The sequence below is a fragment of the Roseiarcus fermentans genome, assembly GCF_003315135.1.
GTDB classification, from domain to species: domain Bacteria; phylum Pseudomonadota; class Alphaproteobacteria; order Rhizobiales; family Beijerinckiaceae; genus Roseiarcus; species Roseiarcus fermentans.
In genome coordinates, this window is the sequence record NZ_QNRK01000016.1 from 1 (window position 1) to 57,353 (window position 57,353).

The 57,353-nt window shown below is 69.6% G+C and carries 52 protein-coding genes (1 of these 52 running past the window's edge); 24 read left to right on the forward strand and 28 right to left on the reverse strand.

What is annotated here, in order from left to right; translation table 11 throughout:
* Positions 1-1,754 precede the first annotated feature (1,754 nt).
* The 7 genes from DFR50_RS15025 to bchI all read right to left on the reverse strand — a co-directional run bounded on the left by DFR50_RS15025 (position 1,755) and on the right by bchI (position 9,163).
* On the reverse strand, positions 1,755-2,258 hold the full coding sequence (locus DFR50_RS15025; protein WP_113890099.1) for an endonuclease domain-containing protein: 504 nt from the start codon (positions 2,256-2,258) through the stop codon (positions 1,755-1,757).
* A gap of 99 nt (positions 2,259-2,357) precedes the next feature.
* The gene (locus DFR50_RS32990) at positions 2,358-2,837 is read right to left on the reverse strand and encodes a DUF1902 domain-containing protein (protein ID WP_245427801.1); all 480 of its coding nucleotides are present in this window, start codon (positions 2,835-2,837) and stop codon (positions 2,358-2,360) included.
* Between the two features lie 4 nt (positions 2,838-2,841).
* A complete protein-coding gene (locus tag DFR50_RS15035) occupies positions 2,842-3,885 on the reverse strand; it encodes a phytoene/squalene synthase family protein (protein ID WP_113890100.1) in 1,044 nt (347 codons plus the stop codon).
* On the reverse strand, positions 3,866-5,395 hold the full coding sequence (locus DFR50_RS15040; RefSeq protein WP_113890101.1) for a phytoene desaturase: 1,530 nt from the start codon (positions 5,393-5,395) through the stop codon (positions 3,866-3,868). Before DFR50_RS15040 ends, DFR50_RS15035 begins: the two co-directional genes overlap by 20 nt.
* 33 nt (positions 5,396-5,428) lie before the next feature.
* Positions 5,429-6,370, reverse strand: coding sequence for an alpha/beta fold hydrolase BchO (bchO, locus tag DFR50_RS15045; protein WP_113890102.1), 942 nt, complete (start codon positions 6,368-6,370; stop codon positions 5,429-5,431).
* A gap of 4 nt (positions 6,371-6,374) precedes the next feature.
* Entirely contained in the window at positions 6,375-8,147 is a 1,773-nt protein-coding gene (locus tag DFR50_RS15050) for a magnesium chelatase subunit D (RefSeq protein WP_113890103.1), read from the reverse strand.
* The gene (gene bchI, locus DFR50_RS15055) at positions 8,144-9,163 is read right to left on the reverse strand and encodes a magnesium chelatase ATPase subunit I (protein WP_113890104.1); all 1,020 of its coding nucleotides are present in this window, start codon (positions 9,161-9,163) and stop codon (positions 8,144-8,146) included. The genes DFR50_RS15050 and bchI overlap by 4 nt, the downstream gene beginning before the upstream one ends.
* Before the next feature lie 247 nt (positions 9,164-9,410).
* Between bchI and DFR50_RS15060 the strand changes: the two genes are divergently transcribed.
* Positions 9,411-10,016, forward strand: coding sequence for an SOUL family heme-binding protein (locus DFR50_RS15060; protein WP_113890105.1), 606 nt, complete (start codon positions 9,411-9,413; stop codon positions 10,014-10,016).
* Here the strand turns inward: DFR50_RS15060 and DFR50_RS15065 are convergent.
* Entirely contained in the window at positions 9,979-10,200 is a 222-nt protein-coding gene (locus DFR50_RS15065; RefSeq protein ID WP_113890106.1) for a hypothetical protein, read from the reverse strand. The two genes, DFR50_RS15060 and DFR50_RS15065, sit on opposite strands and share 38 nt — an antisense overlap.
* Positions 10,181-11,215 carry a class 1 fructose-bisphosphatase gene (locus DFR50_RS15070; protein WP_245427803.1) on the reverse strand — a complete coding sequence of 345 codons (1,035 nt, stop codon included), beginning with the start codon at positions 11,213-11,215 and terminating at the stop codon, positions 10,181-10,183. The genes DFR50_RS15065 and DFR50_RS15070 overlap by 20 nt, the downstream gene beginning before the upstream one ends.
* Positions 11,216-11,543: 328 nt before the next feature.
* On the opposite strand from DFR50_RS15070, the gene bchJ reads away from it, so the two are divergent.
* From bchJ to DFR50_RS15090, 4 genes are all read left to right on the forward strand, one after another.
* Positions 11,544-12,209 (forward strand): bacteriochlorophyll 4-vinyl reductase, encoded by a 666-nt coding sequence (gene bchJ, locus DFR50_RS15075; RefSeq protein ID WP_210208910.1) that lies wholly within the window; start codon positions 11,544-11,546, stop codon positions 12,207-12,209.
* On the forward strand, positions 12,206-12,745 hold the full coding sequence (idi, locus tag DFR50_RS15080; protein ID WP_113890108.1) for an isopentenyl-diphosphate Delta-isomerase: 540 nt from the start codon (positions 12,206-12,208) through the stop codon (positions 12,743-12,745). Before bchJ ends, idi begins: the two co-directional genes overlap by 4 nt.
* Before the next feature lie 157 nt (positions 12,746-12,902).
* A complete protein-coding gene (ppsR, locus tag DFR50_RS15085; RefSeq protein ID WP_170153228.1) occupies positions 12,903-14,225 on the forward strand; it encodes a transcriptional regulator PpsR in 1,323 nt (440 codons plus the stop codon).
* Between the two features lie 28 nt (positions 14,226-14,253).
* Entirely contained in the window at positions 14,254-16,422 is a 2,169-nt protein-coding gene (locus DFR50_RS15090; protein WP_245427805.1) for a GAF domain-containing protein, read from the forward strand.
* A 316-nt stretch (positions 16,423-16,738) separates the two neighbouring features.
* On the opposite strand, the gene DFR50_RS15095 is transcribed toward DFR50_RS15090, so the two are convergent.
* The 8 genes from DFR50_RS15095 to DFR50_RS15130 form a co-directional block, all read right to left on the reverse strand.
* Entirely contained in the window at positions 16,739-17,602 is an 864-nt protein-coding gene (locus DFR50_RS15095; protein WP_113890111.1) for a cobalamin B12-binding domain-containing protein, read from the reverse strand.
* Positions 17,603-17,691: 89 nt separating this feature from the next.
* Complete coding sequence (dxs, locus tag DFR50_RS15100; RefSeq protein WP_245427807.1) at positions 17,692-19,638, reverse strand: 1-deoxy-D-xylulose-5-phosphate synthase; 1,947 nt, start codon at positions 19,636-19,638, stop codon at positions 17,692-17,694.
* Positions 19,631-19,966 (reverse strand): hypothetical protein, encoded by a 336-nt coding sequence (locus tag DFR50_RS15105; RefSeq protein WP_113890113.1) that lies wholly within the window; start codon positions 19,964-19,966, stop codon positions 19,631-19,633. The genes dxs and DFR50_RS15105 overlap by 8 nt, the downstream gene beginning before the upstream one ends.
* A 5-nt stretch (positions 19,967-19,971) precedes the next feature.
* Positions 19,972-20,487 (reverse strand): TspO/MBR family protein, encoded by a 516-nt coding sequence (locus DFR50_RS15110; protein WP_113890114.1) that lies wholly within the window; start codon positions 20,485-20,487, stop codon positions 19,972-19,974.
* The gene (locus DFR50_RS15115; protein ID WP_113890115.1) at positions 20,484-21,677 is read right to left on the reverse strand and encodes a geranylgeranyl diphosphate reductase; all 1,194 of its coding nucleotides are present in this window, start codon (positions 21,675-21,677) and stop codon (positions 20,484-20,486) included. Before DFR50_RS15115 ends, DFR50_RS15110 begins: the two co-directional genes overlap by 4 nt.
* A gap of 16 nt (positions 21,678-21,693) precedes the next feature.
* Positions 21,694-23,034, reverse strand: coding sequence for a BCD family MFS transporter (locus tag DFR50_RS15120; RefSeq protein WP_245427808.1), 1,341 nt, complete (start codon positions 23,032-23,034; stop codon positions 21,694-21,696).
* 183 nt (positions 23,035-23,217) lie between these two features.
* Complete coding sequence (gene ppsR, locus DFR50_RS15125; RefSeq protein ID WP_342634567.1) at positions 23,218-24,687, reverse strand: transcriptional regulator PpsR; 1,470 nt, start codon at positions 24,685-24,687, stop codon at positions 23,218-23,220.
* An 18-nt stretch (positions 24,688-24,705) separates the two neighbouring features.
* Positions 24,706-25,563: a cobalamin B12-binding domain-containing protein gene (locus tag DFR50_RS15130; protein ID WP_170153229.1), complete on the reverse strand. Its 858-nt coding sequence runs from the start codon at positions 25,561-25,563 to the stop codon at positions 24,706-24,708.
* Between the two features lie 228 nt (positions 25,564-25,791).
* Between DFR50_RS15130 and bchF the strand changes: the two genes are divergently transcribed.
* From bchF to DFR50_RS15220, 18 genes are all read left to right on the forward strand, one after another.
* The gene (gene bchF / locus DFR50_RS15135) at positions 25,792-26,319 is read left to right on the forward strand and encodes a 2-vinyl bacteriochlorophyllide hydratase (RefSeq protein WP_113890119.1); all 528 of its coding nucleotides are present in this window, start codon (positions 25,792-25,794) and stop codon (positions 26,317-26,319) included.
* The gene (locus tag DFR50_RS15140) at positions 26,316-27,605 is read left to right on the forward strand and encodes a ferredoxin:protochlorophyllide reductase (ATP-dependent) subunit N (RefSeq protein ID WP_113890120.1); all 1,290 of its coding nucleotides are present in this window, start codon (positions 26,316-26,318) and stop codon (positions 27,603-27,605) included. Before bchF ends, DFR50_RS15140 begins: the two co-directional genes overlap by 4 nt.
* Before the next feature lie 2 nt (positions 27,606-27,607).
* Entirely contained in the window at positions 27,608-29,149 is a 1,542-nt protein-coding gene (gene bchB, locus DFR50_RS15145; RefSeq protein WP_113890121.1) for a ferredoxin:protochlorophyllide reductase (ATP-dependent) subunit B, read from the forward strand.
* Positions 29,121-32,840: a magnesium chelatase subunit H gene (locus DFR50_RS15150; protein ID WP_113890122.1), complete on the forward strand. Its 3,720-nt coding sequence runs from the start codon at positions 29,121-29,123 to the stop codon at positions 32,838-32,840. Before bchB ends, DFR50_RS15150 begins: the two co-directional genes overlap by 29 nt.
* Positions 32,837-33,718 carry a ferredoxin:protochlorophyllide reductase (ATP-dependent) iron-sulfur ATP-binding protein gene (gene bchL / locus DFR50_RS15155; protein WP_113890123.1) on the forward strand — a complete coding sequence of 294 codons (882 nt, stop codon included), beginning with the start codon at positions 32,837-32,839 and terminating at the stop codon, positions 33,716-33,718. The genes DFR50_RS15150 and bchL overlap by 4 nt, the downstream gene beginning before the upstream one ends.
* Complete coding sequence (gene bchM / locus DFR50_RS15160) at positions 33,718-34,419, forward strand: magnesium protoporphyrin IX methyltransferase (protein WP_113890124.1); 702 nt, start codon at positions 33,718-33,720, stop codon at positions 34,417-34,419. The genes bchL and bchM overlap by 1 nt, the downstream gene beginning before the upstream one ends.
* Positions 34,416-35,864: a BCD family MFS transporter gene (locus DFR50_RS15165; RefSeq protein ID WP_113890125.1), complete on the forward strand. Its 1,449-nt coding sequence runs from the start codon at positions 34,416-34,418 to the stop codon at positions 35,862-35,864. The genes bchM and DFR50_RS15165 overlap by 4 nt, the downstream gene beginning before the upstream one ends.
* Positions 35,865-35,868: 4 nt before the next feature.
* Positions 35,869-36,633 carry a photosynthetic reaction center subunit H gene (gene puhA / locus DFR50_RS15170; protein ID WP_113890126.1) on the forward strand — a complete coding sequence of 255 codons (765 nt, stop codon included), beginning with the start codon at positions 35,869-35,871 and terminating at the stop codon, positions 36,631-36,633.
* Entirely contained in the window at positions 36,630-37,289 is a 660-nt protein-coding gene (puhB, locus tag DFR50_RS15175) for a photosynthetic complex putative assembly protein PuhB (protein ID WP_113890127.1), read from the forward strand. Before puhA ends, puhB begins: the two co-directional genes overlap by 4 nt.
* Before the next feature lie 10 nt (positions 37,290-37,299).
* Positions 37,300-37,767: a photosynthetic complex assembly protein PuhC gene (gene puhC / locus DFR50_RS15180; RefSeq protein ID WP_113890128.1), complete on the forward strand. Its 468-nt coding sequence runs from the start codon at positions 37,300-37,302 to the stop codon at positions 37,765-37,767.
* 73 nt (positions 37,768-37,840) lie between these two features.
* On the forward strand, positions 37,841-38,983 hold the full coding sequence (puhE, locus tag DFR50_RS15185) for a putative photosynthetic complex assembly protein PuhE (protein WP_113890129.1): 1,143 nt from the start codon (positions 37,841-37,843) through the stop codon (positions 38,981-38,983).
* Positions 38,984-39,004: 21 nt separating this feature from the next.
* Positions 39,005-40,315, forward strand: coding sequence for a 5-aminolevulinate synthase (gene hemA, locus DFR50_RS15190; RefSeq protein ID WP_113890130.1), 1,311 nt, complete (start codon positions 39,005-39,007; stop codon positions 40,313-40,315).
* A 502-nt stretch (positions 40,316-40,817) separates the two neighbouring features.
* Positions 40,818-40,973, forward strand: a complete 156-nt coding sequence (pufB, locus tag DFR50_RS15195; protein WP_113890131.1) for a light-harvesting antenna LH1, beta subunit — start codon at positions 40,818-40,820, stop codon at positions 40,971-40,973.
* Between the two features lie 12 nt (positions 40,974-40,985).
* Entirely contained in the window at positions 40,986-41,213 is a 228-nt protein-coding gene (locus tag DFR50_RS15200) for a light-harvesting protein (protein ID WP_113890132.1), read from the forward strand.
* Between the two features lie 218 nt (positions 41,214-41,431).
* Complete coding sequence (locus DFR50_RS15205) at positions 41,432-42,874, forward strand: PucC family protein (RefSeq protein ID WP_113890133.1); 1,443 nt, start codon at positions 41,432-41,434, stop codon at positions 42,872-42,874.
* Positions 42,875-42,884: 10 nt separating this feature from the next.
* Positions 42,885-43,640: a hypothetical protein gene (locus DFR50_RS15210; protein WP_113890134.1), complete on the forward strand. Its 756-nt coding sequence runs from the start codon at positions 42,885-42,887 to the stop codon at positions 43,638-43,640.
* Positions 43,641-43,793: 153 nt separating this feature from the next.
* A complete protein-coding gene (locus DFR50_RS15215) occupies positions 43,794-44,279 on the forward strand; it encodes a type II toxin-antitoxin system RatA family toxin (protein ID WP_113890135.1) in 486 nt (161 codons plus the stop codon).
* A gap of 122 nt (positions 44,280-44,401) precedes the next feature.
* A complete protein-coding gene (locus tag DFR50_RS15220) occupies positions 44,402-44,905 on the forward strand; it encodes a hypothetical protein (RefSeq protein ID WP_113890136.1) in 504 nt (167 codons plus the stop codon).
* A gap of 75 nt (positions 44,906-44,980) precedes the next feature.
* Here the strand turns inward: DFR50_RS15220 and mobA are convergent, their stop codons facing one another.
* The 3 genes from mobA to DFR50_RS15235 form a co-directional block, all read right to left on the reverse strand.
* Complete coding sequence (mobA, locus tag DFR50_RS15225) at positions 44,981-45,616, reverse strand: molybdenum cofactor guanylyltransferase MobA (protein WP_113890137.1); 636 nt, start codon at positions 45,614-45,616, stop codon at positions 44,981-44,983.
* Positions 45,617-45,917: 301 nt separating this feature from the next.
* Positions 45,918-46,424: a pyridoxamine 5'-phosphate oxidase family protein gene (locus DFR50_RS15230; RefSeq protein WP_113890138.1), complete on the reverse strand. Its 507-nt coding sequence runs from the start codon at positions 46,422-46,424 to the stop codon at positions 45,918-45,920.
* 123 nt (positions 46,425-46,547) lie between these two features.
* Positions 46,548-47,501: an NAD-dependent epimerase/dehydratase family protein gene (locus tag DFR50_RS15235; protein WP_113890139.1), complete on the reverse strand. Its 954-nt coding sequence runs from the start codon at positions 47,499-47,501 to the stop codon at positions 46,548-46,550.
* 60 nt (positions 47,502-47,561) lie between these two features.
* Here DFR50_RS15235 and DFR50_RS15240 point away from each other — a divergent pair, with 60 nt between their 5' ends.
* The gene (locus tag DFR50_RS15240) at positions 47,562-48,245 is read left to right on the forward strand and encodes a TetR/AcrR family transcriptional regulator (protein WP_210208911.1); all 684 of its coding nucleotides are present in this window, start codon (positions 47,562-47,564) and stop codon (positions 48,243-48,245) included.
* A gap of 700 nt (positions 48,246-48,945) precedes the next feature.
* On the opposite strand, the gene DFR50_RS15245 is transcribed toward DFR50_RS15240, so the two are convergent.
* From DFR50_RS15245 to DFR50_RS15275, 8 genes are all read right to left on the reverse strand, one after another.
* Positions 48,946-50,706, reverse strand: coding sequence for an amidohydrolase (locus DFR50_RS15245; protein ID WP_113890223.1), 1,761 nt, complete (start codon positions 50,704-50,706; stop codon positions 48,946-48,948).
* Between the two features lie 144 nt (positions 50,707-50,850).
* A complete protein-coding gene (locus tag DFR50_RS15250; RefSeq protein WP_210208912.1) occupies positions 50,851-52,080 on the reverse strand; it encodes a carbohydrate porin in 1,230 nt (409 codons plus the stop codon).
* On the reverse strand, positions 52,070-52,411 hold the full coding sequence (locus tag DFR50_RS15255) for a DMT family transporter (RefSeq protein ID WP_113890142.1): 342 nt from the start codon (positions 52,409-52,411) through the stop codon (positions 52,070-52,072). Before DFR50_RS15255 ends, DFR50_RS15250 begins: the two co-directional genes overlap by 11 nt.
* Positions 52,412-52,537: 126 nt before the next feature.
* The gene (locus DFR50_RS15260) at positions 52,538-54,034 is read right to left on the reverse strand and encodes an amidase (RefSeq protein WP_113890143.1); all 1,497 of its coding nucleotides are present in this window, start codon (positions 54,032-54,034) and stop codon (positions 52,538-52,540) included.
* A 25-nt stretch (positions 54,035-54,059) separates the two neighbouring features.
* Positions 54,060-54,851: a bestrophin-like domain gene (locus tag DFR50_RS15265; protein ID WP_113890144.1), complete on the reverse strand. Its 792-nt coding sequence runs from the start codon at positions 54,849-54,851 to the stop codon at positions 54,060-54,062.
* A gap of 10 nt (positions 54,852-54,861) precedes the next feature.
* The gene (locus DFR50_RS33340; RefSeq protein WP_281016167.1) at positions 54,862-54,996 is read right to left on the reverse strand and encodes a hypothetical protein; all 135 of its coding nucleotides are present in this window, start codon (positions 54,994-54,996) and stop codon (positions 54,862-54,864) included.
* Positions 54,997-55,575: 579 nt separating this feature from the next.
* Positions 55,576-56,595 (reverse strand): branched-chain amino acid ABC transporter permease, encoded by a 1,020-nt coding sequence (locus tag DFR50_RS15270; RefSeq protein WP_113890145.1) that lies wholly within the window; start codon positions 56,593-56,595, stop codon positions 55,576-55,578.
* On the reverse strand, positions 56,595-57,353 hold the 3' portion of the coding sequence (locus tag DFR50_RS15275; RefSeq protein ID WP_113890146.1) for a branched-chain amino acid ABC transporter permease. 159 nt of this gene lie beyond the right edge of the window; the window shows 759 of its 918 coding nt (coding positions 160-918); its start codon lies beyond the right edge, outside the window; it ends in the stop codon at positions 56,595-56,597. Before DFR50_RS15275 ends, DFR50_RS15270 begins: the two co-directional genes overlap by 1 nt.

The window sequence follows — 57,353 nt, forward strand, 5'->3', positions numbered from 1 at the left end:
ATGAAAATCTCGGGCTCGTTCCGAACCCTCGCCGGCGCTCAAATCTTCGCCAGCCTCAGATCCGTCGTCTCGACCGCGAGAAAGCACGGCTGCAACATCCTCCAGATCCTAACCGCCACCCCAGCTCAGATCGTCCAAGCCTTCGCCGCGTAAAAGGCGGCTTGGGAGTTACGGGCGACCCACCCAAGCCCGGGGCTGGCGGAGCGCCGTCGTGGAAAGCGCAAGGCGAAGCCATCCATGCGCGGGGCGATGGCTTCGGCCCCCGGGCTCTTCGACGGTTGCGCCTCGCAGGGGCGGGGCTGGCGGTGACGAGGAAGTCATGCGTGGGCTTCGATCGATCTTTCGACAAGGTTACCATGAATTCTGAAAAATGGAAATGAAATGCCGTTCCTGCCGATTTCAGCCATGGCGGCAGGTGTCCCGCTCCCTTCTCCGCGAAGCGGGGAAGGTGGCCGAAGGCCGGATGGGGTGTGGAAAGCAGCGCGCTTCTCGTCGAAAGGTCGCGGCGCCGGATGCGCAATCCGCCCATCCGTCGCCTTCGGCTTCCCCGCTTCGCGGAGAAGGAGGGCGCGCACCATGAAGCGCGCGGTGATCGAGGCGAAGCGCAAGCTCGTGGCCGTAAACGAACGGAGACAATCCCTCCTCCACCAGGTCGCGCAAAGCGCGCTCGCCCCTTCTCCGCGAAGCGGGGAAGGCGGCCGAAGGGCCGGGTGGGCGGTCCGCCGGCGCGACGCTGGTTGCACGACCGCCGCCGTTTACCCGCCGCCGTCGGCGTCCTGCTTTCCGCACCCCATCCGGCCCTTCGGGCCACCTTCCCCGGCCGAGCCGGGGAAGGGGCGCGCGCTCACGATGAGCGAGGCGCCGGACGCTCTGCACCCCCCTTCTCCGCGAAGCGGGGAAGGTGGCCGAAGGCCGGATGGGGTGTGGAAAGCAGCACGCCTCTGGGTGAAGGGTCGCGGCGTCGGATGTGCAATCCGCCCAGCGTCGCCTCCGACGACACCTTCCCCACTTCGCGGAGAAGGGGGGGCGCGCGCCATGAAGCGCGCGGTGATCGAGGCGAAGCGCAAGCTCGTGGCCTCAAACGAACTGAGACAAACCCTCTTCCACCAGGTCGCGCGAAGCGCGCTCGCCCCTTCTCCGCGAAGCGGCCAAGGCGGCCGAAGGCCGGATGGGCGGTCCGCCGACGCGACGCTGGTTGCACGACCGTCGCCGTTTACCCGCCGCCGTCGGCGTCCTGCTTTCCGCACCCCATCCGGCCCTTCGGGCCACCTTCCCCGGCCGAGCCGGGGAAGGGGCGCGCGCTCACGGACGAGCGAGGCGCACTCTGCGCTCCCCTTCTCCGCGAAGCGGGGAAGGTGGCCGAAGGGCCGGATGGGCGGTCCGCCGAAGCGACGCTGGTTGCACGACCGCCGCCGTTTACCCGCCGCCGTCGGCGTCCTGCTTTCCGCACCCCATCCGGCCCTTCGGGCCACCTTCCCCGGCCGAGCCGGGGAAGGGGCGCGCGCTCACGATGAGCGAGGCGCCGGACGCTCTGCGCCCCCCTTCTCCGCGAAGCGGGGAAGGTGGCCGAAGGCCGGATGGGGTGCGGAAAGCAGCGCGCTTCCCGTCGAAAGGTCGCGGCGCCGGATGTGCAATCCGCCCAGCGTCGAGGCGGCGGCCCACACCCCATCCGTCGCCTTCGGCGACACCTTCCCCGCTTCGCGGAGAAGGGGGCGCGCGCGCCATGAACGAGGCGGAAACCCGCGCGTCGGGCCTCAAGGCTCGCGCAAGGCCTCTCGGATGCGCTCGACGACGATCGGCAGTCCTCCGATGACGATGTCGTCGGAAAATCGCAGGACACGAAACCCCGTTCGCCGCAGCCAGGCGTCCCTTTCGTCATCCCTGACTTTTGCGTCCGCCGTTTCGTGTGTGCGGCCATCCGCTTCGACGATGAGCTTTCGTGCGAGGCAGACGAAATCCGCGAAATAGGGTCCGATCGGCGTCTGCCTGCGAAAGCCGAATCCGTCGACCTGATGATTGCGCAATGCCCGCCAAAGCATGGTCTCCGCCTTCGTCATGGTCTGACGCTGCGTCCGGGCGAACTTGCGTGAGGACTGACGAAAACGCGGCGGTTCTTCCATATTGCAAATGTCGCATGAGCCGGCTGGTTGCGCAAAGCGCGCCCACCCCTTCTCCGCGAAGCGGGGAAGGCGGCAGAAGGCCGGATGGGGTGTGGAAAGCAGCGCGCCGGCCGTTTGGACGTTCGCTGCGCCGTTCATGCCAGGCGCCTCGGTCGATGCAGCGGCCCGCACCCCATCCGGCGCCTCGCGCCACCTTCCCCAGCAAGAGCTGGGGAAGGAAGAGCAAGCCAGCGCCGCTCACGCCGCCTGCGCCTGGCGCAGAGCGTTGATCTGTATGAAAATCGCATCGGGATCGACGCCCGGACGCTTGTCGGGCGCGAGGTCGAGGGCCATCAGCGAAATCTTCCGCATCAATCCATCGAGCGTCGGATCGTCGGCGGCCGCCGGAATGTCGGCGCTGCTGCCGCTCCAGACCTCGGTCTCGGAATCCCAGCTCGCCGCAACGGTGAAAACGATCGGTTTGGCCATCTCCGATCCGACGCCCTGGCGGCGCCGCGTTCGAGCCGGCTGAAACGCCGCAGCGCCCATGACGCGCCCGGTCAGGTCGGCGCGATCCGGCACGCCTTCGTCGGCTCTCAGCCCGATCGCGCGCGCCGAGCGCTCCCGCTCGAGCCGGCGCTTCTTCGCCCTCGACACGGACGCGAGCTGCCAGACGCCGAACGCCAGCAGGACGGCGAAGGGGAACAGCATCAGGACGAAAGCGATGCTCGGGTCCATCGCGTCAGGCCTGAAGGCGGTCGGCGCGGTGGAGACGCTCGAAGGTCTGCAATGTGCCGATGAACTGGTCGCGCCAGTCGAGCACCGCCCGGGACGGCGGCTTCGGCGCCGGGCGGCCGTTGGCGACGGCGTCGAGCAGGAAGTCGCCGCAGGGGGCGGCCGGCACGGCGGGGCCGGGGGCGAGGCGGCGCGAGTCGAGAGTCGCGCGGCCGAGCAGTTCGAGCTTGCGCCGGCCCGAGACCCGCGCCCGCGCGCTCACCGAATCGAAGCCGTTGCGCGCGACCTCGGCCCCGATCTCGGCGTAGATCAGCGCCGCGGCCAGGATCGCCGGCCGGCAGTTCGCCGGCAGGAGCGCGACGCCGCTGCGCGCCCGATCGTAGAGCCCACGCGCCTCGTCGAGCAGCCGCGCGGTCAGCGCGAGAACCCTGGGATCGGGGCGCGGGTCGGCGAGCCACGCGGCGGCGTCGACGCCGGCCTCGCGCAACCATTGCCGCGGCAGGTAGATGCGGCCCATGCGGGCGTCCTCGCCGACGTCGCGGGCGATGTTGGTCAGTTGCATCGCGACGCCGAGGTCGTTGGCGCGCGCCAGCGCTTCCGTCGAACGCACGCCCATCAGCACCGTCATCATCACCCCGACCGCGCCCGCGACCCGGGCGGCGTAGTCGAACAGTTCGTCCAGCGTCTCGTACGTCCGGCCCTCGGCGTCCCAGGCCAGACCCTCGAGCAGCGCCTCGGGCAGCGCGGTCGGCATCCGGGTGCGGCGGAAGAGATCGGCCATCGCGCGGTCGGCGGCGAAGGGCAGGGGGCGGCCCTGGGCGGCGCGGGCGAGCCGCTCGCGCAGGCGGACGACGGCGTCCTTGGAGCCGCCGCTGAGGTCGACCGCGTCGTCGGACAGCCGGCAGAAGGCGTAGAGCGCGAAGGCGCGCTGGCGGACGTCGGCGGGCAACAGGCGCGAGGCGGCGTAGAACGACTTCGAGCCCTGACGGATCGCGTCGCGGCAGGCGCGATGGTCGCTCCGGCTCGCCAGATCAAACGAAAACTGAGGCATGCGGAACGACCTTGTCGAGTATCTTCGCCGAGGACAGAACGCCCGGCAGCCCGGCCCCCGGATGGGTGCCGGCGCCGACCAGATAGAGATTGCGCACGTCTTCGCTTCGGTTGTGCGGGCGGAACCATGCGCTCTGGGTGAGGATCGCCTCGAGCCCGAAGCCCGCGCCGTGCAGCGCATTGAGACGGGTCTGGAAATCGAGCGGCGTCGCCATGCGCGAGGTGACGATCGCGCTCGCCAGGCCGGGCATCACGCTCGCCTCGAGCGCCTGCTCGATCCGCTTGCGATAGGGCTCGGCCTCGGCCCGCCAGTCCTGCCCGCCGAGCAGGTTGGGCACGGGGGAGAGGGCGTAGAACGTGTCGCAGCCGTCCGGCGCCAGCGAGGGGTCGACGGCAGTCGGCCGGTACAGGTAGAGGCTGAAGTCCTCGGCGAGGATCTTGCGCGCGAAGATGTCGTTGACGAGCGGGCGATAGCGCGGCCCGAGCAGGATGGTGTGAAGCGGGAGCGACTCGTAGCGCCGGTCGACGCCGAAGTACCAGACGAACAGGCCCATCGAATAGCGCTGGCGGTCGAGCTTGCGGTCGGTCCATTTGTGGCGCGCGGCGGCCGGCACCAGCTTCTTGTAGGTCCAGGCCGAATCGGCGTTGGAGACGACGATGCGGGCGGCGATCGTCTCGCCCGAGGCGAGCCGCACCCCGGTCGCGGCGCCGTTTTCGACCAGAATCTGCTCGACCTCGGCGTTGCAGCGGATCTCGCCGCCCGCGCCGTCGATCAGGTCGGCGAGGCCGCGAACCAGCGCGCCCATGCCGCCCATGGCGTAGTGCACGCCCATCCGCTCCATGAGCGACGTGATCATGCAGTAGATCGAACTCGACTTGAACGGGTTGCCGCCGATCAGCAGCGGATGGAAGCTGAACGCCGTGCGCAGCCGCTCGTCCCGGAAGTATTTCGAGATGACGGCGTAGACGCTTCGGTAGCCTTCGAGCCGCAGCAGGTCGGGGGCGACCCGCGCCATGTCGAGGATCGAATTGAACGGAACGTCGGCGAGGCCCTCGAAGCCGATGCGGTAGATCTCCTCGCTGCGCTTGACGAAGGCGTCGAACCCGGCGACGTCGCCGGCGCGGAACTTCGCCACCTCGGCGCGCATGGCGGCGGGGTCCTCGCATTCGCGGAACACCGAGCCGTCGGGGAAGACGATGTCGTAGAACGGCGACACGCTTCTCAGGTCGATGTCGTCCTGCATCCGCCGGCCGACCAGCGCCCACAGCTCCTCGAACAGGAACGGCGCGGTGACGATCGTCGGGCCGGGATCGAAGGTGAAGCCGTCCTGGGTGAAGGCGGCGGCGCGGCCGCCGGGAGCGCCGAGCTTCTCCAGCACCGTGACGCGATAGCCGCGGGCGATCAGCCGGATCGCCGCGGCGAGGCCGCCGAATCCGCTGCCGATGACCACGGCGCGGGGCCCTGTCTCGGCCCCGGTCTTCGCCCGCGGAGGTTCGGTGTCTGTCAACATGACTTGACAGCCTATGGCGTCAACCCGGCGCGATCAAGGGGTCTCTCGCCTCGGCTTGCGGCGACGTTGCGTCGCAGGCTTCGGCGCCGCGATCACGCCGCAGCGGACGGCCTCGGCGAGGATCAGCTCGCAGACTTCCTCGGGCTTCTCCTCGTGCGCGAGGTGGCCGGCGTGCCGGATGGTCGCGACCTCGGCGTCGGGCATGGCGCGCGCCAGCGGCGGGGCGTCGGCGGGCGACACCGCCTTGTCGTTCTCGGCGACGACGAACAGGGTCCGCGTTCCGAGCCGCGCCAGGTCCCGGCTCATGCGGCTCAGGTCCCAGTTCGCCATCATGCCGATCGCGCCCGCGACATGGGCGGCGTTGCCGAACAGGCGGGCGTAGAGGTCGATTCCGTGGCGGTCGATCGCCGATCCGGTGCCGCGCAACAGGTCCTCGACCCCCTTGCGGTCGGCGGCCCAGGAAAACACCCGCGGCGCGAACGGATTGAGGAACAGGAGCTTGGCGATCGTGGGAAACAGGAAGGCGGCCGCGCCGCCGAACGGCAGGAAGGCGCCGTTGAGGCTGACGAGCAGCGCCGGGTCGATCGCCCCGTCGAGGCAGAGGCGAACGAGGATCGCCGCGCCGGCCGAGTGGCCGACGACCACCTGCGGGCGGAATTCGAGCGTCTTCACGAGCGCCGCGAGCGCGCGCGCGATGCCCGGCAGCGACAGGTCCGGCGAGCGGGTCGAGCGGGTGAAGCCGTGGCCGGGCAGGTCGGGCGCGACCACGTCGAAGCGCTGGGCGAGGAGCGGCATGAGGCCTGCGAACGAGTGGGTCGCGGCGCCGGTGCCGTGGATCAAGAGCAGTTGCGGCCCCTCGCCCATGCGCTGCACGTGCCAGCGGTAGCCCCGGGTCTCGACGAAGGCGCTCGCCTGCCGGTTCGGCCAGTCGCGGCCGTCGCGGTCGAAATCGAGCGGCTCCGGCCCGAAGAGCATGGCCCTATCCCTGGAGGCGCTGCGCGGACAGGCGCACCGCCGCGTTGACCCGCGCCGAATCGGCGATCGGCAGCTTGATGTAGTCCGCGCCCATCGCCTCGGCGATCTTGAGGGTCTGGGCCGAATCGCGCAGCCGCGACGGCGGCGAGGTGTCGATCGCGAGCGCCGCCACCCGGGCGGCGAACAGCTTCCGGCTCGCGTCGAGCGCGTCCTCGAACGCCTTCGGCCTTCCGCCCTCGCCGTCGCGGCCGACATTGGCGTTTCCGTCGGTCATCAGCACGATGAACGGCGTCTGGCCGGTGCGGCGGACCTGGGTCGCAAGCAGGGCCGCGACGTCGAGCCCGCGCGCGAGCGGCGTGCCGCCCCCGCCCGGCAGCCCCGCGAGCCGGCGCCGCGCCCGCGCCGTCGACCGGGTCGGCGGCAGGACGACCTCCGCGTCCTTGCCGCGGAACGCGACCAGCGCCACCGAATCGCGCCGCACGTAACAGTCGGCGAGCAGGAGCTCGATCGCTCCCTTGACCTCGGCCAGCCGATGCATCGCCAGCGAGCCGGAGGCGTCGACGACGAAGATCGTGGTCGCGCCGCGCTTCTCGTGATGCAGGACGATGCGCAAATCGTCGGGCGAGACGTGGATGCGCCGCGCGTCGCCGGGGCCCGCCTCGCGCCGGCGCAGCGGCTGCCAGGGGGCGGCGGCGCGCAGCGTCGCCACCAGCGCGATCCGCCCCTCGCGCGGATGGCCGGGCCGGGTTCCGATCGGGCGGCCGCGCCGGGTCGAGATCTGGCTGTCGCCGGCCTTGCCCTGGACCGCGGCGCGCGCCCGCGCGCCGGCGCCGGCCTTGAGGCGCGCCAGCAGTTCGAGCGGGATGGCGGCCTCGGCGGCGTCGAGCACGACGTCCTCGAGCTGCTGGATTTCCTGCTCCTCGGGGGGCGGCGGATCGTCTTCCGGATTGTCTGGCGGGGGCTCGTCGTCCTCATCGTCCGCGCCGGGCAGGCGGGTGGCGCGGTGGGCGAGGCAAAGGGCGGCGGCGAGCGAAATGTGGCGCCGGCCGATCGCGTCCTCGCCTTCGAGCGCGGCGAGCGCGCGCGCGCAGCGCAGCGCATAGATCGGCGCGCGCAGCGACGCGATCCCGAGCGAGGCTGCGACGCCGACCAGCGCCTTCATCGCCGCCTCGTCCTCGGGCATGGCGTCGAAGCGGGCGCGCGCTTCCGTGCGCGCCCCGGGGTCCTGATCGTCCGCCCCGTCGTCGGCGTCCCGGATCGCGATGGCGTCGAGGTCGACGAAATAGGCGCTGCGCTCGATCAGGATCGGCGGCGGCGCCTCCTCGTCGTCGGCGCCCTCGTCGAGCGCGACATAGCCGACGCGGGCGGGCGAGGTCATCGACATCCCGTCGCGTTCGAGAGCGATCTCGCCCTCGTCGAGCGCGGCCGCGATCCGCGCCGCGACGCCGGCCGGCAGGCGCTCGGCCATGGCGATGACGAGCACGCCGCCGTCGGTCTCGGCGATCAGGCCCTTTTCCGCCACCGGCCGGCCGGCCTTGAGGGTCGCGGGGATGTCGAGCCCGCCGATCAGCCGGTCGTCGGCGATGGAGGCGGGAATGCGGCGGAACGGCGCTGCGCGGGGCAGGGCGGCGGCGAGGCGCCGGAGCCAGGCGTCGCGCACCGGGCCGGGGCGGCCGCGCACCACGATGCCGCAGCCGACCGGCGCGAGCGCGAAGGCCTCCGCCGCGAGAACCGCGCGCTCCCAGGGGGAGAGCTCCGGACCGCCGCCGGGGTTCATCCCAGCACCTCCTCGACGGCGCGCTGGACCCGGGCGCTCGACCCGGTCTCGTCGAGCGGGTTGCGGCGCAGGCGGTGGCTCAGCGCCATCGGCGCGATGCGCTTGAGCTGCTGCTCGTGGATCTCGTGCTTCTTGTCGAGGCTGGCCAGCGCGCGGGCGGCGCGGATCAGCGTCAGCTCGCCGCGCAGCCCGTCCGAGCCGAGCTTGAGACAGAGGCGGGTCGCGCTCTCGACGATCGCGTCGGGCGTCGCGACCGAGGCGAGATGGGCGCGCGCGGCGACGATGCGGGCGCACAGCTTCTTTTCCGCCGGCGCCCATTGCTCGAGGAAGGCGTCGGGATCGCGATCGTAGGCGTCGCGGCGCTTGACCACCTCGATCCGGCTCGGCACGTCCTGCGGCGTGCGCACCTCGACCGCGAGGCCGAACCGGTCGAGCAGCTGCGGCCTCAGTTCGCCTTCTTCCGGGTTGCCGCTGCCGATCAACACGAAGCGGGCCGGGTGACGCACGCTCAGGCCCTCGCGCTCGACCACGTTGATGCCGGAGGCCGCGACGTCGAGCAGGAGGTCGACCAGATGGTCCTCGAGCAGGTTGCACTCGTCGATGTAGAGGAATCCGCGGTTGGCCTGGGCGAGCAGGCCCGGCTGGAAGCTCTTCTCTCCGTGCGCCAGCGCGCGCTCGAGGTTGAGCGCGCCGACCACGCGGTCCTCCGTCGCCCCGAGCGGCAGGTCGACCACCGGTGCGGGCTTCAGGGTCGCTTTCGGCTTCTTGCCGCCCTCGTCGCCGCAGGCCCGGCAGAGCCCCGCCGTCGACGACGGCTCGCAATTGTAGGGGCAACCCTCGACCGCCTTGATCTTGGGCAAGAGCGCCGCCAGCGCGCGCACCGCGGTCGATTTGCCGGTTCCCCGGTCGCCGAACGCCAGAATTCCACCGATGCTCGGGTCGACGGCGGCGATCAAGAAGGCCAGCTTCATCTCGTCCTGGCCGACGATCGCAGAAAACGGGTAAGGCTGTCGCATAACGGGTCCAAAGGCATGCGGCGCGTCGGCGGCCCGCGTCCGGCCTTCGCGCCGGCAAGTCCTCGGCGCCGGCGCCCGAAACATCCGCGTTGAGTGTCGGCGCTATGGAACCCGCTGTCGTCGCCCTGTCAACGCATCTTGTCATACGGGGCAAAAATGATGATCCGGCGGCGGATCCAGGAGGCGGGCTCGCGCGTAGCATTCCCGACGCAAACGAAGTGCGCGGATCGAACCGGAAGGACATTCCATGCGACGTTTTGCCTCGATCGCCATCGCCGCCCTCGCGATCGGCGCAGCCGCCGTCGGCGCCTCGGTCAAGGCCGCCGATGAGCCGCCCTATACAGTCGTGCTCAGCGACGGCGATTTCCAGATTCGCGACTATCCGGCGCTGACGATCGCCGAGGTGACGGTGCGCGCCCCGCGCAACGAGGCGGGCAACGCGGGTTTTCGCAAGCTCGCAGGCTACATTTTCGGCGGCAACGCCGAGAAGCGGAAGATCGCAATGACGGCGCCGGTGATCGAGGCCAGCGCCGGCGGCGCCGACGACAAGGGCCGGGCGCGCGAGGCGTGGACGATCCGGTTCGTGATGCCGCAGGGCCTGACGCTCGACCGGCTGCCGAAGGCGGACGATCCGGACATCCGGATGCACGAGACGCCGGCGACCCGCTACGCGGCGCTGCGCTATTCCGGGCTCGCGGGCGACGACACGGTCGCGGCCAGGACGCGCGACCTGCAGGCGATCCTCAAGGCCCGCAATCTCGAGCCGACCGGCGCGCCGCTGCTCGCCTTCTACGACCCGCCGTGGACGCCGTGGTTCATGCGCCGCAACGAGATCCTGATCCCGATCCGGTGAGGGGCGCGCCGTGGGTCGCCTCCGTCCCCTGCTTCAAGGGCGCGCCGAAGCCGATCACGGTGCGGCAGGCGATCAGCGTCGGCCGGTCGCTGTCCTTGGCTTGCGCGAGCGCCGCCGGGTCGTGGCCGTCGACCGCGAGCGTCCGCCAGCCGGCCCCTCCCGTGCTATCGGCGCAGCAGGCCACGCTTGCCGAACAGGGGCGCTCTCAGCGCAAAGGCTTCTTCGCGGTAGTAGCGCGCGATGCGCTCGACCTTTTCGCGCGCGCCGAACACGAGCGGCGTCCGGACATGGATCGATCGCGGCTCGACGTCGAGGAGCCTCTGGTAGCCGTCGATCGCCGCGCCGCCGGCCTGCTCGACCAGAAAGGCGACGGGGTTCGCCTGGGTGAGCAGACCGAGGCGCCCCCGCTCGTAACCCTCGCGAGCGTCGGCCGGGTAGAGATAGACGCCGCCACGGATCAGGATCCGGTAGGCCTCGGCGACCATCGCGCCGACCCAGCGCAGGGTGAAATCCTCTCCGCGCGGACCGTCCTCGCCTTCGAGGAGATCCGCGACATAGGCCTGGACCGGGTCCGGCCAGTGCCGGGTATTGGCGCAATTGATGGCGAATTCGCTCGATTCCGCCGGGATGGCCAGGCGGGACGCGACGATCCGCCAGGTCTCGGTTTCCGGATCGAGCGCCGCGACCGCAACGCCGCGGCCGACCGTGAAGGCGAAGGCGACGTGGAGGCCGTAGACGACGATCCCGGCCGCGCGCTGGGCCGTCCCGGGCTGAAGGAAATGCGCCGCGTCGAACGGTCCCGGCGGCGCGTCCAGCACGGAAAAGACGGTTCCGACCGTGACGTTGGCGTCGATGTTGGACGAGCCGTCGAGCGGGTCGAGCGCGACCAGCAGCGTCCCGTCGGCGTCGACGGCGACCGGCTCCTGGCGTTCCTCGGACACGACGCCGCGAACGCCGGCGCCGCGCAATCCCGCGACGAACGCCTCGTGGGCGAAGGCGTCGAGCGCCTTTGCGGCGACACTGTCCCCGCAGGACCCGGCGTCGCCGTGCAGCCCGCCGTCGAACGCGCCGCGGCGGATGCGCCGCGCCGCCACGATCGAGGCCGCCGCCAGGGCCGCGAGCGCGCGCGCCACGTCCGGGCTCGCGTTCCGGTCCAGGAACGCGGTCAGGTCGTCGCCGGCTGCGGGCAAATCGTTCACGAGCGCCTCCTGGCGTCGCCCGACGCCGACCGATCGGCGTTGCGCGCGAGCGCCATACGGGGTTGTGCGCCGCAAGAGAAACTGATTTATTTTTCGGGTGGTCTTCAGAGGGTCTGAATGCCCGGCGGATCGCCGGCCCGTTCGCTGGCCTGGCGGCGCGCGACCCGCGACGGGGCGGTCGCAGAGCCGTCGTGCTGTGACGAAGGGTCGCACGGGGCGCGGACGAAGGCGGCTGCGCGCCTCGCCCGCGACAGAAGGTCGCTTGACTTCCGTGTCATCGGATCTTTACGCTCGATCTCGTCAAGCAGGCGGACAACGACGCCTTTGCGTGAGAAGCCGACGGCTGACGATGTCGCTCGCGCCTTCCCCATCCGACAGCCGCGCGACGGGGCGAGCGCACGCGGCGACGGCCGTCGTCGGGCCGAACGCGGCGATCCAGCTGATCGGCGTGCTACGGGCCCGGACCGACCCGGAGACCCTCCGGCGCATTCTGGCGGCGGCGGGCGTTCCCGAATGGGAGGCGAGGCCGCCCGATCGGATGGTCGACGAGCGGCCGGTGGCGGCGCTGCATCGCGCGACCCGCGCTGGCCTCGATGCCGAGCCGGGCAAGGCGATCCTGACCGAGGCCGGTTCGCGCACCGGCGACTACATTCTGGCGAACCGGATTCCCGCTGCGGCCCGCGCGGTCCTGAAGCCGCTGCCGTCGTGGCTGTCCTCGCGCCTGCTCGCCCGCGCCATCGCGACTCACGCCTGGACCTTCGTCGGGTCGGGTCGGTTCCGGTGCGACCGCGGCGACGGCCTGGCGTTCGAGATTGCGATGAACCCGTTCTGCGCCGGGGAATCGTCGGCCGATCCGGTCTGCGTCTGGCATGCCGCGGTGTTCCGGCGCCTTTTCGACGCCCTGGTGTCCCGGAACACGCGTGTGGTCGAAACCCACTGCTGCGCGCGGGGAGACCCGTGTTGCCGCTTCGCGTTGAGTGGAATCGGCAAATGAAGTCCGACGACACAGTGATCCTGGTCGACGAAGGCGATCGCCAGATCGGCCTCGCGCCGAAGCTCGCCGCCCATCTCGACGGCGCGCGCCACCGGGCGATCTCGGTCTGCATCGTCGACAGCGGGGGCCGGATGCTGTTGCAGCGCCGCGCGCCGGAAAAATATCACTCCGGCGGCCTGTGGACAAATGCCTGCTGCACCCATCCGCGCCCGGGCGAGCGCACCGACCAGAGCGCGCGGCGCCGGCTCAGGGAGGAACTGGGAATCGCCTGCCCCTTGCGATTCGTCGCGAGAATCCATTATCGCGCCGAGGTCGGCGGCGGCCTCGTCGAGGACGAGATCGTTCATCTCTTCGTCGGCGACTACGACGGCGAGGCCAGTCCCGACCCGCGGGAGGTGGCGGACGTCGCGTGGCGGAGCTACGAGGACCTGATCGACGATATTGCGGCGAAACCGGACGCGTACACGTATTGGTTCCGGTATTACATGACGCATTTCGGCCGCAAGCTGTTCACAGCGCCGCTTTCGGCCGCTTGAGCCAAGAAAAGCTGGACTTTCGTATGACAGTTGCGTTAACGATCGGGCGCGTTCCCGGCAAATGGCGCGCAGGCGCGGCACGAAACGGCGCAGAAGAGGCGTTTGTTCCAGGGTCGGCCCGCACGCGTTCAGGCGGGGGCAGCCCGAATGGACCCTGATGAGCGAGCCCGCGCAGTTTCCCCCTGACATCACCCTCGCAGTGGATGGGGAAGGCGTCATCCGGACGGCTGTCTCCGCGGAAGCGCTCGCCGACGAACAACTCGATCAGTGGCGGGGCATGCTGTGGACGGACACCGTTCCGCCCGAGGCGGCGGCGCAGGTGGCGAGGGCCGTCGAATCGGCCCGGCGCGAAGGGGAATCCTCCTGCTTCACCCTGAACCAGCGGTTGCCGAGCGGCAGGGAGTTGTTGCTCGAGTATACCACCGTCAAGCTGGGCGACCGGGCCGGCTTCGTCGCGATCGGCAAGAACGTCCAGGACGTGTCCGACCTCAAGGCGAGACTGGCGTCGGTCCAGAGGGATCGCGAGCACGACTATTGGAAACTGCGCGAAATCGAGACCCGGTACCGCGCCCTGCTCGACGCCTCCTCGGAAGCGGTCGCGCTGGTGCGCGTCGACACTCTGAGGGTGGTGGAGGCCAACGCCGCAGCTTCGAAGTCGCTGGGGCTGTTTCCCGGGGCGGTGTTCCTGCCCGATCTGGCCGACGGCGACCGCAAGGCGCTCCATGGCCTGCTGGCGACGGCGAGAATGAACGGGCGGGCGCCGAGCATCGTTCTTCATCTCCTCGACAGCGGCAAGTTGAGTTTGCGCGCCTCCATGCTGACCAGCGAGGCCGGGACCTTCTACCTGTTCCAGATGGCGCCGCTCGACGAAGAGGGCGTGGCCAGCCACGCCGCGGACACGAGGTCGGCGTCGTTTTCGCTGGAGACCTTCGTCTGGCGCCTGCCGGAGGGTTTCGCCATACTCGATCGCGACGGCGTCGTTCGGTTCGCCAACCTGACGTTCCTCGACATGGTTCAGGCGGGCGTGGAGAGCGCGGTCATCGGAAAGAACGCCGGGAATTGGTTCAACAGGCCGGGAACCGGATTGCGGATGATCCTGAACCTCGTCGCGCAGCATGGCGTCGTGCGATCCTTGCGGACCACGCTGGAGAGCGATCTCGGCCTGCGCTCGGAGGTGGAAATCTCCGCGGTCGGCGACCGCATCGATCGTCCGCGCTTCTTCGGTTTGATCGTGCGCGACGCAATGTCGCGCCCGAAGGGCCGCGAGGGCGAGTTCGTCAGCCTGGCGCCCGGGCCGGCGGGGTTCGCAACGTCGCTCGAGACCGCGGTCCGGTCCTCGGTCGAGGCGGTGGAGCGCCAGCGCCTGGTCGACGCGCTCGCGCAATGCGCGGGAAATCGCACGGCCGCTGCGAGAAGTCTCGGAATCAGCCGGCAGAGCCTGTACACGAAGCTGAAGAAGTACGGGCTGGATCAACATTAGGGCAGTCCTTCGCCGCCGGAGAATGCTCTTGACTGTCGACCGACACGAATCGCCGGCCTTCGGTTCCGCCAACCTCTCGAATTGCGAGCGGGAGCAGATCCATCTGGCGGGATCGATCCAGCCCTACGGCGCCCTGATCGTCCTTCGCGCGCCGGACCACGTCATCGTGCAGGAGAGCGAGAACGCCGCGAGCTTTCTCGGCTTCGGCCGAAAGTTGCGCGGGCTGTCGGCGCGGGCGCTCGGCGGCGCGCTCGCCGACCGCATCCTCGACGGTCCGCCGATCAGCGCCAGGAGCATTCCGGTCGCGGTCGCCTGCACGGTCGGACCGAAGAAGCTGTCCTGCACCGCCCTCATCCATCGCGCCCCGAGCGGCGAACTCGTGATCGAATTCGAACGGAGCGGCGAAACCGCGCCCTCGCCCCTCGATCTCCAGCAACTCGTTCCCGAACTCGTTTCGGCCGCGAGCCTCCAGTCGCTGTGCGACGAAGCGGCGCACATCTTTCGCAGGATCACCGGCTACGACCGGGTGATGATCTACCGTTTCGACGAGGAGGGACACGGAGAGGTCTTCGCCGAGACCCGCAAGCCGGACCTCGAAGCGTTCCTCGGCAACCGCTATCCGGCGTCGGACATTCCGCAGATCGCGCGCAAGCTGTACGAGCGCAATCGCGTGCGGCTGCTGGCGGACGTCGATTACCGGCCGTCGCCGATCGTTCCGCGGCTGTCGCCGGCGACGGGCGCGGATCTCGACATGTCGCTGTGCTTCCTGCGCAGCGTCTCCCCGATCCACATTCAGTATCTCCGGAACATGGGCGTCGCCGCGACCCTGGTCGTCTCGCTGATGGTCAGCGGCAAGCTGTGGGGTCTGATCTCCTGTCACCACTACTCTTCGCGCAGTCTGAATCTCGAGATGCGATCGGTCTGCGAACTGCTGGCCGAGGTGATCGGAACGCGGATCGCGGCGCTGGAGAGCTTCATGCGCGGGCGGGGCGAACTCGCCGCCCGCCGTCTCGAGCAGCGCATGACGGAGTGGATCGCGCGTGACGGCGACTGGAGAGGCGCGCTCTTCGACCAGAGCCGGCCGTTGCTGCTGCCGCTGGGCGCGACCGGCGCGGCGCTCCTGTTCGAGGGCGAGATCCAGACGACCGGCGAGGTGCCGTCGACCGAAGCCATCCGCGAGATCGCGCGCTGGTTGCGGCCGCAGCTCGTGCAGGGCGTGTTCGCGACGGCCAGCTTCGGCATGCTGGAGCCGGAGTTCGCCGCGCTCTCCCCGATCGCGAGCGGGCTGCTGGCGGTCGCCATCTCGAACCAGAGCGACGATATCCTGATCTGGTTCCGGCCCGAGCGGGTGCGCACCGTCACCTGGGGCGGCGATCCCTCGAAGCCGGTTTCGGACGGGGACGACCCGTCCGAGCTGTCTCCGCGCCGCTCGTTCGCGCAATGGCACCAGATCGTGAAGGGCACCTCCGACGCCTGGACGGCCGGCGACATCCGGGCGGCGGGCCTGATCCGGACCAGCATCAGCGACGTCGTGGTGCAGTTTCGCGCGGTCCGGATCCTCATCGCGCAGGATCAGCTCGACCAGGTGTCGCGCAAGGTTCGCCACTCGGACCAGCAGGTTCTCGTCGCCGACGCCGCCGGGCGCGTCATCGAAAGCAACGCCAGTTTCGCCGCGTGGCTCGGCGTCGAGCGCGGCGTCCTGCGCCGGATCGACGATCTGCCGCGTTTTCTCGATGACCCGGAGCACGCGAGGCTGCGACTGGCCGCGCTGGTCGAGGAGAACCGGCCGTGGCGAGGCGAGGCGACGATCGTCAGGCCGCAGGGCGGCTCGATTCCGGTGCTCGTGCGCGCCGATCCGGTGTTCGTCGCCGGGGAACGCGTGTCCGGGTTCGTGATCCTGTTCGCCGATCTCTCGGACAGCAAGGCCGCGCATTCCGCTCGCCGGCACTTCCAGGAGGACATCCTGCGCAACCAGCGGCAGTTCCTGACGGTGGCGGCCGGGCAGGACGTCGCGGTCCAGCGCCTGATGTCGTCGGTGATCGAGAACGCGCAACTGGCGGCGCTGGAAATCACCGAGGGCACCGAGGTCTCCGAGGTGCCCGGCCTGCTCGATTCCGTGGGCGTCTCGGTGACGCGGACGGTCGAGGTCCTCGAACAGATCGTTCAATCGAATCTCAAGTTGAACTCGAGCGAGTGAAGCGAGCGCCGACGCAAGCCGCCTGTCACGGGCGCTGGCGGGCTTGCGTCGGCGAGATGGAAGGCTTCCCGGCGCTTTCCCCGGCGCGATGCGCGGCCAGCCGCCTTCGGCGCGCACACGCTCCGAAGACCGCCCGCCGCCGCCTTCCCCAATGCGGGCGCGCGCGAGCGCGGCCCCGGTGGGGCGGAGACGCCGCCCGTCGCGCAGAGCTCCGCCGGGAAGGAATGGCGGCATGCCCCAGAGCGGCGGCCGCGTCGCCAGCGACGCTCCGACATCCGCCCGGTTTCAGAGGGACGGCGCGCCGGCGCGCCGCCCGTCACATCATAGCGGTCTGACGCATCAGGAGATGCGAGGCGAGGAACGGCGCTGTCGGGGCGTCGAAGCCGGCCGCCTCCGCGCCGATGCGCAGCGCGAGTTCGGGCTGCTCGACCAGGGCGCGCCCGCCGGCCATGAAGGCGACGTGGCGATTGAGGGACGCGCTGCGAATGGTCGCGACGGTTCTCGCCGCCAGCTCGACCCGCGCTTCGGCGCTGACCGTGACGCCGACGACCCCGAACCATTCCCTGGCTGCGGTTCTGGCGTTGTGCTCCGCCGGCGCCTGCTCTTCCACGGTGACGTCCCAGCCGGCCGCCTCCAACACCTTGGCGACGATGCGAATGCCGAGAAGATGCGTTTCGCCGGGAAGGGAGACCAGCAGAACCTTTCGTCGCGCGTCCGCGGCCGACAGGGGTTCAGGCGTCGCCAATCGGTCCATGAACGCCTGCAGGCGACCCACCCCGACCGTCACCTCGAAGAAATCGCAGATGTCCTGCTCCCAGAATTCGCCCAGGAGCCTGGCCGCCGGGGCCACGAAATAGGCGAGCAGGGTTGCGTAAGCGTGGTGTTGGGCGCACACTTTCTCGAAGTGAGCCGCCGTCGCCGCCTCGTCGTTCCCGATCACGAGACGCGCGAGGCGCTCGATGTCCTCGCGGGCGGGCCGGCTCTCCGGCGGCGCGACCGCAATGGACTCGTGATGGAACTGAAACAGCCTCGGACCGATGTCCGTTTCGACAATGTCCTTCAGCGCCGGCTTCGCGTCGCGCGCCCGCGAAACTGGACGGGAATGCGCCGGCGCCGTCCGGGCGAACGGCGCAAAACACACGTCCGACAGGTCCTGGAATATCCCTCCGCCAGCCGTCATGACAACCCTTCCTCGAGCCGTTTGAGGCTTCGTTGCTATTATTGAAGGCGAACGGGGGAGGTTTGTAAAGGCGGGTTGACGGGCAACCTCTATGTCAAGACAATTTGACGCACCACGCCCAACCCGCCCCGGCTGCGGCCCTCCGACATTCGCGGAAGAATCTCAAGCACTTTCGCGACGATGGCGCGAGCGTTCAACCCGGCCGTTTCGTATTGCGCCTCCGGCTTGTCGTGGTCGAGGAACCGGTCGGGCAGCGTCATGGCGCGAACGCGCAGGCCGCGGTCGAGCGCTCCCGTCTCGGCGAGGTGGCCGAGCACCTTCGACCCGAAGCCGCCCTGCGCGCCCTCCTCGACGGTGAGAAGGAGCTCGTGCTCGTTCGCGAGGCGGTCGATCAGCGCCGTGTCGATCGGCTTGGCGAAGCGCGCGTCGGCGACCGTCGTCGACAGGCCGCGACTCGTCAGGTCGTCCGCCGCCTTGAGGCATTCCGCCAGCCGCGTGCCCAGCGACAGCAGCGCGACGCGGCCGCCCTCGCGCACGATCCGGCCGCGGCCGATGTCGAGCGGCGCGCCGCGTTCCGGCAGCGCCACGCCGACCCCTTCGCCGCGCGGGTATCGGAACGCGATCGGGCCTTCGTCGAAGGCGACCGCGGTCGCGATCATGTGCGTCAGTTCGGCTTCGTCCGCCGGCGCCATGAGAACGATCTTGGGCAGGCAGCCGAGATAGGCGAGGTCGTAGGCGCCCGCATGCGTCGGTCCGTCGGCGCCGACCAGTCCGGCGCGATCGATCGCGAACCGGACCGGGAGCTTCTGCAGCACCACGTCGTGCATGATCTGGTCGTAGGCGCGCTGCAGGAAACTCGAATAGATCGCGCAGAACGGCTTGAGGCCTTCCGCTGCGAGGCCCGCCGAAAACGTCACCGCATGCTGTTCGGCGATGCCGACGTCGAAGGTCCGCTCCGGGAAGCTCCTGGCGAAAATGTCGAGGCCGGTCCCCGCCGGCATGGCCGCCGTGACCGCGACGATCCGGTTGTCGTCGCGCGCTTCGCGGACGAGGGTTTCCCCGAACACTTTGGTGTAGGCGGGCGCGGTCGCCTTGGGCTTGAACTGCGTTCCGCTCACAATATCGAAGGCGTTGACGCCGTGGAGCTTGTCGGGGGCGGCTTCCGCAGGGCCGTAGCCCTTGCCCTTGCGGGTGACGACATGCACGAGAATCGGGCCCAGTTCGGAGGCCTTGACGTTCTCGAGCACCGGCAGCAGGTGGCTGAGATTGTGGCCGTCGATCGGACCGACGTAATAGAACCCGAGCTGCTCGAACAGCGTGCCGCCGGTGAAGAAGCCGCGCGCCATCTCTTCCGCGCGCCGCGCGTGCTCGAAGATCGCCCGCGGCATCTTGCGGGCGATCTGCTTGCCGCTCTCCCGCAAGCCGCGGTAGGTCTTGCCCGAGAGGAGCCGCGACAGATACGCGGAGAGCGCGCCGACCGGCGGCGCGATCGACATGTCGTTGTCGTTCAGCACCACGATCAGGCGCGAATCCATCGCCCCGGCGTTGTTCATGGCCTCGTAGGCCATGCCCGCCGACATTGCGCCGTCGCCGATCACTGCGATCACGTTGTGCGCCTTCTCGGTGTAGTCGCGCGCCACCGCCATGCCGAGCGCCGCGGAAATGGAGGTCGACGAATGCCCGGCGCCGAAGGGATCGTACTCGCTCTCCTCGCGCTTGGTGAACCCGGACAGGCCGCCCTTCTGACGAAGGGTGCGGATCCGGTCGCGCCGGCCGGTGAGGATCTTGTGCGGATAGGCCTGATGGCCGACGTCCCAGATCAGCCGGTCGCGCGGCGTGTCGAAGACGTAGTGCAGCGCGACGGTCAGTTCGACCACGCCGAGCCCGGCGCCGAGATGGCCTCCGGTGACGGAGACGGCGTTGATCATCTCGTGACGCACCTCCTCCGCCAGAGACGGCAGATCGGACTTGTCCAGGCGGCGCAAGTCCTCGGTCGAGGCGATCTTATCGAGAAGCGGCGTACGGTTGTCAGACACGAGACCTCTCCGGAGACAGAGCGGAAGACGAAGAAAGGGGGCGAGCGGCGGCGCAGGAATCGGGACCGCGCCAGCGCAGCGCGACGTCGACGACATTGGCGAGGAGCGCGGCCAGCAGCCAGAGCGCGACGACGGCGAACGGCGCGTCGCCGATCGCGGCCCGCAGCGCCATCAGCAGGGCGGCGCCGGCCGCGCAGTTGGCGATCGAGGAGGCGCTCGACGGGCCGCGGCCGAACAGCCGCCGCGCCGCCACGAGCCCGATCGCCTCGAGCGCCACCAGCGCGACGATCGCGTCGATCAGGAGACCGGCGTCCGGATATCCGCCCATCGCGGCTACTTTCGCGGCGTCGCGGCGGCGTCGGATCCGAAAGGCCGGTTCAACACGACGACGCGCCAGTTGAGCCAGCCCGCGTAGGTCACCCAGAGCAGATAGGGCAGGATCAGCCAGCCGGCGAGCGGCGTGATCCAGAACATCAGGATCACCAGCGGCACGATCGACAGCCAGAACGGAACCCACTCGATCAGCGCCCAGTCGGGGCGTTGCAGCGTGAAGAAGAGCGGGCTCCACAGGACGTTCAGCACGCCGTTGATGGCGAACAGCCAGATCATGGTCGTCCGGTCTTCGGCGTCGGCGGCGCCCCAGCCGATCACCGCGCTCGCGGCGATGAACACGTAGATCGTGGTCCAGCCGGGCCCGAACGCCCAGTCCGGGGGCTTCAGGCGCGGGAACTTCAGGGCCTTGTACCAGGGACCGACGTTGGTCGCGGCGGCGCCGGCGAAGGCGAGGACCGCCACACAGGCAATCACGACCGCAATGACGGGCCAGCGTTCGGCAAGGGTTTGGATCATGGCGGGACGAGCCTGAAGAGGTGGGCGAGGTCTTTGAAGAAGACCTTGACGTGCGCCAGCGGGTCGCGGCGCACCAGCTTCTTGTTCATGTAGGATTCCCACGTCAGGCGCTGCACATCCTTGTCGCGGCACATGCTGACGAACCGCTCCCGACGCTTGTCGTTGACGTACCAGAATCGCTGCATGAGTCCGAGAATCCAGAACACCCGGCCGTGTTCCTTCATGAACCGCTTGCGCGCGAGCCTGAGCGCGCGGGCGTCGCCGGTGGCGATCGCCTGCTCGGCCGCTTCCGCCGCGAGACGGCCGCCGAGCATGGCGTAGTAGATGCCTTCGCCCGAGGCCGGCGCCACGACCCCGGCGGCGTCGCCGGCGAGCACCACGTCGCGGCCGTTGTCCCAGCGGGGCAGGGGCTTGAGCGGAATCGGAGCGCCTTCGCTGCGGATCGTGCGCAGGGCGTCGAGCCCGGTTTCGGCGCGCAGCGCCTGCACTGACCCCTTCAGCGAGAAGCCCTTGTGCGCGGTGCCGGAGCCGACGCTCATCGTGGAGCCGTGCGGGAAGATCCAGGCGTAGAAGTCCGGCGAGAGCGTTCCGCGGTAGTAGATCTCGCAGCGGTTGTCCGGGGCGCCGGTGGCCGCGTCGACCGGCGCCTCGACGATCTCGTGATAGGCGAACACGAATTTGCCGCGCTTGGAATTGCGGACCTCGTCGCGCGCGACCGCCGAATTGGCGCCGTCGGCGCCGATGACGATCCTGCCCTTCAGCGTCCCGGCCGCGCCGGCCGCGTCCTTGGCGGCGAAATGGACGACCGGCAGGCCGTCCGCGCCTCGGGAAAGCGTCTCGAACCGGCCGGTGAAACGCTTCGCCCCCGAGCGCTCGGCGCGATCGCGCAGCCATTCGTCGAACTCTTCCCGGTCCACCATGCCGACGAATCCGCCGTCGATCGGCATGTCGACGCTGACGCCCTTCGGCGACACCATCGTGGCGAGGGACACGCGCGCCTTGAGCAGGTGGGCGGGGATGTCGAAATCGCGGATGAGGCGGGGCGGGATCGCGCCGCCGCAGGGTTTGATGCGCCCCGCCCGGTCGAGCAGCGCCACCTTCAGTCCGCGCGTCGCCAGGTCGGTGGCCGCCGTCGCGCCGGAGGGCCCGCCGCCAACCACGATCACGTCGAAGATCTCATCGTTTGCCATGACGGCGAGGTCCCCCTCAGGCTTGCGCGGACAGCGCCGGCTGCGCCGAAGCCGTCGCGCTTTCGCGCGCCGCGCCCGGCGCGCTCGAGCGCGCGAGGGCGGTTGCGAACAGGAAAAGCGCCGCCTCGAGCCCGAACACGAGCGCGTAGGCTGCGAGCGGCGTCGCGCCCAGGCTCCGTCCCACGTCGACGAGGACGGTCGCGGCCACCCCGCCGGCGCCGTAGGCGATCGCCTGCGCGGCGCCCCAGAGACCCATGCGGGTCCCTTCGCGCGCCGCGGCGCCGGCGCTCGCGAGCCCCATCATGGAGCCGATCGCCGCGACCGCGTAGACGCCGTTGGACAGGCCGAGCGCGAACACCGAAGCGCGGAAGGCGTCGGGGCCGAGGCCGAGGAGACCGTTCGCGGCGATGGCCGCGAGCGAGACGGCGGAGGCCGCGCAGCCGGCCGTCGTCCAGAGCCTGAGCGAGCCCAGGATCGGGCCGCCGATCGCCGTCGCCACGGTCGCGACGCCGAGCATCCCGATCAGGACGCCGCCGTGCTGAAGTCCGGCGAGCTTCGTCGTCGACCCCGGAGTCATGCCGAACACGAGGCCCGCGAACGGCTCGATCAGCAGTTCCTGCGCGCCGTAGGCGAGCATCGACACGAAGATGAAGATGGTGAACCGGCGGACCGACCGCTCCCGCCAGATCTCGCCGAGCGCGACGAGGAACGACGACGGACGATGGCTGCGGGCGGCGGCCGCCGCCGCAGGGACGCGGTCCTCGACGCCCAGCACGGCGAGCGTCGCCAGAACGAAGGCGATCGCGGCCACCGAACCGGTCACCTCGATCAGGCGGGCGTTGGAGAACGGGTCGAGGAAATGGCCCGCGAGCGGCGCCGACACGGCGAAGCCGAGGATCATCATCATCCAGACCAACGAAGCCGCGGCGGCGCGGCGCTCCGGCGCGACGCGGGAGGCGAGCAGCGCCAGCACGGAGGTGCCGGCCGATCCCGCGCCCATGCCCACGAGCAGGAAGGCGACCGCCGCGACCGAGAGGCCGAGAACACGGGAATCCGCGGCGAGCGCTGTTCCGACCGCCGCGCCGAGCGCGCCGATGGCGAGCGTCGCCATGCCGCCGACGATCCAGGGGGTGCGCCGGCCGCCGACGTCCGAGCCGTAGCCCCATGCGGGGCGGAAGATCTGCACCGCGTAATGGGAGGCGACCAGAAGGCCGGGAACGAGCGCGGGCAGCGCCAGTTCGACCACCATCACCCGATTGATCGTCGAGGTCATCAGGACGACGATCGCGCCGAGCGCGCTCTGCGCCAGCCCGAGCCGGACGATGCCGGACCAGCCCAGCCCGCCGACGGCCTTCACGGCGCCGCTCCGGCGACGGTCCCGCACGGCGCCGGCCCGGCGACGGGCTCGGGCAGGTCCGGAACGGCTGTGGGCTGGAGACTCCGCATGGGCGAACCTAATCGCGGGCGCCTGTGCCTGTCAAGCTAGGTTGACACTCACGCCCGCCGAATCGTGTCACGCATCAGCGACACTTGGACGCATTCAGCGCTCCTGGCCGTCGCCGTCGCCGCCGTCCGCCAGGCCATAGCGCCTGAGCTTGACGTAGAACGCCTGCCGGCTGAGGCCGAGCATTTCCGCAGCCGACGCGCGGTTCTCCCGGGTCAGCTCGAGGGCGGCCTCGATGCACAGGCGCTCGATCAGGTCGGTCGTCTCGCGCACGAGGTTCTTCATCGGAACGCGTCCGACCAGTTCGGTGAACTGCTCGACGGTGCGGGGAAGCTCGCGGCCCCCCAGCCGCTCGCGCCCGCCGCGCCATCCGGTGGCGCGGATCGCCAGGCCATAGATCGGCGTCGCGCCGCCGACCGCCGACGCGGCCACGATTTCCACGTCCTCGACGGTCCCGAGTTCGCCGCGCGCCACGGTCGAGAAGATGCGCACGCTCCCGTGCGCGCGGAGATTGGAGAAGAGGACGTCGATGTCGACGCCGGGGCGGCCGATCCAGCGCTCGATCGATTCGCCCCGCGCCTGGACCACGGTGGTCGCCTGGACGAGATCCAGGAACGCCGCGTTCGCGGTCATGATCCGGCCGTCCTCGGCCACCACCACGAGGGCCTCGGGGATGGCCTCGACGAGGCGCAGGATGTTGGCGTCGTCGGCGGACGCCGCGAGGGAGGCGTCGCCCAGCCGCGACAGGAGGACCACGAGATGCGCCACGCCGTCCTGCCGGTAGGACGAGCCGGTCATGAGGACGTCGCCGTGGTCGTGCCCCAGCTGGGCGTGGACCCGGTCGACGCGCGGCGCGACGCGGGTCGCGGCGAGGAACGAGCGCGTGGTCTGGCGGCTCGAATCGGCGAACAGGTCCTCGAAGTCGCGGCCGGCGAGTTTCTTCGGCTCGACGCCGAGCAGGATCGCGGCCGCCGGATTGGCCTCGACGATCCGCGCCGTGCCCGAATCGAGAATCAGCACCGCCTCGGAGGCCAGCTGATAGAGCAGCCGGTATCGCTTTTCCGCGTTGCGAATCCGGGTGTATTCGCGCTCCATTTCCTGCTGCGCCTCGACGAGGCGCTGCTGAAGCGCGGCCATTTGCCTCAGATCGCGGCCGACCGCGACGATGCGGCCGTCCTCTCCGAACCGGAGCGCCCGGTAACGGATCGGAATGTCGGCGCCGCGGGCGGAGGGATGGTTGACCTGGCGCCCGCGCGCCGACAGGCGCGGAGACGAATCGCGGATCAACTCCTCGATCTTGGCTCGGCTTTCGATCGTGACCGTGTCGACGAGCCGTTTGCCGATCCATTCCGAGCCCATCGAGCCCGCGAGATCCGCCTCAGCGATGGCGGCGTCGAGAATCGTGCCGCCGCCGTCGAGGACGAACGTCACGTCGGCGGTCGCGGCGAGCAGACTGCCCACGGCTTCGGGATCGAGACCCCGCAAGAGTTCGGGCGCCGCAAACCGCGCCGGGGACCCCGACCTTGCACCATCCACCACGAGACCGCCCCTCGACTTGAGGATCACGTTTGACAAGGTAAAGCGTCAGCCCGATTCCCGCCATTCGCTCCGCCTTAGCAAACTCCTTGTAATAACAATAGCCTCCCTCGGGGTCGCCGCGATGGCGTCGGCTCCGATGCGCGTCGCCGATTCCGGCTTCGCGGCGACGGCCGCTCCTCCTACCAGAAGAAACACATTGCGGTTCTTCGAAACCGCGCGGACTTCGGCCGCCAGGTCGGCCAGGCGCTGGATCAGACGGTCGCAACTGATTGAGAAAGCCACCAGATCGAACCAGCGCCGGCGGACGGCGGCGCACGGGCCCGCCCCGTCCGCGACCTCCGTGCTCCAGCCGCTTCGCTCGAACGCCGCCCTGGCGATCGACAGCCCGAGGATGTGGGGTTCGCCGGGCGCGGGAGAAAAGAGCGCCGTGGCGGGCCCTTCGCCGGCCCGCCGATGCGCCAGCGCCAGCCTCCGCACCGCGACCTGAAGCCGGTGGGCGGCCACGGTGACGCTGAGAAAATCGCAATCGTCCTCGTCCCACAGCGCGCCGAGCCGCCGGGCGGCGGGCGCGAGGAGCTCCTCGAACAGTTGGTCGACCGAGACGCCGATCCGCAAGGCGCGTTCGACGGGAGGCCAGAGATCGCCGTCGGGCGAGATCGCGAGCGTCGCGAACGCCTCGACGTCGCCGCGCCCGAAGGCCGGGGCGCGACCGGCGCCCGGCCGCGACCGCCGGGCGTCCGTTCCCACGAGCGGAGCGATTTGCCGCAGGACGTGACCGACGACGTCGTCGCCGGCGCGGTCCCGACGCTGACGGACGTCGCGGCGAACCCCGCCGCCGGCCGCGCCGACCGGCCCGGTCTTGTCTCCTCGCCGCAGGCGGTTCGGGGGCGGGGGGCGCGCCACTGGCAACTCGATCTCGGGCACCGACGCCCCCTGTGACGTCCTGCCGCAGCGAGTCTTCCCAACCCGCCTCGAAACGGCGCTCGTCACCGGGATGTCACCTTAGTGTAAGGCAAAAAGTACGTCAACTCAGATTGACACTCGGGTCCCGACACGCCTACAGTCCGGGCCGAAGGCGCTGTCGACCTGATGTCGGCCAGGCCCGCCTCGAGGACCGGAGAAGCGGCAGTTATGCAGCCAGGGCGTTCCCCAGCAGCGCAGCCCAGACCGCTCTATACGGCCGAGCAGCGCGCGCGGCGCGACCGGAGCGGGTGGACGATCGTACAGGGCGTCCTGGCGCCGCTGCAGTTCGCCGTCTTCCTCGTCAGTCTCGGTCTTGTCCTGCGGTTCCTGGCCACCGGCGCGGGCGAGCAGGCCGCCGTGATCTCGGTGGTGGTCAAGACCATCGTTCTCTACGCCATCATGATCACCGGCTCCGTCTGGGAGAAGGCGGTTTTCGGCAAGTACCTGTTCGCCGACGCGTTCTTCTGGGAGGACGTGTTCTCGATGCTCGTCCTGGCGCTGCACACGGCCTATCTGGCAGCGCTGTTTCTCGACCTCATCGGGCCGCGCGGGCTGATGCTGCTCGCGCTCGCGGCTTACGCGGCCTATGTCGTCAACGCCGCCCAGTTCCTCCTCAAGCTGCGGGCGGCGCGGCTGCAGGCCGCGCCCGCCGCCGGATACGCCGCGGCGGGCGTCCAGCCGGAGCCGGCGCCATGAACGTGCGCGTTCCGCTCGACCTCAGAGCCGCCGACAGCGCGTCCGAACGCTCCGTTCTGCGGGAGCGCGGCCAGCGCGAAGTGTTCTGCGGGCTGACCAGCATCGTCTGGCTGCACCGCAAGATTCGCGACGCCTTCTTCCTCGTCGTCGGTTCGCGCACCTGCGCCCACCTGATCCAGTCGGCGGCCGGCGTCATGATCTTCGCCGAACCCCGCTTCGCCACGGCGATCCTGACGGAACGGGATCTCGCCGGCGCGGCCGACGTCAACGAGGAGCTCGACCGCGTGGTCGCTCGGCTGCTCGAACGCAGGCCCGAGATCAAGCTCCTGTTCCTCGTCGGCTCGTGCCCGTCGGAGGTCATCAAGATCGATCTCGCGCGCGCCGCGCGCCGCCTGTCGGACGCCAATGCGCCGCGGGTGCGCGTGGTCGCCTATTCCGGCAGCGGCCTCGAGACCACCTTCACCCAGGGCGAGGACGCCTGTCTCGCGGCGCTCGCGCCGTCGCTGCCCGAGGAAAACCCCGCCGACGGCCCGAGCCTGCTCGTCGCCGGGTCGCTGGCCGACATCGTCGAGGACCAGTTCGCGCGGCTTTTCGCCGCCCTCGGCGCGCCGCGGGTGCGGTTCTTCCCGGCGCGCGGCGCCGAGGACGTGCCGCCGGTCGGGCCGAACACCCGCGTCCTGCTGGCGCAGCCATTTCTCGGCGAGACCGCGCGGGCGCTGGAGGCGCGCGGCGCCCAGCGCATTTCGGCGCCGTTCCCCCTCGGCGCCGAGGGGACGACCGCATGGCTGCGCGCGGCCGCGGACGCGTTCGGCGTCGCCCCGAGCCGCTTCGACGCGGCGACGTCGGAGGCGCGCGCGCGCGCCGAGGTGGCGCTCGCCCGGCATCGCGCGATCCTCGCCGGCAAGCGCGTCTTCTTCTTCCCCGACTCGCAGCTCGAAATCCCGCTCGCCCGGTTCCTCGCCCAGGAGATGGGCATGATCCCGACCGAGGTCGGCACGCCCTATCTCAATCGTCAGCTCGTGGCCGAGGATCTCGCGCTCCTGCCGGTCGGGACCCGATTGAGCGAGGGGCAGGACGTCGACCGTCAGCTCGACCGCTGCCGCGCCGACCGGCCCGATCTCACCGTCTGCGGCCTCGGCCTCGCCAACCCGCTGGAGGCGGAAGGGCTCGCGACGAAATGGTCGATCGAGCTCCTGTTCGCGCCCACCCAGGGTTACGAGCAGGCGGGCGATCTGGCCGAGCTGTTCGTCCGGCCGCTGGCGCGGCTCGCGGCGCTGGAGGTCTAGACATGGACCTCACCCTCTGGACATACGAAGGTCCGCCGCACGTCGGGGCGATGCGCGTCGTGACGGGGATGCGCGGCGTCCACCTCGTCCTGCACGCGCCGCAGGGCGACACCTACGCCGATCTGCTGTTCACCATGATCGAGCGGCGCGGCGAGCGCCCTCCGGTCACCTACACGACGTTCGCGGCGCGCGACCTCGGCTCCGACACCGCCGAGGTGTTCCAGGCCGCCGTCCGCGAGGCCTACGAGCGGTTCCGCCCGGAGGCGATCGTCGTCGGGGCGTCGTGCACCGCCGAATTGCTCCAGGACGACCCCGGCGGCCTCGCCCGCGCGCTCGCCCTGCCGGTCCCGGTCATCCCGCTCGAACTCTCCGCCTATCGCCGGAAGGAGAACTGGGGCGCCGCCGAGACCTTCTACCGCATCGCGCGCGCGCTCGGCCGGCCGAAGCGGCAACGCGTCGCCTCGGCGCGCCCGCGCTGCAACCTGCTCGGTCCCACGGCGCTCGGCTTCCGTCACCGCGACGACGTGATCGAGATCGCCCGGCTGCTGGAGGGCCTCGGCGTCGAGATCGCCACGACCGCGCCGCTCGGCGCCTCGGCCGAAGACGTTTCCCGGCTCGGCGAGGCCGACTTCAACGTCGTGCTCTATCCCGAAGTGGCGCTTCCGACCGCCCAGTGGCTGGAAAAGGCCTATGGGCAACCCTACACCCGCACGGTCCCGATCGGCGTCGGGGCGACCCGCGCCTTCGTCGCAGAAGTGGCCGGGCTCGCCGGGCTCGAACCCGACCGCGCGCAGCGCGAGGGCGGCTCGCGCCTGCCGTGGTGGTCGCGCTCGGTCGACTCCACCTATCTGACCGGCAAGCGCGTCTTCATCTTCGGCGACGCGACCCATGCGCTCGCCGCCGCGCGCGCCGCACGCGACGAGTTCGGCTTCAAGGTCGTGGGAATCGGGACCTACTCCCGCGAATTCGCGCGCGAGATCCGGGAAGCCGCCGCCGCGCTCGACGCGGAAGCGCTGATCTGCGACGACTACCTCGAGGTCGAGGCGAAGGTCGCGGCGCTGGGCCCGGAGTTGGTGCTCGGCACGCAGATGGAGCGCCACGTCGCCAAGCGGCTCGGCATTCCGTGCGCCGTGATCTCCGCGCCCGTTCATGTGCAGGATTTCCCCGCGCGCTACTCGCCGCAGATGGGCTTCGAAGGGGCGAACGTGCTGTTCGACTCGTGGGTCCATCCGCTGATGATGGGCCTCGAGGAGCATCTGCTGACGATGTTCCGCGACGATCCCGAATTCCACGACGGCGCGCTTCCCTCTCATCTCGGCCGCAAGCCGGAGGCGCCGGCGGTCGTGGTCGCGGAGCCGCTCGCGGTCGCGGGCGCGTCGGGTCCAGCGAGCTGGACCGCCGACGCGGAGCGCGAGCTCAAGAAGATCCCGTTCTTCGTGCGCGGACGCGCCCGGAGCAACACCGAGACGTTTGCGCGCCAGCGCGGCCTGGCGACCATCAGCGTAAGCACCCTCTATGAAGCAAAAGCTCACTTCGGCCGCTGAGCGCGCGGGACTGCGCTTCGTCATCGTCACCCTCGACAACCACCTCGCGGGGGCGGTCGACCGGGCGCGCCGCACGCTGGCCAAGGAAATTCCCGGGCTGGAGCTGGCGTTCCACGCCGCTGCGGACTGGAGCGATCCGGGCTCGCTGCAGAGCTGCCTCGACTCGATCGCCACGGCCGACATCATCGTCGCGACCATGCTGTTCATGGAGGAGCACGCCGAGGCGGTGCTTCCCGCGATCCTGGCGCGGCGCGATTCCTGCGACGCGGTGCTCGGCTGCATGTCGGCCCCGCCGATCGTCAAGGCGACGCGCGTCGGCCGCTTCAACATGGACGGCACGAAGCGCGGCGCGCTCGACTTTCTCAAGCGCCTGCGCGGCAGCTCCAAGGCCTCCGACACCGGTGGCGAGAAGCAGCTCGCCATGCTGCGCCGGATCCCGAAGATCCTGCGCTTCATCCCGGGCGCGGCGCAGGACGTGCGCGCCTATTTCCTCACCCTGCAGTACTGGCTCGCCGGCTCCGACGACAACGTCGCCAATCTCGTCCGGTTCCTGGTCAACCGCTACGCGGGCGGCGCCAACGCGTCGCTGCGCGGCGCGCTGAAGGCGTCGCTGCCGGTCGAATACCCCGAAGTCGGCGTCTATCACCCGCGCGCCGCCAAGCGTTTCAACACCTCGTGCGACGCGCTGCCGCGGCCGCCGGTCAAGGAGGTGGTGGGGACGGTGGGCCTGTTGCTCATGCGCTCCTACCTGCTCGCCAACAACACCGCCCACTATGACGCCGTCATCGCGGCGCTGGAGAAGCGCGGTCTGAGGGTCATTCCCGCCTTCGCCAGCGGCCTCGACGCGCGCCCCGCGGTCGAGGCGTTCTTCAAGCGCAACGGCGTCGCGACCATCGACGCGTTCGTGTCGCTGACCGGGTTCTCGCTGATCGGCGGTCCGGCCTACAACGACGCGGCCGGCGCCGCCGAGCTCCTGAACGGGCTCGACGTCCCCTATATCGCCGCCCACGCGCTCGAGTTTCAGACGGTCGAGCAGTGGGAGGGCTCGGAGCGCGGCCTGTCGCCGGTCGAGGCGACGATGATGGTGGCGATCCCCGAGCTGGACGGGGCCGCGGCGCCGATGGTGTTCGGCGGGCGCATGGAGAACGCGCCCAAGGGACTCGAGCGCGACCTGCTGCCGCATCCCGAGCGGGTCGAGCGCCTGGCCGAGCGCGTCGCGCGCCTGGTTCGCCTGCGCCGCACCGAGCGCGCCCGGCGCAAGGTCGCGATCGTCCTGTTCAACTTCCCGCCCAACGGCGGCGCGATCGGAACCGCCGCGTTCCTCGGCGTGTACGAATCCCTGTTCAACACGCTCCGGGCGATGAAGGCGGCGGGCTATTCGGTCGAACTGCCGGCTTCCGTCGACGCGCTGCGCGAGCGCATCCTGCACGGCAACGCCGATCGCTACGGAACCGCCGCGAACGTCGCGGCGCGGGTTTCCCTCGACGACCACGTGCGGCGTGAGACGCATCTCGCCGAGATCGAGACGCAGTGGGGCCCGGCGCCGGGCCGTCATCAGACCGACGGCGGCTCGATCTTCGTGCTCGGCGAGCGGTTCGGCGACGTGCTCGTCGGCGTGCAGCCCGCGATGGGTTACGAGGGCGACCCGATGCGGCTCCTGTTCGAGCGCGGCTTCGCCCCCACGCACGCCTTCTCCGCCTTCTATCGCTACCTGCGCGAGGACTTCAAAGCCGACGTCGTGCTGCATTTCGGCATGCACGGATCGCTCGAGTTCATGCCGGGCAAGCAGGTCGGCATGTCCGCCGCGTGCTGGCCCGAGCGGCTGATCGGCGCGGCGCCGAACGTCTACCTCTATGCGGCCAACAATCCGTCCGAGGGCGCGCTCGCCAAGCGCCGCTCGGCGGCGACCCTCGTCAGCTACCTCACCCCGAGCCTCGCGCAGGCGGGGCTCTATCGCGGGCTGACCGAACTCAAGGGCTCGGTCGATCGCTACCGGGCGACCGAGCTCGAGGCGAGCGAGGAGCGGGGAAGGCTGGCGGAGCTGATCCAGTCCCAGGCGGCCGCGATCAATCTGGCCCAGGCCGAGCCCGCCTGGGGTTCCAACGCGAACGACGAGATCGCCAGGCTCGGTTCCGCGATCCTCGAACTCGAGTACACGCTGATCCCGCACGGCCTCCACGTCGTGGGCGAGACGCCCGGCGTCGACGAGCGCGCCGAGACGCTGGCCGCGCTCGCCGAAGGCTCGTTCAACCTCAAGGGCGACCTCGCCGGCCTCAGGGCGCTCGCCGCCGGCGGGTCGGTCGAGGCGGCCATCGCCGCCTTCGGCGCGCCCGCCGACCCGGAGACCCGCCAGGCGTTCGCGGAGCTGCAGCGGCTCGACCGGCTGCTCGCCGAGGACCACGAGACGCCCGCGCTCCTGCGCGCGCTCGACGCCTGCTTCATCCCGCCGGTGGCCGGCGGCGATCTCCTGCGCAATCCGGCCGTCCTGCCGACGGGCCGCAACCTGCACGGTTTCGATCCGTATCGCATCCCGAGCGCGTTCGCGATCGCCGACGGGGCGCGGCAGGCGGCGCAGGTGCTCGCCCGCTACGCCGCCGACGGCCATCCGTTCCCCGAATGCGTCGCCGTCGTGTTGTGGGGAACCGACAATCTCAAGAGCGAAGGCGGCCCGCTCGGGCAGGCGCTGGCGCTGATCGGCGCGCGTCCGCGGTTCGATTCCTACGGGCGGCTCGCCGGCTCGAGCCTGATCCCGCTCGAGGAGCTCGGCCGTCCGCGCGTCGACGTGATCGCGACCGTTTCGGGCATTTTCCGCGATCTGCTGCCGCTGCAGATGCGGCTCTTGGCCGAAGCCTGCTTCCTCGCGGCGAGCGCCGACGAGCCGGTCGACCAGAACTTCGTGCGCAAGCACGCGCTGGCGCGGGTCAAGGAGACCGGGTGCGATCTCGAGACCGCGGCGCTGCGGGTGTTCAGCAACGCCGAGGGCGCCTACGGGGCCAACGTCGGCATGCTGATCGACGCCGGCGCCTGGACCGACGAGGACGAGATCTCGACCCAGTTCGCGAGCCGCAAGTGCTTCGCCTATGGCCGCAAGGGCCAGTCGGCGGCGCAGCCGGAGCTGCTCCAGAGCGTGCTCTCGACGGTCGATTTCGCCTACCAGAACCTCGACAGCGTCGAACTCGGCGTCACCTCGATCGACCATTACTTCGACAGCCTCGGCGGCATGGGCCGCGCCGCCGCGCGGGCGCGCGGCGGGCGGGTCGCGCCGATCTACATCTCCGACCAGACGCGCGGCGAGGGCAAGGTGCGGAGCTTGAGCGAGCAGGTCGCGCTCGAGACGCGCACGCGGGTGCTCAACCCCAAGTGGTACGAGGGCATGCTCAAGCACGGCTACGAGGGCGTGCGGCAGATCGAGGCGCACGTCACCAACACGGTCGGCTGGTCGGCGACCACCGGCCAGGTCGATGCGTGGGTCTATGAGCGGATCACCGAAACCTTCGTGCTCGATCCCGAGATGCGCAAGCGTCTCGCCGAACTCAACCCGGCCGCTTCGTCGAAGCTCGCGAACCGGATCGTCGAGGCGCACGAGCGCGGTTACTGGACGCCCGACCCGAAGACGCTCGCGGAGCTGATCGAGGCGGGCGACGAATTCGAAGATCGGCTGGAAGGCGTCAGTCCGGGGGTAGCGGCATGAATCTGGCAATCAGGGCGCAGCGGGGCGATGGCTCCTGTCAGGTCGAACTCGACCCGACCGACAAGATCGGCACGGCGAAAGTGTTCGCGATCTACGGCAAGGGCGGCATCGGCAAGAGCACGACCTCGTCGAACCTGTCCGTCGCCTTCGCAAAGCTCGGAAAACGGGTGCTGCAGATCGGCTGCGATCCGAAGCACGATTCGACCTTCACCCTGACCAAGCGGCTCGTCCCGACGGTCATGGACGCGCTCGAGGCGGTCAACTACCACAGCGAGGAGCTGCGCATCGAAGACTTCGTCGCCACCGGCTACGCCGGGGTGATGTGCGTCGAGGCGGGCGGCCCGCCGGCGGGGACCGGCTGCGGCGGCTACACGGTCGGCCAGACCGTCAAGCTGCTCAAGGAGCATCGGCTGCTCGAGGACACCGACGTCGTGATCTTCGACGTGCTCGGCGACGTGGTGTGCGGCGGCTTTGCGTCGCCCCTGCAACACGCCGAACGGGCGCTGATCGTCACCGCCAACGACTTCGATTCGATCTTCGCGATGAACCGGATCGTGGCCGCGATCCACGCCAAGGGAAAGAACTACGACGTGCGCCTCGGCGGCGTGATCGCCAACCGCAGCGCCGCCACGGACGAGATCGACCGCTTCAACGCCGCCGTCGGCCTGAAGCGGGTCGCCCACATCCGCGACCTCGACGTCGTCCGGCGCAGCCGCCTCAAGAAGGCGACGCTGTTCGAAATGGATCCGTCGCCCGAACTCGAAGCGGTGCAGAACGAATATCTGGGTCTCGCGGAGCGGATGTGGGCCGGATTCGAGCCCTTGCCGGCCAAGCCGATGAAGGACCGCGACCTGTTCGAATTCCTGGGATACGACTGATGACGAGCGGGACGTACCACACCCGGCGCGACGAGCTCGAGCGCTACTTCGACCGCACCGCGGTCGAGGCGTGGACGCGTCTGACCTCCGACGCGCCGGTCAGCCGGGTCCGCGCCACGGTGCGCGCCGGGCGCGACGCGATGCGCGAAACCATCGCGTCCTGGCTGCCGCAGGACCTTTGCGGCGCGCGCGTGCTCGACGCCGGCTGCGGCACGGGCGCGCTTTCGGTCGCGCTCGCCCGCCGGGGCGCAAACGTGCTCGGCGTCGACGTCTCCCCGACGCTGGTCGGGCTCGCCAACGAGCGCGCGCCGAAGGACCTCGCGCCCGGCCAGGCGACCTTCGCGGTCGGCGACATGCTCGATCCCGCGCTCGGCCGCTTCGACTACGTGGTCGCGATGGACAGCCTAATCCACTACGAAGGGGCGGACATCGCCCGCACCGTGTCGGCGCTCGCGGCGCGCACGGAGGCGGCGGTCGTGTTCACGATCGCCCCGCGCACGGCGCTCCTCACCCTGATGCACGCCGCCGGGCGGTTCCTGCCGCGCGGCGACCGCGCCCCGTCGATCGCACCGATCTCCAGGCGAGCGCTGGAAAAACGCCTGGACGGCGTCTTCGCCGATCCGCGCTGGCGGATCGCGCGGGGCCGGCGGATCGTGAGCGGCTTCTACATTTCCGAGGCCCTGGAGGTCGTTCGGCCATGAAAGCCGTCAGCGGAGCCATCGTCCGAGGGGTGATGCAGCTCGGGCCACGCTTCCTGCCGTTCGCCGATGCGGCGACGCCGGAGCTTCCGATGGAGCGGCTCCTGAGGCTGTCGCTGTTCCAGGTGACGGTCGGCATGGCCGTGGTGCTGCTGATCGGCACGCTGAACAGGGTGATGATCGTCGAGCTGGGCGTTCCGTCGTGGATCGTCGCCTGCATGCTGGCGTTGCCGCTGCTGTTCGCGCCGATGCGCGCGCTGATCGGCTTCCGCTCGGACCATCACCGCTCGGTGCTCGGCTGGCGGCGCGTCCCCTACATCTGGTTCGGCACGCTGCTCCAGTTCGGCGGCTTCGCGATCATGCCGTTCGCGCTGATCCTCTTGTCGGGCGACACGCACTGGCCGGCGTGGGTCGGGCAGGCGGCGGCGGGACTGGCGTTCCTGCTCGTCGGCGCGGGGCTGCACACAGTGCAGACGATCGGGCTCGCGCTCGCGACCGACCTCGCGCCGGAGCGCGCCCGTCCGCGCGTCGTGGCGCTCCTGTGCGCGATGCTGCTCGTCGGCATGGCCGTCAGCGCCGTCGTGTTCGGGCTTCTGCTGCGTCATTTCAGCGAAGTGCGGCTCATCCAGGTCGTGCAGGGCGCGGCGCTCACGACCATGGCGCTGAACTGCGTCGCGCTGTGGAAGCAGGAGCCCCGCAACCTGCTGCGCGCCCCCGCGTCGTCGCGCCCGGCGCGCTTCCGGGACGCCTGGAGCGCCTTCGCCGGAGTGGCGCGGACCCGGCGCCTGCTGGTCGCGACCGCGCTCGGCACCGCCGGATTCAGCATGCAGGACATCCTGCTCGAGCCCTACGGCGGAAAGATCCTTCATCTTCCGGTCGGGGTGACGACGGCGTTGACGGCGATGCTCGCGCTCGGAGGCGGCGCCGGACTGGTTCTCGCCGCGCGCCGGTTGGCCCGCGGGGCGGACCCGCACCGGGTCGCAGGCTACGGCGCGCTCGCCGGCGTCGTCGCGTTCGCCTGCGTGATCCTGTCCGCGCCGCTCGAGACGGGTCCGATGTTCGCCGTCGGGGTGGCGCTCATCGGCTTCGGCGGCGGTCTCTTCGCGCACGGCACGCTCACCGCCTCGATGGCGCTCGCAAAGCCCGAGGACCGGGGCCTCGCGCTCGGCGCCTGGAGCGCCTCGCAGGCGACCGCGGCGGGTCTCGCGGTCGCTTTCAGCGGCGTCGTCAACGACGTCGGTTCGTCGCTCGCGGTCGCCGGGGCATTCGGCGACGCGGTCGCAAGCCCGGTCACCGGCTACACCATCGTCTACGGCGTCGAAATCATTCTCTTGCTTGCGACCCTTGTCGCCATCGGGCCGCTCGTTCGCCCGCGCAGCGATCTCAGCAGCGGTTTGCCTTCGCATCTCGCTCCTGCGGTCGCTGGCGGACTTCAATCTGGAGGGTAGGGTCATGAGAGGCGAATTGACGGCTCATATGGACGTTGCGCAGGTCGTTTTCGGCGCATTCATGCTGTGGTTTGTTGGGCTGGTGTTCTGGCTGCGCCGGGAGGACCGGCGGGAAGGCTACCCGCTCGAGGCCGAGGTGAGCGGCCACTTCAAGGCCCGCAACGTCATCTGGATCCCCGAGCCCAAGACGTTTCTTCGCGCCGACGGAAGCAAGGTCCTGGCGCCGAACTACAAGGGCGACGAGCGGCCGATCAACGCGCGCAAGGCCGAGCCGTGGCCGGGCGCGCCGCTGACCCCGACCGGCGATCCGCTGTCCGCCGGCGTCGGCCCCGGCAGCTACGCCGCGCGCGCCGACGAGCCTTACAAGACCGCCGACGGCCATGATCTGCTCGCGCCGCTCCGGGTCGCCACCAACTATGCGGTGCCGGCGGAAGGCGCGAACCCGGTCGGCTACGAAGTGGTCGGCGCCGACCGCGCCCCGGTCGGCCGGATCAAGGATCTGTGGGTCGACCGCGCCGAATCGGTCCTGCGCTACTACGAGGTGGCGCTTGCGACCGGCGCGAGCGTGCTCCTTCCGGTCCACTTCGCCGACGTCAGCGCGAGGCAGCGGCGGATCACCGTCAACGCCCTGACGGGGGCGCAGTTCGCGGGCGTGCCGACGACCCGGACTCCGGACCGGGTCACGCTCGCCGAGGAAGACAAGATCTCGGCCTATTACGGCGCCGGCACGCTCTACGCCACGCCGGACCGGGTGGAGCCGTTCCTGTGAGGGCGGTCAGCCTCGAAAAGCTGCTGCCGGCCGACATTCCGGCCGGCGAGCGCATCCTGTGGCACGGCCGGCCGCGGTGGATCAGTCTGGCGCGGCGGGCCTATCGCGCGGACTTCGTCGCCGCCTACTTCGTCGCCCTGACGGTGTGGAGCGTCTGGGCGAAGGTGGACGCGGGATGGAGCGCGTCGGCGCTCGCCGGCGTCGAGACGCTCGGACTGGGCGTGGCGGCGCTCGCGATCATCGCGGCGCTCAGCTTTCTTTCGGCCCGCACCACGCTCTATGTCGTGACGTCCCGGAGGCTGGTGTTCAAGGTCGGCATCGCGCTGCCGATCTTCATCAACCTTCCCTTCAAGGACATCCACTCGGCCGCGGCGCGCGTCTACGGCGACGGCACCGGCGAGATCCCGGTGACGCTCAAGAAGGGGCGACGGGTCGGCTATTTCGTCCTGTGGCCCAGCGCCCGTCCGCTGCATCTCCTCAGCCCTCAGCCCTGCCTGCGCTGCGTCGGCGACGCGGCCGTCGTCTCGGCGACGCTCGGCGCGGCCCTGCGGGAGTTCGCCGGCCAGCCGGCGACGCCGGCGGCGGCGCCCGGCCGTGAGGCGAAGGCGGAGGCGCGCGCCGATACGCTGAGGCTCGCCGGGCGGGCGGCAGGATGAGGAGAATGCGATGACCGACCTTGCCGCCAAGGGTCCCGCGCCGGGCATGCCGAAGATCGTGCTGATCTTCGCTGCGCTTCTGGTCGCGATCACGGTCGTCGGCGCCTGGTCGGCGCGGGTCTCCGGCGTCGGCCGCAGCGAGGCGCCGACGGCGACGGTGGTCAGGACGCTGGCGCTGCGCTTCGACGATCAGCCGGACGGCTCGGTCCTGGTGCGCCGGGCGAGCGACGGCGCGGCGATTTATCGTGCCGCGCCCGGAACCAACGGTTTCATGCGCGCGACCATGCGGGGACTCGCGCATGCGCGCCGCCAGAACGGCGTCGGCGACGAGACGCCCTTCGTTCTGACCGCCTGGAGCGACGGCCGAACGTCGCTCGAGGACGCGACGACGGGACGGCGCCTGGCGTTGGAGGCCTTCGGCGCGACCAACGCGGCCGCTTTCGCGCAGCTCTTCCAGGCCTCGGGAGCGGTTCGATGAGCCGTCCGTCCGGCGCCCCGAAAGATCGGATCTTCGAATCGAAGCGGGCCGGCCTCCGGCTCGCGTCCGTCTGGTGAGCGCGGCTGCGATGTGCCCCTATGCAACACCGTTCCTTGTGACCGTCGCGCTCTGGTGGAGTTCGACCGGGCTGATTCTGTTGCTGGACAGCCAGGAGCGGCGCACCTACGCCGTCACCATGATCGGCGCGACCGGGCTTCTGGCGGGGGCGCTCTGGATCGTCGCCCTGACCGCCGGCGAGACGACGGGGCAGTCGGCCTATGTCGCCTTCGCCTGCGGTCTCGCGGTCTGGGGCTGGCAGCTGCTCGGGTTCTACACCGGCTTTCTGAGCGGTTCGAACAAGTCGCCCTGCGCGCCGGGCTCGACCGCGTCCTCCCGCTTTTTCCAGGCCCTCGGGGCGAGCCTTCATCACGAACTGGCCGCGCTTCTGGGCGCCGTGGCGCTCGGGTTTCTCACCTGGGGCCAGCCGAACACGATTGCGCTGTGGACCTACGTCATCCTGTGGGTGATGCATTCGAGCGCCAAACTCAACCTGTTCCTCGGCGTGCCCAATCTCGGCGCCGACATGCTGCCCGATCATTTGGCGTTCCTGACGAGCTTCATGGCGCGCAAGCCGATGAACGCGCTGTTTCCGGTGTCGGTGACCGGGGGAACGGCGTGCGCGGCGCTTCTGCTGGTGGAGGCGTGCCGGAGCGGCGCGAGCGCGTTCGACACGGTCGGACTGGCGATGCTCGGCTCGCTGATGGCGCTCGCGGTGGTCGAGCACTGGTTCCTGGTCGTTCCGCTGGACGGCAACGCGCTGTGGCGCGCCTTCCGGCGCAGGGCGGCCGACTGCCCGCGCGCGACCGCCAACCGGGTCGAACGCGAACTCGCAGGCGCCCATGAGCAGACCGAAGGCGCGGGCGTGGACGCCCGAATCGTCGCCTTTCGAGCGGATCCGCCGCACGTGTGCGACGCGCGCAACATCGAGCGCCTGCTCGAATCGATCGCCGCCGGCAGTTTCGGCGCGGTGGAGTGCGTGCACGGTCTCGTGCGGACCGAGGCGGACTGGCTTTGCTTCGAACTGACGGAGGGACGGGCGCGGATGGCGGCGTTCGGCCCGCGGATGCAGAAAAAGCCTTTGGTGATCGCCAGAGGGCAGGGGTTCGACCGGGCGCGGCTCAAAGCCGCGTTCGACGGTTGCGCCGCCGCCGCCTGAGCAACTGGTACGGAGGGTGTCATGCTGACTGACGACAAGAACGGGCGCAACGCACATTTCGCCAAGGCGGTGCAGCGGCTCAAGGACGAGCGTCGCTACCGCGTCTTCATCGACCTCGAGCGGGACGCCGACCGCTTCCCGACGGCGCTCTGGCGTCCCGAGGGAGGCCAGAAGCCGCGCGACGTCACCATCTGGTGCTCGAACGACTACCTCGGCATGGGCTGCCACCCCGACGTGCGGGGCGCGGCGACGGCCTCGGCCAACCAGCATGGAGCGGGCGCCGGCGGCACGCGCAACATCTCCGGCACCCATCATCGCATCATAGAGCTCGAAGCCGAGCTCGCCGACCTTCACGGCAAGGAGGCCGGGCTCGTCTTCACCTCCGGGTGGATCTCGAACCTGGCGGGCATCTCGACCATCGCCTCGCTGATGCCGAACTGCCTGATCCTGTCGGACGCGCTCAACCACAATTCGATGATCGAGGGCGTCCGGCGGGCAGGCTGCGAGAAGCAGGTGTGGCGGCACAACGACGTCGAGCATCTGGAAGCGTTGCTGAAGGCCGCCGACCCGGCTCGCGCGAAGCTGATCGTGTTCGAGAGCCTGTATTCGATGGACGGCGACATCGCGCCGATCGAGAAGATCGTGGAGCTCGCCGAGCGCTACAACGCGATGACCTACATCGACGAAGTCCATGCGGTGGGCATGTACGGCCCGCGCGGCGGCGGGATCTCCGAGCGCGACGGCCTGGCTCACCGCATCGACGTGATCGAGGGCACGCTCGCCAAGGGATTCGGATCGCTCGGCGGCTACATCGCCGGCGATTCGATCGTCGTCGACGCGGTGCGCAGCTACGCGCCGCAGTTCATCTTCAGCACGACCCTGCCGCCGATGGTCGTTTCCGGCGCCTGCGCGGCGGTGCGCCACCTGAAGGCCTCCGGCGTCGAGCGCGAGGGCCATCAGTACATGGCCTCCGTCACCAAGCACGCGCTCCAGGCGGCGGGCATCCCGGTCAAGGACAACCCGTCCCACATCGTGCCGGTGATGGTCAACGACGCCGAGCGCTGCAAGGCGGCGAGCGACCTCTTGCTGCGCCGCCACGACATCTACATCCAGCCGATCAATTTCCCGACCGTCGCCATCGGCACCGAGCGGCTCAGGATCACGCCGACGCCCCGCCACACCGAGGCGCATGTGTCCGTTCTGGTCGAGGCGCTGGTGGACGTGTGGAAGACGCTCGATCTGCCGTTCACCAGCGCGCGCATTCTGCCGCTGCGGCGGAAGGCGCCGGCGGCGGACTGCGTATACCCCGAAATGCGCAAGGCTGCGGAGTAGTTACGTGGGCTGATCCGAAAGATCAGCCGTTCTGGAGAGCAAGGTCAGGCGAAGAGCACGCCTGGCCTAGACGAATGGATAATCCCGAGCCGCTGCGCTGTGCTGTCGATGACGGCACTTGGAGGGGCGGGGCATGTTGCGTCGAGTTTGCGGCGCGACGCGTCAAGTGTGGGCGAGCTGGTCAATGCTGTTTCGATTCAACCCGATGTCGGAATCACTGCGACAAGACGCCGCAAAGGGTGTCCATTCACCTTGACATTACTTTGTGTCAATTTAGGGTGACATCGGTGCTGCAAGCCGTGAGTCCAGGAAAAGTCCTCCTGGAAGGGGTTCGGGAGGTCCGCCGCGAAAGCGTCGGGCGCTCGGCTCGGCTCGGCGAACCAGCGCTTGTGAAAACTTGGTTTCGGGAGGCGATGGCAAGAGCCATTCGCGGCCCGGGATCGGGCGAACGCAGCGCGCGATAGCTCCGCGCGCGGCGCTTTACTCAAAGGAGGAGCTCTTAATGGTCGACGATCCCAACAAAGTCTGGCCGACCGGTCTGACAATCGCGGAGTCCGAAGAACTTCACAAGCATGTCATCGACGGCACGCGCGTGTTCTTCGTCATCGCGATCTTCGCGCACTTTCTCACTTTCGTCTATTCGCCCTGGCTGCACTGAAAGGGGTAGGTCATGAACCAAGGTAGAATCTGGACGGTTGTCTCTCCGTCGATCGGGCTTCCGCTCATCATCGGCGGCGCGGCGATCACCGCTCTGTTGGTCCACTTCGCGGTCCTGTCGCACACGACCTGGTACCCTGCTTACTGGGAAGGCCACCACGCCAAGGTGTCGGAAGCGACCTCGTCGGCCGTCTCGGCCCTCGAAGCGCCTGCGTATATCTACGAGGCCACCAAGGCCTGACGAAGCCGCGTTTGCCGGCGACACGCCCAGAGCGCCGTAAAGGCGCTCTTCGCCGGCGACACCCGACGTCGCTCGACCTTCGCCCGTGTTGGACGAGCGACGTCGCGCCATCGGCCGCTCCGGAAGCGACGGGCAAGGCGCGAGCGCGGAGTTGGCGACGCCCGAAGGACGGGGAGAATGTGGATTGTTCCCCATGTTGCGCGACGCGTGAGCTCCAGATGAGCGGTGTTAGCCACAAAGTCGTGAACTTCTGGCTCAGCCTCGGGCCGCGCTTTCTTCCGTTCGCGGACGCGGCGAGCCCCGATCTGCCCCTTTCCAAACTCCTGCGGCTGTCGCTGTTTCAGGTCACGGTCGGCATGGCGCTGGTCCTGCTGGTCGGAACCTTGAACAGGGTCATGATCGTCGAGTTGGAGGTGCCGGCTTCGCTGGTCGGCATCATGATCTCGCTGCCGCTGCTGTTCGCGCCGTTCCGCGCGCTGATCGGATTCCGCTCGGACATGCACCAGTCAGCGCTCGGCTGGCGGCGCGTGCCCTTCATGTACCGTGGCACGATGATCCAGTTCGGCGGCCTGGCGATGATGCCATTCGCGCTCCTGGTCCTCGCCCGGATGGGTGAGGCGGGGCATTCGCCGGTGTGGATTGGCTATGCCGGCGCCGGGATCTCGTTCCTTCTCGTCGGCGCAGGACTTCACACCGTCCAGACCGTCGGCCTCGCGCTGGCGACGGACCTGGCGCCGGTCGAATCGCAGCCGAAGGTGGTCGGGCTGATGTATGTCATGCTGCTCGTCGGCATGATGGTCAGCGCGCTGGGATTCGGCTGGTTTCTCGCCGATTTCACCCCCGGTCGACTCGTTCAGGTGCTTCAGGCCGCCGCGGTCGCCACGATCGTTCTCAATTCGATCTCGCTGTGGAAGCAGGAGTCTCGCCATCAGGCGCGCAAGGCGCCGTCGGCGAGCCGCGCGCCGAGCTTCGCCGAAGCCTGGGCGAGCTTCACCCACGGCGATCGGGTCGTCCGGCGGCTGGTCGCCATTGGTCTGGGAACGATGGCGTTCAGCATGGAGGACGTCCTGCTCGAGCCCTATGGCGGGCAGGTGCTGCGTTTGACCGTCGGCGACACCACCAAGCTGACGGCGGCGCTGGCCTTCGGCGGACTGTTCGGGTTCTGGCTCGCCTCGCGGGTCCTCAGCCGCGGCGCCGATCCGTTCCGGATGGCGAGCTTCGGCGCCCTGGTCGGCGTGCCGGCGTTCGGCCTGGTGATCGGATCGGCGCCGGTGCTGTCGCCGTGGATGTTCGGCCTGGGAACGGCGCTGATCGGCTTCGGCGCGGGCCTCTTCGGCCACGGGACGCTGACGGCGACCATGAACCTCGCGCCCAAGGGTCAGACCGGCCTCGCGCTCGGCGCCTGGGGCGCCGTGCAGGCCTCGGCCGCCGGGGTCGCAATCGCGCTCGGCGGCGTCATCCGCGACTCGGTCGCCGGTCTCGTGTCGGGAACGGCGTTCGGCGCAGCGGCCGGCTATGACGTCGTTTACGGAATCGAAATCGTCTTGCTTCTCGTCACGCTTGTGCTGATGTTCCCGCTCATCCGGCGGGAGAACAGGCCGGCGCGTGCATTGTCCACCGAGGGAACACGTCGAGAAGCCGCCGTCGCCGGCGAAACCTGAGCAGGGCACAATGGCACACGCAATCTCGCGCATCTTTGCGACCAAAGCCGACGCCGATGCGGCGATCGAGGATCTCGGCCGGAGCGGCTTTCCGCCGGAGGCGATCTTCGTCGTCGCTCCGCCGGCCGCTGCGGCCGCCGCCTCGGCGTCGGACAGCCGGGCGGTCGCGGACCAGATCGCCGACAGAATCGCGAAAGGCTTCATCCTCAGGCGCGATGCGGAGGTCTACGCGAGACATGTCGCGCAAGGGGCGGTTTTCGTGACGGTCTACGCGCCGTTCGGCGCCGGGCGCAAGGCGACGAACTGTCTCGATCGGCGCAATCCGGTCGATCCAGGCATTCCCGCCGCTCCGGTGCGGCGGCCGGCGGCGTATGACGAGGCGACGCCCTTGTCGTCCACGCTGCGGCTGCCGGTGCTGTCCTCCCACCCGACGCCGTTCGGCGCGGTCTCGGGCCTGCCCTCGCTGCTTTCGGCCAAGCGCGCCGACAAGTCGGTGTTCGAGGGGCCGGCGCCGCTGTCGCACCTGCTGGATCTGCCGGTCATGACGGCCGGAGGAGAGACCACGTCGGCGGCCATGGGCCTGCCGCTGCTGACGGCCAAGGGGAAGCCGACCGCGCTCGGACTGCCGCTGGTGACGGCCAAAGGCTCGCCGATGTTCTGGGGGCTGCCGCTGCTGACGGCCAAGGGGAAACCGACGTCGCTGGGGCTGCCGCTGGTGACGGCCAGGGGCAGGCCGACGAGCCTCGGGCTGCCGCTGTTGTGGTGATCCGGTCGCGCTCGCCGGCGGGCGCAGCCAGCGACGCCTGCGCTGGCCGGGCCGGACGCCGAGGTCGGTCGGGTTCGCTCGGGAATCCAGGCTGCGAGCGGTGTCGTGACGTGCGCTTTGCAGATCGGACGCCATTGACGCTAAACTGCGCCCATGCCGTCGTTTCATGAGTCCCGCACGGTCCGGCGCGCGTCCGCGGACATGTTCGAACTGGTCGCCGACTTCGAGCGCTATCCGGAATTCGCGCCGTTCTGCGTGGCGGCGAAGATTCGCCGGCGCTGGACGGAGCCGTCCGGCGTGGAGATCGTGATCGCCGACATGGAGGTCGGCTACGGCTCGATCCGCGCCCGCTTCGCCACGCGCGACCGGCTCGATCGCGAGAAGGCCGCGATCTCGATCGTCAGCATCGACGGGCCGTTCCGGTTCTTCGAGTCGCAATGGTCGTTCCGGGACCTCGCCCAGGGCGGGTCGCGCATCGCCTTTTCGACGCGGTATCAATTCTCCAATCCGGCGTTCGACATCGTGCTCGCGCCGGTTTTCAGCCGGGTCGTCGCCGGTCTCACCCGCGCGTTCGAAAAGCGGGCGGCGCAGCTCGATGCGGTCGAGCGCGTCCCGATGGACCGCCCCGCGCCGCCGTGACGATCGAGCGCCGCGCCCGGTCCCGCGCCTGAGGCGGCTGCGGGCGAACGCGGCGCGAGACCGCCCGAGCGACCCGGGCCCGCCCGTTTCGGTAACGTCGGCAATTCGCCACGGAGACGCCCTTGCGACGCCTGCTCAAGTTTCTCCACACGATCGGGGCGATCGGGCTCATGGGTTCGCTCGCCTGTCTGGTCGTGCTCGGCAACCATGCGCCGGCGCCGGCGCCGGAGTCGCTCGCCGCCTATGCGATGATCCGCGGCGCGATGGCGGCGATCGCCGCATGGATCGTTCTTCCGTCGTTGGTCCTGACCCTGATTCCGGGCCTGCTCGCGATCGCTGCGACGCGCGCCTTTCACGACGCGGGCTGGGCCTGGATCAAGGCCGCGACCGGGCTCCTGATCTTCGCCGGCGGTCTGCATGCGCTCGCGCCGATCCAGGAGGAGGCGCGGCTCAGCGCCGACGCGCTCGCCGGCCGCCTCGAGCCGTCGGCGCTGGCGGGCGTGTCACCGGGCGAAGGGATGACGTTGTGGGTGCTGCTGTTCGTGTCGAGCGCCAATGTCGCGCTCGGCGTCTGGCGCCCGAGGATCATTCGCCCGTTCCAGCGCGCGACGGGGCGACCGACGTGAGCTTGCGCGCGCCTCGAACCTGCGGTCGACGAAGCGCTCGTTCGCCTCGCAGCCGTCGCTGACGGGCCGGAGCGGCTATAACTCGGGGTGGAGCGCCACGAGCCGCTCGGCTTCGGCGACGTCTTCCGGCGCGTTGGCGTTGAAGAAGGGATCGGCCGGCGCCGTCGGCCATTCGACGATTGCGAGCGGGTAGCGCGCCGTCAAGCGATCGACCCGGCGAATGTCCTCCTCGACCAGAGCGCGGCGCAGGTCGGCGCGCAGCGCCACCGGCCAGAGCCCGACAACCGGGTGGCGGCGGCCGCCCGAGGCGGCGCAGGCGAGGAGCGCGCCGGCCGCGGCGCGTCCGCGATGCAGCCGCTCCACGAGGTCGCGCGGCAGGAAGGGCGTATCGGTCGCGACGCTCGCGACCCAGGCGACGTCCGGCCGGCGCGCCGCGGTCCAGTCGAGGACCGCGAGGACGCCGGCGAGGGGGCCGGCGAATCCCGGCACGTCGTCCGGCACGACCGGCATGGCGAAGGCGGCGAATCGCGACGGGTCGCCGTTGGCGTTGAGCGCGAGGGCGCAACATTGCGGCGCGAGCCGCTCGACGATGCGGGTCAGCATGGGCCGCGCGCCGACCGCGCGCAACGCCTTGTCGCCCCCGCCCATGCGCTGCGCGCGGCCGCCGGCGAGCAGGGCGCCGAGCGTGGCGGGCGTGTCGGTCGTCGCCATCGCTACCGGTCCCGGGCGGGGATGTTTGCGCATGGCGCCGACGGCGCCGGTCGAACCCGCACGCGCCTCCGCCCGGGGACTGTCATGTCGCCGCCATGCCCTCGAAACACGCGACCTCTGGTACGACCGAGCCTCGATTGCCGGACGAACGCTACGCGCGAGGCGGCCCGTTTGCAAAGCCCGACCCGGCGTCGCGACGAGCGATCGCCGCCGACGGCCGAATGGCGGCGACAGGCGGCGGGGCCGACCTGCAGGGTCGATGCGGAAGGCGCAGGCCCGGTCCAAACCTCGGGATCCAGGCTCACAGCATACGCCAACGACCGTCAGCCTCTCTGAGGAGAACGGTTGTGCGCATTCCGAAAGGCTCCGGCGTCACGCCTTTGATCCAAAGTTCCATTCTGTCAGCCGCGACGTCGACGAACACCGCGTTTTGCCGATCGGCCCGAGTCGGGAAATACTGATCGAAGTCGGGCCTCCAGCGGCTTTCAACCTCGTCCCGCCCGGCGCAAATCTTCGCGACGCCGGACAGAGCCGCGAATTGACTGCGCGTCGCGCCGTCGAAGACCAGGGTGACTCTGTCTGCATGGCGCAATTCCACGGACTTCCTGGATCGGCCGTCGGTAACGAAGGACAGGGTCCAGTTCGTCTTTCGCGGGTGTGGAGATAGGCGACCCATCGGGCGAGCGCTGACGCTTCCGCCCTCGCCCGGTGTCGCAAGCCAGCAGAAGGGCGCGGCGGCGATCAGTGCGGCGGCGGCGTCGAGCAGCCGTTCGGCGCCAGACTCGGCGGATGCGGAGATTTCAGACATCAAAGCCTCCAAAGCGGGTTCGCCGCATGAGCAAATGAATGCGGTCGTCCATCAGACGCAAGTCGCTGCGCGGCGGTCGCGGCCCGCGACCCTTCATTCGGAGTGGAGAAGGGGCGGAGAGGGTCAACGGGGCTGGAGCGTCGCTGCAACCTCCTTGAATCCAGTACGCCAGGAGGGATAGCGCGGGGACCATCCCCATTCACGGCCTATCTTCGCGTTGGACCCCGCCCTTGCGCGGGTCATCATGGCGACGATGTGCTCGCCGGCGACAAGACGCGCAAGCCAGGCTGGAACCGAAGGCGGCGGCTTTCCCCCGACCGCGGCGGCGGCGAGCGGTAACCATTGACGAGCCGGCGCGGGGTCGCTGTCGACCACGTTGAACACGCCGCGGCTGGTTTGTTCGACCGCCCTCGCTGTCGCCGAGGCGGCGTCGTCGACATGCACGAACGACCACCAGCCGCCGCCGTCGCCGATGAGGGGCAACATGCCTCGCCGTAGCATACGGACCATACCGGGCTCGAAGAGTCCCGTGTCCTGTCCGTAGAAAGTTCCATAGCGCAGGACAATTCCCTCCAGGTCGACGAGGCTCGAGACGGTCGCTTCGAGCTGCTTGATCGCGGCGAGCGTGCGGATTTGCCGTCGAGCCGGCCGGGTGTCCAAAGGGTCGTCCTCGGTTTTCACCGCGCCCCCTACGCGCGCATAAGGCCAACCACAGAAGCTTTGAGCGATGACCTTGCGCGCCTTCGCCAAACGCGCCGCCGCGATCAGGATCTTCAGTCCTTCGGTTCTAAGCCGGTTGCTGGCCGCGAAAGCCTCATCGAAGCGCCGCACGTCGCTTGCGCTCGCTATGCTGGTGAGCTGGTGAATCACGATTTCCGGGCGCACCGAAGCCAGCGCGCGCTGGATCGCCGGCGCATCCAGCGCATCCGCGACGATCGGCTCGGCGCCAGCTTCCTGCAGCCAGGCCGCTTTCGAGGGCGTGCGGGTCAAGCCATAGACCTCGCCTCCCTTCGCGACCAGCATGGGAACCAGCGAGCGCCCGATTGCGCCCGTGGCCCCGGCGACGAAAATGCGCATGATGCCCTCGGCTGGAAAACCTACCGTATGGTAGGTTACATCGGGACTGGCGGATCTGCAATGGCAGGCAAGCGTTTGAGCTCTACGGAACGGAGGGGGCGTATTGTGTCCGCCGCGGCCAAGGTGTTTGCCGAGCGCGGCTACGCCGAAGCTGCGATGGAGCGCATTGCGCAAGCGGCGGGCGTGACCAAGCCGGTTCTCTACGATCACTTCGAATCGAAGGAGGCGCTGTTCGTCGCCGTGCTGGAAAGCATGCGCGACAGATTGCTCGCCGAGGGAAGGAAGGCGGCCAGCGCAGGAGCGACAGGCCAGGCCAGGGTTCGCGCCGCCGTGCGCGGCCTCCTCGATGTCGCCGAGGCTGCGCCCGACGCGATGCGCGTTCTCGTCTGCGCGCGATATGGCGACCCGGTCGGCGCGAAGCTCGCCAAGGCCGTGCAATCGTCGGCGATCGACAGCATTGCCGCGATGCTCGCGCCGACGTCGGCGATCGGCGAGGCCTGGGCCCGGCTGGCGACTGCGCAGTTCGTCATGAGCGGGCTCCATGCCATCGCGCTCTGGTGGTTCGAAAATGCAGGCACGCCCAAGGACGCGCTCGCTGAGATCGCGGCGGCGATCGTGTGGCGAGGCGTCAGCGCCTGGGAAACAGACCTGACGCAGCAAATCTCAAACGAACCGCCGCCGCTCGTCGAAGGCGCCGCAGACGAAACCTCAGCCGGTACGGAATCGAAGACGGTCAGCCCATGAGATCGTCCCGGCGCCGATGTCCGTTGTCGGCGCAACGTCAGGGTTCAGGGAACCGTCCCTCTTGCTTCGACGCCGCCCGTTGGCGTCGTCAATCGGTTTCCTGCAGCCGCCGCCGCGAAGGCTGCTGACATTTGCAAGGGCTTCGCGTCCACCTCCGACTGCCCGTCTGGCCACGCACCAGCCGACAGCGTGCGAGACCGCTGGGGCCACGGCGCCGCAATCGCTAGGGTCGCCCGAGGGCGGTTTCACGAAGATCAAAATGAGTTGTGTCGTGCGGGGCTTGTTCGCAACGGTCGACATCTGGGGCGATGCGATGACGGCGATCGCGCCGAAGCGCGGACGGGTCGAATTCCATCGCAAGCCTCGCGCAAACTCTGGACGCCGACCGGAGCGAACCGGCCGGAATGCTTCATGCTCGTACAGTGAGCCTTTCGAGACATGGACCCGGACGGCTCAACCGCCGAAGACGTGGCGCCGGCCGCCGGAGGCGGCGCACGAGGAGCGCGCCGGCCACGGCGCGTCCGCGATGCAGCCGCTCGGCAAGGCCGGCCCTCGACTTCGATCCGAAGGCCGAGAGTCCGCCTGAAGCCACCCTTCCGCTCCTCGACCGCCGCCCATTGCGCCGACGACCTCCCGGCCCAGCGCCGACACGCGCCGCCGCGCTGGCGCAGGGGGCGTTCGAACCGTCTGCGCCGTCCGCTCACCCCCCATGGGTGAAGCGGCCGTTCATCATCGTCATGTCGACCGGGACCGAGGCGATGTCGTGCGGCGAGACGTCGAACAGATCTCTCGCCAGCACGATCAGATCCGCGCGCTTTCCCGGCTCGAGGGAGCCGACCCTGTCTTCGAGGCGCAATTGGCGGGCCCCCGCCAGCGTGCCGGCGTGAATCGCTTGCGCGAGATCCAGACGCTCGGCCGCGGGCGACAGGACGGGCGCGTCGGGCCTGCCGATCAGCTGGCGCGTCACGGCGACCTGGATGGCGTCGAGCGGCTTGTAGGTGGAAAAGTAGCCGGCGGCCGGCCAGTCCGTCCCGAAGGTCACGGCGCCGCCGGCCGCCAGAATCGACTTCGGCCGATAGAGCCGGCTCTGGCGCGCCGGGCCGTAGCGCTCGGTCAGGATCTCGACCGTGTCCGGGTCCGCCGACATCCAGTTGGCGGAGAACTGCGCGATGACGCCGAGTCTTCCGAAGCGGGCGATGTCGGCGTCGTCGGTCAGGACGTTGTGCGCGATCGTGTGACGCCGGTCGCGCGGCGGGTTGGCCGCGATCGCCGCCTCGAAGGCGTCGAGCGCGACGTGGGCCGTGCGTTCGCCGCAGGCGTGGACGTGGACGTCGAGCCCGGCGCGGTCCGCCTCGAGGATCATGCTTGTCCACTGGGCCTCGCTGAAGGGCGAACTCCCGATCGAATCCGGCTTGTCGGCGTAAGGCTCGAGCAGCCAGGCGGTGTAGCCCTCCGGCGTGCCGTCGCCGATGATCTTCAGGATGCGCGCCTGGACGAGGTCCGTGTCGATGCGCCGGATCAGATCCTGCGTCGACGCGGTCGCCGCGTCGACCGGCGGCGCCTTGAGCAAATACGAAGCGACCACGCGGAACGGCAGCCTGTCCTGCTTCTCCAACTCGGTATAGACGGACAGAATCGCGCCCTGATCCGCGCCGATCGGCGGAACCCCGGCATCGTAGACGGAGGTGATTCCCGCGGCCGAGGCCTTGGGCAGCCAGTCGACCAGCAGCTTGGTCATCGTGTCGAGCGAGATCGGATCGACGGCGTCGACGACCTCGAGAACGGCCGAGGTCTCGAGAACATAGCCGGTCGGGTTGCCGGACTTGTCGCGCACGTAGACGCTGAAGCCGGGGACCGGGTCGGGCGTGTGCGCATCGATCCCGGCGATCTCGAGCGCCTTGCTGTTGACCCACAGGCTGTGCCCGTCGATCGCGAAGAAGAACCCGGGCCGGTCCGGGAGCACAGCGTCGAGCATCGCGCGCGTCGGTCCTTCCGGCGGGAACATGTCGACGCGCCAGCCGAAGCCGCGAACCGGGCCGGTCGGATGCGCCGTCGCGTAAGCCGCGATCGCAGCGACCGCCTCCGTCCCGGTCGCAAGCTGAAGATCGACCCCCGAGGTCATGAACCCGCCGACGAAGGGGTGAATGTGGCTCTCGACGAAGCCGGGCATCAGCATCCGCCCGGCGAGGTCGACCGCCCTGGTGTCCGGCCCGGCGAGCGCGAGGACCTCCGCGTTCGAGCCGACGGCGACGATTCTGTCGCCGGCGACCGCGACGGCCTGCGCCCAGGGCTTGCCGGGGTCGAGCGTATAGACCCTGCCGTTGTGGAAGATCACCGAGGCGCGATCTGTCGCGGCCGGCGCGGCCAGGGCGGCGCCCGACAGCGACGCGACGCCCGCGCAGGCGAGCGAAGCCTGCAGGAAGCGCCGCCGGTCGACCCCTCCCCGGAGCCCTTGCGTCATGAACGCTCCGAGGGCGCCCGCGAAACCACAATTGATGCACATGGCGATCGTCCTTTCCGTCGAGCCCGCCCGGCGGCGGGATTCGCGCCAATCAGCGACACGAGCGTCGGGCTCATCGCTTTCCTCATGGCCTTCTGCGGGCCGTCAAAACGCGACGCGCCCCCTCACCCCCAGAAACAGGGCGGTCGATGCGGCCGGGGTCCCGGGCCAGACAACCTGCGCGTCCGGCCCGAGCCGGATATGCGGCGCGACCGCCGCGTCGTAATAGGCCTCCAGCACGCGCTCGTCGTTCAGGCCGCCGCCGAAGGCGACGAGGCCGTTGCGGAGCCGGCCGCTCCACAGGTAATCGCACCACGCCACGCCCCAGCGGTCGTCGGGGCGGCCGGGGGTCGCGCCGCCGACGCCGACGATGACCGTGTTCCCGATCGGATTGGGGTTGGCGTCCGAAGCGGAGATCTGGGCGAAGATTCCCCAGCCCTTGCCCGGATTGTCGGGGTCGGCCCACAGGAACTGCTGCACCGCGTACGAGCCGAACAGGTAGCCCTGCTTCGTGAGCTTGGCGGCGCTGCCTGAGGGCAGGAGGAGCTGCGGCGCTTCGTCGAAGTCGAACCCTGCGGCGGTGCTGACGACGCCCCGAAAGGTCTGGTAGCCCGTCAGGCCGAAGAAAGCCGTTTGGACCTTCGCAGACAGGCTCGTCGTCGTCCCTTGCGCGAAGGGATGGGCGATCACGTCGGAATCCTGGGCGTTGCGCGGATCGTAGACCATGAGCGTGAACGACGCCGGAGCGGTGTTCAGCGTCGCGATCCCGCCTACGATGTAGGGCGGCGTCACGCCGCTCACCGGCGCGGCGAGGCCGATGTTCCAGAACGTCGTCTCGCCGCCGCCGCCGATCAGCGGCGTCCGGCCGATGACGTCGAGCATGTTGAACTTGCCGAGCGACACCGAGACGACCTCGCCGAATTTTTGCGTGACGATCACCGACAGGTCGGTCGTCGTCCCGCCGAGCGTCGGGAAGGCGAGGGCGGTGTCGACCGGCAGGATCGCGCCCGCGCCCTGCTCGTTGGCGCTCTGGCCGAACGTCTGCTCGAAGTGGGCGGAGGCGCCGAAGCCTTGCCAGAGACCGAGCTTGCCGCCGTCGAGGCCGAGCAGGACGTCGGCCTTGCCGCCGAACGGGACGCCGTACCTCCCGTCGCCGCCGGCCAAGCCCTGACCGAAGCCGGTCACGCCGCCGCCGAGGCCGATCCCGACCGCGGCGAGGGACTGCTGGAGGTCGACCACGGGCTGCGCCCAGTCGTCAGCGAAAGCGGGCGCGGCGAGGGCGAGCGCCACGAGAGCCGTGGCCGACCGCAGCATCGGCGCCGGCTCAGTGAACAACGGATTTCGAGAGGTTGGCGACGACGACGCCGGCCACGATCAGGCCGACGCCGATCAGCGCCGGCGTATCGAGCGCCTGTCGAAACTTCACGTATCCGATCGCCGTGATCAGGACGATCCCGAGCCCGCTCCAGATCGCGTAGGTGATTCCGATCGGGATCGTCCGCAGGGCGAGCGACATGAAATAGAGACTGCCGATGTAGCAGACCCCCATCACCAGACTGGGCGCGAGCTTGGTGAACTGCTGCGACAGCTGGAGCGCCGTCGTGCCGGTGACTTCGAGCACGATCGCGATTCCAAGCGCCGCGCTGCTGCCGATGGCCAGATTCATCGCAGATCCTCGATCATGGTCGCCACCGCAGGGCGCAGGCGATCGCCTGTTGCGGCGCGGAGCGGGACGACGGTTCTCCTGAGAAACGTTGCGCCATTCCGCGCGGCTCGCTCGCGCTCGATCCCCTCACGCGAACGTCGGGAAGCGGCCGTCGGCGAACAGCGGCGGCTGCAGGCGCGACCAGGCGCCGGCGAACTGGAACGCATCGAGATCGGTGAAGGTCTGGCTGATCGCCTGCATGCCCGAGGGCATCCGGTCCTCGACCACCCCGAGCGGGACGTCCACGACCGGATAGCGGTTGAGGAGGTTCCAGGGCCAGGTCAGCGCGAACCCGAATCCGGTGCCCGTCCACACGTCCACCTTGTCCGCCTCGCTCTTGAACATGTCGGCGCGGACGAGAGGCGTCGCCATGGTCGGCATCAGCAGGATCCGATAGCCCTTCCCGAACACGCGCTCCTGGACCTGGCGGTGAAGCTGTTGCAGCAGCGTTTCGGCCTCCTCGGCCTGGCGCGGTCCGACGGGTCCAACGAGGTCGAGCACCTCGGCCATGTAAGGCGAGAGCCGATCGCGATTGGCCTTGGCGATGTCGAGCAGCGTGCCGATCGAGGTGGCGAACAGCCCGCGCATGAAGACGAACTTCTGCTCCTTGGAGAAGCCGCAGTCGACCTCGTCCACGACGCAGCCGGCTCCGCGCAGCGTCTCGATCCCCGTCTGCATCGCCGCCTTCACCGACGGAATGACGGCGGCGACGGCCGCGCCCCAATCGACGGCGATGCGCCAGCCCGAAAGGTCCGGGTACTGCATCGGATAGTCGAGCCGGGGCCGGATCGCGGCCATGACCTTGTCGGAGGGGCCGACGATCGCGTTCTGCAAATGGACGAGATCGTCGAAGCGTCGCGCCATTGGCCCGGACGTCGAATAGGGGACTTCTCCGCCCGCGACCCGCCCGAACGGCGGCCGGAAGCCATAGAGCCCGTTCTGCGAGGCGGGAATGCGGATCGAGCCGCCCATGTCCGATCCCATGGCGAGGGTCGCGAAGCCCGCGGCCAGCGCCGCCCCGGATCCGGCCGACGAGCCGCCGGGCGAGAACGCCAGGTTCCACGGATTGCGGGTCGTCCCCCAGGCGCGGGTCGAGGCGCCGAGGAAGAGATAGAATTCCGGCACCGTCGTCTGGAACGGCATGACGGCCCCGGCCGCCTCGAGCGAATCGATGACGGCGGCGTTTTCCGTCGTGGGCGGGGAGTCCTTGAAGACGAGCGACCCCTGCGTGACGCGCCAGCCCGGCCGGGCGAATTCGTCCTTGATGGCGACCGTGATCCCTTCGAGCGGCCTCGCGTCGCCACGCCGATAGCGGTCCTCGGAGTCCTGGGCCTCCTTCAGCGCCTGATCGAAGTGGGTGTCGGTGATGCAGTTGACCTTGGGGTTGAGCGCCTCGATCCGCTCGATCTGCGCCTTCAAGACATCGACCGGCGAAACCTTGCCGGCCTTGAACAGCGCCACGAGATCGGCGACGGACGCGTAGCTGAGCGGATCGTCGCCCTCCGCGCGCGCCGCCGGGGAATCGAGCGCCGACGCGACGACCGCCGCCCCGGCGCCCTGGATGAGCGTTCTTCGATCGATCATTGTGCGCCTCCGCGCCGTGAGGGAATCAGTTCGAGCCCTCGGACAGGACCGGCACGTCTCCCAGCGCCTCGATCGTCTGCTGGACGGGCGCCGCGGAGAGCCTGAACGTGCCGGAAAACGGGTCGCTGAGCTCGACGATCACAAACAGCGCGCTGCCGATCGTGAGCGCGCCGAAGCCGAGCGCCGCGATCACCGTCCCGTTGATCGGCGAGACCAGACCGTAGCCGCAGAACATCAGCAACGACCAGCAGACGATGATGTCGAGCATCGCCCACGGCACGCCGCCGGAAATCTGAAGCGCCATCAAGAGCCGGTTCCGGTTGATGTCGGAGACGGCGCCGTTTGCGCTGAAGAACGCCTGCCGCTGCGTGTCGGTCTTCGGCGAAAGCGAGAGCACGTACTGATCCAGACCCTTGACGCTGGCGAAGATGCCCGTCACCGCGAGTTCCGACCGCGCGGCGCCGCCGGACCCGCCCCAGATGTCGTCGTATGTCTGGCGGACCGCCTTGCGCAGGGCCTCGCGCGCCGGCCGCGTCTCCGGACCATAGACCTCGAGCGCGGAATCGAGCTGCATCAGCCTCGCGCCGAGCGTCTCGAGCTCGGCCTTCTGAGTCGAGTAGAGCCCGTAGGCGGACCCCGCGAACGTGCCCAGCACCAGCGCCAGCAGCAGGCTCAGGAGGCCCGTCATCGCGCCGATCATGCCGGCCGATCTGTCCGGCGAGTGCTTTTCCGGCAGCCGGGCGCGCAGCGTCAGGCCGACGAGACCCGCGACGAATACGAGGACGGCCACACCGATTGCAAACGATAACGAACTCATCACCTCGACCTCATTCGGCTCCCGACACCGATTCGAAAACGCGCGTCAGCGCGGCGCCCGACCGCTGGAGCGCGTCGACGTACGGCTTCACGTCGTCGTCATAGGCGCCGACCGCAACGCTGACGTCTCTGTCCCCTTCGGTCATGACTGTGTCCCATTTTATTCCGGCCGCATACGGCGAACAGCTGCGGCATTGTCACGGAGCGCCGCCGAGCGGCGCTCGGCCGGCGAAGCGTGGCCCGGCGGTTCTGTTTCCTTAGCCGCTCGCCGCGGGGGCGGACCTTCCGCTCCGGGACGGGCTTCACCGCCATCGCCTCGGGGTGCGACAGCACGATGACGATGTGTTCGTCAAGAGGTTCGCGCCGGCGAACATTGCCGAGCGCCCATGATCCCCTTTGCGCAAGCGCCGGGGGCGTGACGGCCCGGGGCTCGCCGACCGCGCGCGCTCCGGGACGGCGTCCGCGGTCGACCTGCCGGAGGCCGCGATCGATCCGTCGCAGCGCGCGCCTCGCGTGCCTTCGCCCCGGGGCCGCGGCTTCTCGACGGCCGGAACGGCGCATTCGGCGAACCGCCGGCGGACAATCCGATGTCGGGGCGCCGGCGCCGAGGGAGCAGAAGATCATTGTCCCAGACGGCGATCGACCCCCGCCGCATAGCCATGAACCGCAGCCGACGCCGTCCGTCCATCAAGCCAATGCCTGCCGCCCGGTATGGAGCGAACCCTTCAGCTCGAATCGCGCGCGCCGCCGAACCATGTCATCTCATTGTCCCCCACGAGGCCCTGCGGGCGAAAGGTGAGGATCAGGAGAAGGATAACGGCCAGCGCGATCTCCTGCGCGCCGCTCGGCAAGGAGATGCTGACACCGCCGAGGTCCACACCGCGCTCGAGCGCCAGCAACGTCTGCCTCAGACCCGTCACCGCGAAAGCGCCCACGACCGCGCCGGTCAAACTCCGCATTCCCCCTACGACGACCATCGCCAAGGTTACGAACGTCATATCGAGCCAGAAAACGTTGACCGCCAGGGTCCCCAGATAGTGGCCGTACAAGACCCCGCCGGCGCCCGTGACGAATGCGCTGATGACGAAGGCGATCAGCCGCTGGCGCCAAATGTTGACGCCGCTCGCGCGGGCGGCCGCTTCGTCCTCGCGCGTGGCGCGGAGGAGCAGCCCGAAGGAGGACGCGTTGTACACTTGTGCGATCACGATCGCGGCCGATGCGAAGCCGAACGCCGTCCACATGTCGACGTAAAGCGGAAGCCCCACCAGAGAGCTTTGGCCGGCAGTCACGCTATCCCAATTTTCGTAGATGGTCTTGACGATGAACAACAGGGACAGAAGAGCGATGGAGGCCGCTGCGCCGGTCAGGCGCATGATCGCCGCGCCGCTGACCAGCGCGACAACGCTGGCCAGGAGCGACGCAACCAGCGCGGCCAACAGGACCGGCGTTTTCGAGTCGAGCAGGAACTGGGGAAGCCCGGGCATGAAGACGCCCCGCATGCCTGCGCAGCAAGTCTGCCAGGCCGACGCGTAAGCGCCGACCAGCGCGAAAGTGACATGGCCGAACGAGACGATTCCGGAATTGGCCATGAAGATCGAAATGCCGACCGCCATCACCGTGTAGATCATGGCTTCGGTCGCAATATCCGTGAGATAGGGGCCACCGAGAACGGCGATCAGGCAAAGCAGAGCCATGCACCCGATCAGTCCTAGCGCTGGAAAAAGACGCGGAAGGAAGTCCAGCATCAGATGCGTTCCCCCGCATTGCCCGTCACAAACAACCCCTGCGGCCTGAACAACAGGACGACGATCACCAGGCCATAGACGAATGCGTCTCGCGCCGGCCGCAACTCGGCGGGCAGGAGCGCCTGCAACAACATCGACGCGGCGCCGAGAGAGAAGCCGCCGAGGACCGCGCCCGGCAAACTGCCCATGCCTCCGATGACCGTGCCGACAAAACCGGCGATCGCCAGGGGCACGCCCATCCGGAAGTCCAGAACGCCCGTCTTGGCGACATAGAGAAGCGAAACGGCCGCCGCCAAAATCCCGGAAAGACCAAACGCCAGCGCGATGGCGCGGTCCGCCCTCACGCCCAGCATGCGCGCCATCGTGAAGTCCTCGGCCGCCGCCCGAATTTCGATGCCCGCTCGACTTCGGCGAAGATAGAGCGACAAGCCGAGGAGCAGAAGGATGGTCACAATGATGGTGACGATATCGACCAGACCAACGCGGACGCCGTGAATGGTCACTTGCTGCGTCAAGGCGCCGAAGATGCTCACGGACTTGGGCCGGCCGGTGTGGATGAACAGAACGAGGCTCTGGATCAGGTAGCTGACTGCGAACGAGGAAATCAGCAGCGTGGATCCATCGGCGCCGCGCTTGCGGAGAGCGCGAAAGGCAAATCGCTCCGTTGCGAGGGCGACGAGGGTGACGACGCAGAGGATTCCTGCAATCAGAAGAGGAAACGGCCATGCGCCAATCAACGGCGCGGCGAGATCGGCAGC

Coding starts and splice junctions, on each gene's coding strand:
- DFR50_RS15025 (WP_113890099.1), bottom strand. CDS start 2,258: ATGAACGGCGCAGCGAACGTCCAAACGGCCGGCGCGCTGCTTTCCACA.
- DFR50_RS32990 (WP_245427801.1), bottom strand. CDS start 2,837: ATGGACCCGAGCATCGCTTTCGTCCTGATGCTGTTCCCCTTCGCCGTC.
- DFR50_RS15035 (WP_113890100.1), bottom strand. CDS start 3,885: ATGCCTCAGTTTTCGTTTGATCTGGCGAGCCGGAGCGACCATCGCGCC.
- DFR50_RS15040 (WP_113890101.1), bottom strand. CDS start 5,395: ATGTTGACAGACACCGAACCTCCGCGGGCGAAGACCGGGGCCGAGACA.
- bchO (WP_113890102.1), bottom strand. CDS start 6,370: ATGCTCTTCGGGCCGGAGCCGCTCGATTTCGACCGCGACGGCCGCGAC.
- DFR50_RS15050 (WP_113890103.1), bottom strand. CDS start 8,147: ATGAACCCCGGCGGCGGTCCGGAGCTCTCCCCCTGGGAGCGCGCGGTT.
- bchI (WP_113890104.1), bottom strand. CDS start 9,163: ATGCGACAGCCTTACCCGTTTTCTGCGATCGTCGGCCAGGACGAGATG.
- DFR50_RS15060 (WP_113890105.1), top strand. CDS start 9,411: ATGCGACGTTTTGCCTCGATCGCCATCGCCGCCCTCGCGATCGGCGCA.
- idi (WP_113890108.1), top strand. CDS start 12,206: ATGAAGTCCGACGACACAGTGATCCTGGTCGACGAAGGCGATCGCCAG.
- ppsR (WP_170153228.1), top strand. CDS start 12,903: ATGAGCGAGCCCGCGCAGTTTCCCCCTGACATCACCCTCGCAGTGGAT.
- DFR50_RS15095 (WP_113890111.1), bottom strand. CDS start 17,602: ATGACGGCTGGCGGAGGGATATTCCAGGACCTGTCGGACGTGTGTTTT.
- DFR50_RS15105 (WP_113890113.1), bottom strand. CDS start 19,966: ATGGGCGGATATCCGGACGCCGGTCTCCTGATCGACGCGATCGTCGCG.
- DFR50_RS15110 (WP_113890114.1), bottom strand. CDS start 20,487: ATGATCCAAACCCTTGCCGAACGCTGGCCCGTCATTGCGGTCGTGATT.
- DFR50_RS15115 (WP_113890115.1), bottom strand. CDS start 21,677: ATGGCAAACGATGAGATCTTCGACGTGATCGTGGTTGGCGGCGGGCCC.
- bchF (WP_113890119.1), top strand. CDS start 25,792: ATGCAGCCAGGGCGTTCCCCAGCAGCGCAGCCCAGACCGCTCTATACG.
- DFR50_RS15140 (WP_113890120.1), top strand. CDS start 26,316: ATGAACGTGCGCGTTCCGCTCGACCTCAGAGCCGCCGACAGCGCGTCC.
- bchB (WP_113890121.1), top strand. CDS start 27,608: ATGGACCTCACCCTCTGGACATACGAAGGTCCGCCGCACGTCGGGGCG.
- DFR50_RS15150 (WP_113890122.1), top strand. CDS start 29,121: ATGAAGCAAAAGCTCACTTCGGCCGCTGAGCGCGCGGGACTGCGCTTC.
- bchL (WP_113890123.1), top strand. CDS start 32,837: ATGAATCTGGCAATCAGGGCGCAGCGGGGCGATGGCTCCTGTCAGGTC.
- bchM (WP_113890124.1), top strand. CDS start 33,718: ATGACGAGCGGGACGTACCACACCCGGCGCGACGAGCTCGAGCGCTAC.
- DFR50_RS15165 (WP_113890125.1), top strand. CDS start 34,416: ATGAAAGCCGTCAGCGGAGCCATCGTCCGAGGGGTGATGCAGCTCGGG.
- puhA (WP_113890126.1), top strand. CDS start 35,869: ATGAGAGGCGAATTGACGGCTCATATGGACGTTGCGCAGGTCGTTTTC.
- puhC (WP_113890128.1), top strand. CDS start 37,300: ATGACCGACCTTGCCGCCAAGGGTCCCGCGCCGGGCATGCCGAAGATC.
- hemA (WP_113890130.1), top strand. CDS start 39,005: ATGCTGACTGACGACAAGAACGGGCGCAACGCACATTTCGCCAAGGCG.
- pufB (WP_113890131.1), top strand. CDS start 40,818: ATGGTCGACGATCCCAACAAAGTCTGGCCGACCGGTCTGACAATCGCG.
- DFR50_RS15200 (WP_113890132.1), top strand. CDS start 40,986: ATGAACCAAGGTAGAATCTGGACGGTTGTCTCTCCGTCGATCGGGCTT.
- DFR50_RS15205 (WP_113890133.1), top strand. CDS start 41,432: ATGAGCGGTGTTAGCCACAAAGTCGTGAACTTCTGGCTCAGCCTCGGG.
- DFR50_RS15210 (WP_113890134.1), top strand. CDS start 42,885: ATGGCACACGCAATCTCGCGCATCTTTGCGACCAAAGCCGACGCCGAT.
- DFR50_RS15215 (WP_113890135.1), top strand. CDS start 43,794: ATGCCGTCGTTTCATGAGTCCCGCACGGTCCGGCGCGCGTCCGCGGAC.
- mobA (WP_113890137.1), bottom strand. CDS start 45,616: ATGGCGACGACCGACACGCCCGCCACGCTCGGCGCCCTGCTCGCCGGC.
- DFR50_RS15230 (WP_113890138.1), bottom strand. CDS start 46,424: ATGTCTGAAATCTCCGCATCCGCCGAGTCTGGCGCCGAACGGCTGCTC.
- DFR50_RS15235 (WP_113890139.1), bottom strand. CDS start 47,501: ATGCGCATTTTCGTCGCCGGGGCCACGGGCGCAATCGGGCGCTCGCTG.
- DFR50_RS15240 (WP_210208911.1), top strand. CDS start 47,562: ATGGCAGGCAAGCGTTTGAGCTCTACGGAACGGAGGGGGCGTATTGTG.
- DFR50_RS15245 (WP_113890223.1), bottom strand. CDS start 50,706: ATGACGCAAGGGCTCCGGGGAGGGGTCGACCGGCGGCGCTTCCTGCAG.
- DFR50_RS15255 (WP_113890142.1), bottom strand. CDS start 52,411: ATGAATCTGGCCATCGGCAGCAGCGCGGCGCTTGGAATCGCGATCGTG.
- DFR50_RS15260 (WP_113890143.1), bottom strand. CDS start 54,034: ATGATCGATCGAAGAACGCTCATCCAGGGCGCCGGGGCGGCGGTCGTC.
- DFR50_RS15265 (WP_113890144.1), bottom strand. CDS start 54,851: ATGAGTTCGTTATCGTTTGCAATCGGTGTGGCCGTCCTCGTATTCGTC.
- DFR50_RS33340 (WP_281016167.1), bottom strand. CDS start 54,996: ATGACCGAAGGGGACAGAGACGTCAGCGTTGCGGTCGGCGCCTATGAC.
- DFR50_RS15270 (WP_113890145.1), bottom strand. CDS start 56,595: ATGCTGGACTTCCTTCCGCGTCTTTTTCCAGCGCTAGGACTGATCGGG.